The organism is Senegalia massiliensis (genome assembly GCF_900626135.1).
Classification (GTDB): Bacteria; Bacillota; Clostridia; order Tissierellales; family SIT17; genus Anaeromonas; species Anaeromonas massiliensis.
Genome location: NZ_LR130785.1, coordinates 831,067 through 888,737, shown reverse-complemented (window position 1 = coordinate 888,737; position 57,671 = coordinate 831,067). Strand labels below are relative to the sequence as shown.

Annotated in this window: 64 protein-coding genes, 1 pseudogene and 1 riboswitch (2 of these 66 only partly in view); of the genes and pseudogenes, 15 read left to right on the top strand and 50 right to left on the bottom strand. The window is 26.6% G+C overall.

Annotated elements, in window-relative coordinates:
- The 4 genes in view from E0D94_RS14735 to E0D94_RS04345 are tightly spaced (at most 24 nt apart) and all read left to right on the top strand, a layout consistent with a single transcriptional unit that may run on beyond the window.
- Positions 1-110, top strand: partial view of an LDCC motif putative metal-binding protein gene (locus tag E0D94_RS14735; RefSeq protein ID WP_165442863.1) — the 3' portion only. Its footprint begins 31 nt before the window's first position; only the last 110 of its 141 coding nucleotides appear in the window; the start codon falls outside the window, past its left edge; its stop codon occupies positions 108-110.
- Complete coding sequence (locus E0D94_RS04355; RefSeq protein WP_130806077.1) at positions 107-499, top strand: NusG domain II-containing protein; 393 nt, start codon at positions 107-109, stop codon at positions 497-499. Before E0D94_RS14735 ends, E0D94_RS04355 begins: the two co-directional genes overlap by 4 nt.
- Positions 500-518: 19 nt before the next feature.
- A complete protein-coding gene (locus tag E0D94_RS04350) occupies positions 519-743 on the top strand; it encodes a hypothetical protein (protein ID WP_130806076.1) in 225 nt (74 codons plus the stop codon).
- Between the two features lie 24 nt (positions 744-767).
- Positions 768-1,148: a hypothetical protein gene (locus tag E0D94_RS04345; protein ID WP_130806075.1), complete on the top strand. Its 381-nt coding sequence runs from the start codon at positions 768-770 to the stop codon at positions 1,146-1,148.
- Positions 1,149-1,237: 89 nt separating this feature from the next.
- Here the strand turns inward: E0D94_RS04345 and E0D94_RS04340 are convergent, their stop codons facing one another.
- The 5 genes from E0D94_RS04340 to E0D94_RS04320 are packed head-to-tail and all read right to left on the bottom strand — an operon-like array spanning position 1,238 to position 6,637.
- The gene (locus E0D94_RS04340) at positions 1,238-2,206 is read right to left on the bottom strand and encodes an ABC transporter ATP-binding protein (protein ID WP_130806074.1); all 969 of its coding nucleotides are present in this window, start codon (positions 2,204-2,206) and stop codon (positions 1,238-1,240) included.
- Positions 2,207-3,178: an ABC transporter ATP-binding protein gene (locus E0D94_RS04335; RefSeq protein ID WP_130806073.1), complete on the bottom strand. Its 972-nt coding sequence runs from the start codon at positions 3,176-3,178 to the stop codon at positions 2,207-2,209. It abuts the gene before it with no gap.
- Between the two features lies 1 nt (position 3,179).
- Complete coding sequence (locus E0D94_RS04330) at positions 3,180-4,019, bottom strand: ABC transporter permease (protein ID WP_130806072.1); 840 nt, start codon at positions 4,017-4,019, stop codon at positions 3,180-3,182.
- 4 nt (positions 4,020-4,023) lie between these two features.
- On the bottom strand, positions 4,024-4,977 hold the full coding sequence (locus E0D94_RS04325; RefSeq protein WP_130806071.1) for an ABC transporter permease: 954 nt from the start codon (positions 4,975-4,977) through the stop codon (positions 4,024-4,026).
- Between the two features lie 58 nt (positions 4,978-5,035).
- Positions 5,036-6,637: an ABC transporter substrate-binding protein gene (locus tag E0D94_RS04320; protein WP_165442862.1), complete on the bottom strand. Its 1,602-nt coding sequence runs from the start codon at positions 6,635-6,637 to the stop codon at positions 5,036-5,038.
- 231 nt (positions 6,638-6,868) lie between these two features.
- On the opposite strand from E0D94_RS04320, the gene E0D94_RS04315 reads away from it, so the two are divergent.
- Complete coding sequence (locus E0D94_RS04315) at positions 6,869-10,105, top strand: DEAD/DEAH box helicase (protein WP_130806069.1); 3,237 nt, start codon at positions 6,869-6,871, stop codon at positions 10,103-10,105.
- Positions 10,106-10,144: 39 nt separating this feature from the next.
- On the opposite strand, the gene E0D94_RS04310 is transcribed toward E0D94_RS04315, so the two are convergent.
- From E0D94_RS04310 to E0D94_RS04295, 4 genes are read right to left on the bottom strand one after another with little or no spacing between them, the layout of a single operon-like run.
- Complete coding sequence (locus tag E0D94_RS04310; RefSeq protein WP_130806068.1) at positions 10,145-10,855, bottom strand: TVP38/TMEM64 family protein; 711 nt, start codon at positions 10,853-10,855, stop codon at positions 10,145-10,147.
- Positions 10,856-10,878: 23 nt separating this feature from the next.
- Positions 10,879-11,853, bottom strand: a complete 975-nt coding sequence (locus tag E0D94_RS04305) for a sulfurtransferase (protein ID WP_130806067.1) — start codon at positions 11,851-11,853, stop codon at positions 10,879-10,881.
- Positions 11,854-11,880: 27 nt separating this feature from the next.
- Positions 11,881-12,651, bottom strand: coding sequence for a heterodisulfide reductase-related iron-sulfur binding cluster (locus E0D94_RS04300; protein WP_130806066.1), 771 nt, complete (start codon positions 12,649-12,651; stop codon positions 11,881-11,883).
- Between the two features lies 1 nt (position 12,652).
- A complete protein-coding gene (locus E0D94_RS04295; RefSeq protein ID WP_130806065.1) occupies positions 12,653-14,476 on the bottom strand; it encodes an FAD-dependent oxidoreductase in 1,824 nt (607 codons plus the stop codon).
- 183 nt (positions 14,477-14,659) lie between these two features.
- Between E0D94_RS04295 and E0D94_RS04290 the strand changes: the two genes are divergently transcribed.
- A complete protein-coding gene (locus E0D94_RS04290) occupies positions 14,660-15,550 on the top strand; it encodes a LysR family transcriptional regulator (RefSeq protein ID WP_130806064.1) in 891 nt (296 codons plus the stop codon).
- Positions 15,551-15,558: 8 nt separating this feature from the next.
- Here the strand turns inward: E0D94_RS04290 and E0D94_RS04285 are convergent, their stop codons facing one another.
- From E0D94_RS04285 to E0D94_RS04240, 10 genes are read right to left on the bottom strand one after another with little or no spacing between them, the layout of a single operon-like run.
- Positions 15,559-16,566 carry an aminoglycoside phosphotransferase family protein gene (locus tag E0D94_RS04285; protein ID WP_130806063.1) on the bottom strand — a complete coding sequence of 336 codons (1,008 nt, stop codon included), beginning with the start codon at positions 16,564-16,566 and terminating at the stop codon, positions 15,559-15,561.
- Positions 16,535-17,242 (bottom strand): TIGR04282 family arsenosugar biosynthesis glycosyltransferase, encoded by a 708-nt coding sequence (locus E0D94_RS04280; RefSeq protein ID WP_130806062.1) that lies wholly within the window; start codon positions 17,240-17,242, stop codon positions 16,535-16,537. Before E0D94_RS04280 ends, E0D94_RS04285 begins: the two co-directional genes overlap by 32 nt.
- Positions 17,243-17,917: a TIGR04283 family arsenosugar biosynthesis glycosyltransferase gene (locus tag E0D94_RS04275; protein WP_130807343.1), complete on the bottom strand. Its 675-nt coding sequence runs from the start codon at positions 17,915-17,917 to the stop codon at positions 17,243-17,245. It lies immediately after the preceding gene.
- A gap of 7 nt (positions 17,918-17,924) precedes the next feature.
- The gene (locus E0D94_RS04270) at positions 17,925-18,938 is read right to left on the bottom strand and encodes an ABC transporter ATP-binding protein (RefSeq protein WP_130806061.1); all 1,014 of its coding nucleotides are present in this window, start codon (positions 18,936-18,938) and stop codon (positions 17,925-17,927) included.
- 33 nt (positions 18,939-18,971) lie between these two features.
- The gene (locus E0D94_RS04265) at positions 18,972-19,772 is read right to left on the bottom strand and encodes an ABC transporter permease (protein ID WP_130806060.1); all 801 of its coding nucleotides are present in this window, start codon (positions 19,770-19,772) and stop codon (positions 18,972-18,974) included.
- A gap of 4 nt (positions 19,773-19,776) precedes the next feature.
- Positions 19,777-20,598 (bottom strand): ABC transporter permease, encoded by an 822-nt coding sequence (locus tag E0D94_RS04260; protein WP_130807342.1) that lies wholly within the window; start codon positions 20,596-20,598, stop codon positions 19,777-19,779.
- A gap of 47 nt (positions 20,599-20,645) precedes the next feature.
- Positions 20,646-21,878, bottom strand: a complete 1,233-nt coding sequence (locus tag E0D94_RS04255; RefSeq protein WP_130806059.1) for an ABC transporter substrate-binding protein — start codon at positions 21,876-21,878, stop codon at positions 20,646-20,648.
- A 12-nt stretch (positions 21,879-21,890) separates the two neighbouring features.
- Positions 21,891-22,409, bottom strand: a complete 519-nt coding sequence (locus E0D94_RS04250) for a YeeE/YedE thiosulfate transporter family protein (RefSeq protein WP_130806058.1) — start codon at positions 22,407-22,409, stop codon at positions 21,891-21,893.
- 15 nt (positions 22,410-22,424) lie between these two features.
- Complete coding sequence (locus tag E0D94_RS04245) at positions 22,425-22,649, bottom strand: sulfurtransferase TusA family protein (protein WP_130806057.1); 225 nt, start codon at positions 22,647-22,649, stop codon at positions 22,425-22,427.
- A gap of 17 nt (positions 22,650-22,666) precedes the next feature.
- Positions 22,667-23,356: a YeeE/YedE thiosulfate transporter family protein gene (locus E0D94_RS04240; RefSeq protein ID WP_130806056.1), complete on the bottom strand. Its 690-nt coding sequence runs from the start codon at positions 23,354-23,356 to the stop codon at positions 22,667-22,669.
- A 174-nt stretch (positions 23,357-23,530) separates the two neighbouring features.
- Here E0D94_RS04240 and E0D94_RS04235 point away from each other — a divergent pair, with 174 nt between their 5' ends.
- Genes E0D94_RS04235 through E0D94_RS14730 form a run of 3 tightly spaced genes read left to right on the top strand, consistent with a single transcriptional unit; the run spans position 23,531 to position 25,039 of the window.
- Complete coding sequence (locus E0D94_RS04235; RefSeq protein ID WP_130806055.1) at positions 23,531-24,400, top strand: nucleoside hydrolase; 870 nt, start codon at positions 23,531-23,533, stop codon at positions 24,398-24,400.
- A 39-nt stretch (positions 24,401-24,439) separates the two neighbouring features.
- Positions 24,440-24,832, top strand: coding sequence for a YkvA family protein (locus tag E0D94_RS04230; RefSeq protein WP_130806054.1), 393 nt, complete (start codon positions 24,440-24,442; stop codon positions 24,830-24,832).
- Positions 24,833-24,892: 60 nt separating this feature from the next.
- Positions 24,893-25,039 carry a hypothetical protein gene (locus E0D94_RS14730; RefSeq protein WP_165442860.1) on the top strand — a complete coding sequence of 49 codons (147 nt, stop codon included), beginning with the start codon at positions 24,893-24,895 and terminating at the stop codon, positions 25,037-25,039.
- Positions 25,040-25,095: 56 nt separating this feature from the next.
- On the opposite strand, the gene E0D94_RS04225 is transcribed toward E0D94_RS14730, so the two are convergent.
- The 7 genes from E0D94_RS04225 to E0D94_RS04195 all read right to left on the bottom strand — a co-directional run bounded on the left by E0D94_RS04225 (position 25,096) and on the right by E0D94_RS04195 (position 30,381).
- Positions 25,096-26,475: an NCS2 family permease gene (locus tag E0D94_RS04225; RefSeq protein ID WP_130806053.1), complete on the bottom strand. Its 1,380-nt coding sequence runs from the start codon at positions 26,473-26,475 to the stop codon at positions 25,096-25,098.
- A gap of 74 nt (positions 26,476-26,549) precedes the next feature.
- A riboswitch (purine riboswitch) is annotated at positions 26,550-26,652 on the bottom strand.
- A 77-nt stretch (positions 26,653-26,729) separates the two neighbouring features.
- On the bottom strand, positions 26,730-27,047 hold the full coding sequence (locus E0D94_RS04220) for a general stress protein (RefSeq protein ID WP_130806052.1): 318 nt from the start codon (positions 27,045-27,047) through the stop codon (positions 26,730-26,732).
- Between the two features lie 69 nt (positions 27,048-27,116).
- Complete coding sequence (locus E0D94_RS04215) at positions 27,117-27,683, bottom strand: uridine kinase family protein (RefSeq protein WP_130806051.1); 567 nt, start codon at positions 27,681-27,683, stop codon at positions 27,117-27,119.
- A gap of 1 nt (position 27,684) precedes the next feature.
- Entirely contained in the window at positions 27,685-28,206 is a 522-nt protein-coding gene (locus E0D94_RS04210; RefSeq protein ID WP_242620478.1) for an ECF transporter S component, read from the bottom strand.
- A gap of 75 nt (positions 28,207-28,281) precedes the next feature.
- Positions 28,282-29,649: a DUF2812 domain-containing protein gene (locus E0D94_RS04205; protein WP_165442859.1), complete on the bottom strand. Its 1,368-nt coding sequence runs from the start codon at positions 29,647-29,649 to the stop codon at positions 28,282-28,284.
- Between the two features lie 2 nt (positions 29,650-29,651).
- Positions 29,652-29,960 (bottom strand): PadR family transcriptional regulator, encoded by a 309-nt coding sequence (locus E0D94_RS04200; RefSeq protein ID WP_130806048.1) that lies wholly within the window; start codon positions 29,958-29,960, stop codon positions 29,652-29,654.
- A 115-nt stretch (positions 29,961-30,075) separates the two neighbouring features.
- Positions 30,076-30,381: a DUF3784 domain-containing protein gene (locus E0D94_RS04195; RefSeq protein ID WP_130806047.1), complete on the bottom strand. Its 306-nt coding sequence runs from the start codon at positions 30,379-30,381 to the stop codon at positions 30,076-30,078.
- Positions 30,382-30,865: 484 nt separating this feature from the next.
- On the opposite strand from E0D94_RS04195, the gene E0D94_RS04190 reads away from it, so the two are divergent.
- On the top strand, positions 30,866-31,465 hold the full coding sequence (locus E0D94_RS04190) for a YidC/Oxa1 family membrane protein insertase (RefSeq protein ID WP_130806046.1): 600 nt from the start codon (positions 30,866-30,868) through the stop codon (positions 31,463-31,465).
- Between the two features lie 761 nt (positions 31,466-32,226).
- Here E0D94_RS04190 and E0D94_RS04185 read toward each other — a convergent pair.
- From E0D94_RS04185 to E0D94_RS04120, 14 genes are all read right to left on the bottom strand, one after another.
- The gene (locus tag E0D94_RS04185; RefSeq protein ID WP_130806045.1) at positions 32,227-32,736 is read right to left on the bottom strand and encodes a GNAT family N-acetyltransferase; all 510 of its coding nucleotides are present in this window, start codon (positions 32,734-32,736) and stop codon (positions 32,227-32,229) included.
- The gene (locus E0D94_RS04180) at positions 32,726-33,427 is read right to left on the bottom strand and encodes a GTP pyrophosphokinase (protein WP_130806044.1); all 702 of its coding nucleotides are present in this window, start codon (positions 33,425-33,427) and stop codon (positions 32,726-32,728) included. Before E0D94_RS04180 ends, E0D94_RS04185 begins: the two co-directional genes overlap by 11 nt.
- Before the next feature lie 152 nt (positions 33,428-33,579).
- The gene (locus E0D94_RS04175; protein WP_130806043.1) at positions 33,580-34,239 is read right to left on the bottom strand and encodes an ABC-2 transporter permease; all 660 of its coding nucleotides are present in this window, start codon (positions 34,237-34,239) and stop codon (positions 33,580-33,582) included.
- A 13-nt stretch (positions 34,240-34,252) separates the two neighbouring features.
- On the bottom strand, positions 34,253-34,888 hold the full coding sequence (locus tag E0D94_RS04170) for an ABC-2 transporter permease (protein WP_130806042.1): 636 nt from the start codon (positions 34,886-34,888) through the stop codon (positions 34,253-34,255).
- A gap of 2 nt (positions 34,889-34,890) precedes the next feature.
- On the bottom strand, positions 34,891-35,736 hold the full coding sequence (locus E0D94_RS04165; protein WP_130806041.1) for an ABC transporter ATP-binding protein: 846 nt from the start codon (positions 35,734-35,736) through the stop codon (positions 34,891-34,893).
- Position 35,737: 1 nt separating this feature from the next.
- Complete coding sequence (locus E0D94_RS04160; RefSeq protein ID WP_130806040.1) at positions 35,738-36,112, bottom strand: GntR family transcriptional regulator; 375 nt, start codon at positions 36,110-36,112, stop codon at positions 35,738-35,740.
- Between the two features lie 357 nt (positions 36,113-36,469).
- The gene (locus E0D94_RS04155) at positions 36,470-36,664 is read right to left on the bottom strand and encodes a transcription initiation factor TFIIIB (RefSeq protein WP_130806039.1); all 195 of its coding nucleotides are present in this window, start codon (positions 36,662-36,664) and stop codon (positions 36,470-36,472) included.
- A 12-nt stretch (positions 36,665-36,676) separates the two neighbouring features.
- On the bottom strand, positions 36,677-37,105 hold the full coding sequence (locus E0D94_RS04150; protein ID WP_130806038.1) for a C-GCAxxG-C-C family protein: 429 nt from the start codon (positions 37,103-37,105) through the stop codon (positions 36,677-36,679).
- A 15-nt stretch (positions 37,106-37,120) separates the two neighbouring features.
- The gene (locus E0D94_RS04145) at positions 37,121-38,089 is read right to left on the bottom strand and encodes a linear amide C-N hydrolase (RefSeq protein ID WP_130806037.1); all 969 of its coding nucleotides are present in this window, start codon (positions 38,087-38,089) and stop codon (positions 37,121-37,123) included.
- A 113-nt stretch (positions 38,090-38,202) separates the two neighbouring features.
- Positions 38,203-40,257, bottom strand: a complete 2,055-nt coding sequence (locus E0D94_RS04140; RefSeq protein WP_130806036.1) for a methyl-accepting chemotaxis protein — start codon at positions 40,255-40,257, stop codon at positions 38,203-38,205.
- Positions 40,258-40,413: 156 nt separating this feature from the next.
- Positions 40,414-40,839, bottom strand: coding sequence for a universal stress protein (locus tag E0D94_RS04135; protein WP_130806035.1), 426 nt, complete (start codon positions 40,837-40,839; stop codon positions 40,414-40,416).
- 159 nt (positions 40,840-40,998) lie between these two features.
- Positions 40,999-41,184, bottom strand: coding sequence for a helix-turn-helix domain-containing protein (locus E0D94_RS04130; protein WP_130807341.1), 186 nt, complete (start codon positions 41,182-41,184; stop codon positions 40,999-41,001).
- Between the two features lie 35 nt (positions 41,185-41,219).
- Positions 41,220-41,693, bottom strand: a complete 474-nt coding sequence (locus E0D94_RS04125) for a DUF2975 domain-containing protein (RefSeq protein WP_130806034.1) — start codon at positions 41,691-41,693, stop codon at positions 41,220-41,222.
- Between the two features lie 216 nt (positions 41,694-41,909).
- A complete protein-coding gene (locus tag E0D94_RS04120) occupies positions 41,910-42,701 on the bottom strand; it encodes an EFR1 family ferrodoxin (RefSeq protein WP_130807340.1) in 792 nt (263 codons plus the stop codon).
- Between the two features lie 301 nt (positions 42,702-43,002).
- On the opposite strand from E0D94_RS04120, the gene E0D94_RS04115 reads away from it, so the two are divergent.
- Entirely contained in the window at positions 43,003-43,584 is a 582-nt protein-coding gene (locus E0D94_RS04115) for a rhomboid family intramembrane serine protease (RefSeq protein WP_130806033.1), read from the top strand.
- 27 nt (positions 43,585-43,611) lie between these two features.
- Positions 43,612-44,307, top strand: a complete 696-nt coding sequence (sfsA, locus tag E0D94_RS04110) for a DNA/RNA nuclease SfsA (protein ID WP_130806032.1) — start codon at positions 43,612-43,614, stop codon at positions 44,305-44,307.
- A 48-nt stretch (positions 44,308-44,355) separates the two neighbouring features.
- Here the strand turns inward: sfsA and E0D94_RS04105 are convergent, their stop codons facing one another.
- The gene (locus E0D94_RS04105; RefSeq protein ID WP_130806031.1) at positions 44,356-45,405 is read right to left on the bottom strand and encodes a hypothetical protein; all 1,050 of its coding nucleotides are present in this window, start codon (positions 45,403-45,405) and stop codon (positions 44,356-44,358) included.
- A gap of 146 nt (positions 45,406-45,551) precedes the next feature.
- Positions 45,552-45,677 (bottom strand): annotated as a pseudogene (locus E0D94_RS04100) (Rieske 2Fe-2S domain-containing protein); the annotation flags it as partial.
- Between the two features lie 162 nt (positions 45,678-45,839).
- Between E0D94_RS04100 and E0D94_RS15075 the strand changes: the two are divergent.
- From E0D94_RS15075 to E0D94_RS04090, 3 genes are all read left to right on the top strand, one after another.
- Positions 45,840-45,965 carry a hypothetical protein gene (locus E0D94_RS15075; protein ID WP_278044677.1) on the top strand — a complete coding sequence of 42 codons (126 nt, stop codon included), beginning with the start codon at positions 45,840-45,842 and terminating at the stop codon, positions 45,963-45,965.
- A 15-nt stretch (positions 45,966-45,980) separates the two neighbouring features.
- The gene (locus tag E0D94_RS04095; protein WP_341274569.1) at positions 45,981-47,183 is read left to right on the top strand and encodes an FAD-dependent oxidoreductase; all 1,203 of its coding nucleotides are present in this window, start codon (positions 45,981-45,983) and stop codon (positions 47,181-47,183) included.
- Positions 47,184-47,275: 92 nt separating this feature from the next.
- Positions 47,276-47,854 (top strand): methyltransferase domain-containing protein, encoded by a 579-nt coding sequence (locus E0D94_RS04090; protein ID WP_207289627.1) that lies wholly within the window; start codon positions 47,276-47,278, stop codon positions 47,852-47,854.
- Positions 47,855-48,078: 224 nt separating this feature from the next.
- On the opposite strand, the gene E0D94_RS04080 is transcribed toward E0D94_RS04090, so the two are convergent.
- From E0D94_RS04080 to E0D94_RS04050, 8 genes are all read right to left on the bottom strand, one after another.
- Complete coding sequence (locus E0D94_RS04080) at positions 48,079-49,062, bottom strand: D-cysteine desulfhydrase family protein (protein WP_130806028.1); 984 nt, start codon at positions 49,060-49,062, stop codon at positions 48,079-48,081.
- Between the two features lie 101 nt (positions 49,063-49,163).
- Positions 49,164-49,595, bottom strand: a complete 432-nt coding sequence (locus E0D94_RS04075) for a DUF2871 domain-containing protein (protein ID WP_130806027.1) — start codon at positions 49,593-49,595, stop codon at positions 49,164-49,166.
- Positions 49,596-49,721: 126 nt separating this feature from the next.
- Positions 49,722-49,901, bottom strand: a complete 180-nt coding sequence (locus E0D94_RS04070; protein ID WP_130806026.1) for a hypothetical protein — start codon at positions 49,899-49,901, stop codon at positions 49,722-49,724.
- A gap of 243 nt (positions 49,902-50,144) precedes the next feature.
- Positions 50,145-50,630 carry a Fic family protein gene (locus E0D94_RS15020; protein WP_242620477.1) on the bottom strand — a complete coding sequence of 162 codons (486 nt, stop codon included), beginning with the start codon at positions 50,628-50,630 and terminating at the stop codon, positions 50,145-50,147.
- 35 nt (positions 50,631-50,665) lie between these two features.
- Positions 50,666-51,364 (bottom strand): AlbA family DNA-binding domain-containing protein, encoded by a 699-nt coding sequence (locus tag E0D94_RS15015; RefSeq protein ID WP_242620476.1) that lies wholly within the window; start codon positions 51,362-51,364, stop codon positions 50,666-50,668.
- A 498-nt stretch (positions 51,365-51,862) separates the two neighbouring features.
- Positions 51,863-53,251 carry an ATP-dependent nuclease gene (locus E0D94_RS04060; RefSeq protein WP_130806025.1) on the bottom strand — a complete coding sequence of 463 codons (1,389 nt, stop codon included), beginning with the start codon at positions 53,249-53,251 and terminating at the stop codon, positions 51,863-51,865.
- 73 nt (positions 53,252-53,324) lie between these two features.
- Positions 53,325-54,776, bottom strand: a complete 1,452-nt coding sequence (locus tag E0D94_RS04055; RefSeq protein WP_130806024.1) for a hypothetical protein — start codon at positions 54,774-54,776, stop codon at positions 53,325-53,327.
- A 25-nt stretch (positions 54,777-54,801) separates the two neighbouring features.
- A protein-coding gene (locus tag E0D94_RS04050) for a type III restriction-modification system endonuclease (protein WP_130806023.1) crosses the window boundary here: on the bottom strand, positions 54,802-57,671 show its 3' portion. It continues 118 nt past the right edge of the window; the window shows 2,870 of its 2,988 coding nt (coding positions 119-2,988); its start codon lies beyond the right edge, outside the window; its stop codon occupies positions 54,802-54,804.

The window sequence follows — 57,671 nt, the reverse complement described above, 5'->3', positions numbered from 1 at the left end:
AAAAATTTATAGAAAAACTAGCTGATACAAATAAAAAAGATTTTGGTAGTGGTAGAATGGATTGCTGTGAATTAAACCAAAAAAGTAATGGCTCATATAATAAAAAATGAAAAAGGGAGATATGGTAATAATTATAACTCTTTTGATTATTTCCATAATAAGTTTAATTTCAGCTAAAATATTAAATAAAAATATAGATGAAAAAAATATTATAATACAAGTTGATAGTAAAATAGTAAAAGAAATAGAGATAAATGAAAATATAAATGAAACATATAACTTTAACTTTGGTAAAGAAGAAGGATTTTTAGAAGTTAAAAATGGTAAAGTTAGAATGCTAAAAATGAATGATGATATTTGTCCTAGAAAAATTTGTTCAGAAACAGGATGGATAGAAAAGTCTAAAGAGACTATAGTTTGTCTTCCAAATAAAATAGTTGTTAGTTTAGAAGCAACAAATGAAAAAAATGAAGAAAATATTGATATATTATCATTTTAATGCTAGAGAGGAGTAACTTATGGAAAAAAATCAAAGTAAAAAATTATCCCTTATCATGCTTGCATGTTGTTTATTACCAATAATACTATTAGTAGCTTTACCTGCAATTGGAATTACTAATAAAAGTGGAAGATTTCCTGTTTTATTATTATATTTTATCTCTCATATAGGGATAATGATGTTTATGATGAGAGGAGGTGGGCATAAGTCTTGTCATGGAGAACATGACAAAGAGAGTCAATAATATAATTTAAAAGGAGAGAAAAAAATGAAGAAAAAAAGTATCTTATTTATGGTTTTAGCGATAATTTCAATACTTGCCTTAACTGGATTTGTATATGCTGATAGATTTGATGGTCATTTTTCACATATGAGAAATTACGACTATCAAGGAGAATCTGTTCATGATGATATGCTTGATATAATGAAAGAAAATGGATATGAAGATATTGCTGAATCAGTAGAAAATGGTGATTATGAAAAAATGGATGAATTTATGAACAATATCACTGATGAAGATTATGAAAAAATGACTAAAATAATGAAAGAAAATGGATATGATCATATGGGTGATATGATGGAAAGCTACACTAAAGATGAAATGATAGAAATGCATAATTCAATGGGTGGAGCTGAAAACTGTCATTAATATTAATAATTATCTATAATTTCATATGAATATTATGAGAAGATCTATTATTAAATTTAATAATAGATCTTCTTTATTTTATACTAATCTTATATAGTTAGATGACAAGCTACGCTATGTCCTTTTTTTATTTCTCTAAGTTCTGGTTCTATATATTCACATTTATCTATTTTATATTTACACCTAGTTTTAAATCTACAACCCCTTGGAGGATTAATTGGACTTGGCACATCACCTGTAAGTATTTCTCTATTTCTATTCTTAGCTAAATCAGGATCTGCTATTGGTATAGATGATAATAATGCTTTTGTATATGGATGAAGTGGATCTTTATATAAATTATCACTTGTATTTACTTCAACTAATTTTCCTAAATACATTACACCTATTCTATCTGAAATATGATTTACCATAGATAAATCATGAGATATAAATAAATATGTCAAACCAAACTCATCTTGTAAATTTTTTAATATATTTATAACTTGAGCTTGTATGGATACGTCCAATGCAGAAGTTGGTTCATCACATAATATAAATTTAGGTTTTACAGATAGGGCTCTTGCTATACCTATCCTCTGTCTTTGTCCACCACTGAATTCTCCAGGATATCTATCTATATCCCCTTTATTTAATCCTACTTTTTCTAACAAATCATATATAATATTAAATCTATCTTTTTTACTTATATTAAGTATCTCAAGTGGCTCATTTATAATATCCCCTACACTCATATAAGGATTTAAAGATGCAAAGGGATCTTGAAATATTATTTGCATATCTTTTCTATGTTTCTTTAAATCCCTTTCTTTCATGTGAGAAATATCATTACCATTAAATATTATTTTTCCCTCTGTAGGTTTATACAATCTAGTAATAGTCCTACCAATAGTAGATTTGCCACATCCAGATTCTCCTACAAGTCCAAAAGTCTCTCCTTTGTATATATTAAAGCTGACATTATCAACTGCTTTTACAAATTCATTGCTTTTAAAAAAGCTATTTTTTACCTCAAAATATTTTTTAAGATTTTTTATTTCAATTAAAGGCTCTTTCATCTAAATTCCCACCTTTCTATTTAAAAAACACATAGATTTATGAGTATCAGAAAGATTAAAAGTATCTGGTCTTTTTTCTTTACAAATATCCATTCTAAAATTACATCTCTCATAAAATGGGCAACCTTTGGGTGGATTTAATAAATTAGGTGGAAATCCTTCTATTGGTAAAAGTTTTTCTTCTTTTCCAATCTTAGGTATAGAATTTAAAAGTCCTTTGGTATAGGGATGATTAGTATTATAAAATATTTCTCTTACTGTGCCTTCTTCCATTATAAGTCCACCATACATTACAATTATTCTATCACAAATTTCTGCAACCACTCCTAAATCATGAGTTATTATAATTGTAGATGTATTAGTTTTATGTTTTAGTTCTTTCATTAAATCTAATATTTGTGCTTGAATTGTAACGTCTAAAGCTGTAGTAGGCTCATCTGCTATGAGTAACTTAGGTTTACAGGATAATGCCATAGCAATCATAACACGTTGTCTCATTCCCCCACTAAATTCATGAGGATAATTATCTATTCTAGTTTCTGGTGATGATATTCCAACCGCTTCCAAATATTTTATTACTTCAATCCTAGCTTGTTTTTTATTTAATCCTTTGTTTTTAATTAAAATATCTGACATTTGTTCCCCAACAGTATAAACAGGATTTAAAGAAGTCATTGGATCTTGAAATATCATTGATATTTCGTTTCCTCTTATATTTCTTAATTTTTTTTGAGAATAATTTTTTATATTTTCACCTTTAAATGTTATATCTCCATCTTTTATTTTACCAGACTTTTTTATAAGCCCCATTATAGACATTGAAGTAACACTTTTACCACTACCAGACTCTCCAACTATTCCTAAAACTTCTCCTTGTTTAACATTAAAGCTTATTCCTCTAACAGCTTGTACTTCTCCATTTCTTGTGAAGAAAGATGTCTTTAAATTTTTTACTTTTAATATATTATTCATTTTATTCTCCCCTTGAATCCAGTGTATTTCTAATAACATCTCCTAATATATTAAAACTAAGAACTGTAAGTAATATAAATATACCAGGAAAAATTCCTAAATATGGTGCTTCATCTATATACCCTTGAGAGTTACTTAACATACTTCCCCAAGAAGCATCAGGAGCTTGTACACCCATACCTAAAAAACTAAGTGAAGATTCAATGAGTATTGCACTAGCTATACTTAAAGTAGCTGCCACTATAATTGTAGGTAATACATTTGGTATTATATGTTTTTTTATTATTTTAAAATTTGATATTCCTAAACTTTTCGCATACAATACATATTCACTACTTTTTATGCTAAGTGTTTCTGCACGCACTAATCTTGCTGTTGTCATCCATCCAAGTAATCCTATTACTGAAATTATTATTCCCATACTAGGTTTAAGGTAAGCATTTAAAATTAATATTATAAAAAAGCTTGGTATTGACATAAGTATATCTACTGTTCTCATTAAAAATGAATCAATTTTTCCTTCAAAGTACCCACTTATAGAACCAACTATAGTTCCAATTATTGTAGAAATTAACATAGACAAAAAACCAACACTTAAAGATATCCTTCCTCCATATAATATTCTAGTAAAATAATCTCTTCCCATTATATCGGTACCAAATATATTTTTTATATTAGGTGATGTAAATCTAGATGCCATATCTATTTTATTTGGATCATAAGGCGATAAAAATGCAAATATAGATATAACAGTAAAAGTAATTATTATAAAAAAAGCAAATTTGCCTAATCTATTGCTAAATATTTGATTTTTTAATCCTTTCATTAATTTAATATACATCAAATCACCTCATATTTCTAATTCTTGGATCTACAATCCCATATAAAATATCTGCAACTAAATTTCCTATAATAAGTAATGTAGCAGTAAGCATTGTAGTTGCCATTATCACAGGATAATCATAATTAAATATAGAATCAACTCCAAGCCTTCCCATTCCTGGCCACCCAAATACTGTTTCTGTAACAAATGCACCTGTTACAATATTAGGCAAACTCATACCTAATATTGTAATTATAGGAAGTAATACATTTTTAAGTACATATTTAAACATGATTTTATATTTTGAAAATCCATATGCTTCTTCAGTTCTAACATAATTTGCATTTAATTGTACTATAGTGCTTGTCCTTATATATCTTGTATAAATAGATATACTAGAAAAACTTAAAACAATACAAGGTAATATTCCATGTTTTATGACATCAAGTATAGAATCTGGTTCTCCTAAAGTTCTCATCCCAACACTAGGTAATAAATTTAATTTATAAGCAAATACATATATAAGTAATATTCCAAACCAAAAACTTGGTATTGATATTCCAATATAAGATATTGTGGTAATAATATTATCTATAGTTTTTCCTTTATTCTTTCCTGTATATAATCCTAAGGGTATAGAAATCAATAAAGATAATAATAAAGAACTTCCCATAAGTCCTACAGTAGCTGGAAGTCGAGATTTTATTATTTGTGTAACAGGCTTAAAATCTATTAATGAATATCCTAAATCTCCTTGTAGTACTTTTTTAATCCATTTCATGTATTGAATATATATAGGTTCATTTAATCCTAATCTTTCTTTTACTGCTTGTATTTCACTAGCATTCATCTTAGGCGAAATATAGCTAGTTGATGGATCACCTGGTGCCATATGCATTAAAGTAAAAGATATTATAGATATTATAATGAGCATAGTAAGTCCTTGTAGTATTCTTTTTAAAATATAATTTGTCATATTTCACCAACTTTCAAATTAATTTTAAAAGACAGCTCAGAATGAACTGTCTTTTATATTATTCAACCATGTATATTTGAGATAAATCATCAAACATATGAATAGGAGCTGGAGCTGCATCTTCCAATCCTTTGAATTTTGGATTTACTGCAACTATGGCATATCCATAATCTATAGGATACATTGCAGCATCTTTTATTATTTCTTTTTGAATTTTTTCATATAATTTTTCTCTTTTACCTGAATCTTTTTCCTTTGCAGCTTCATCCCATAATTTATCGACTTCTTCATTTTTATATCCACTTACATTATTCATACTTTCAGCTTTAAATACTTGTGCATATGTGGATGGTTCTTTACCATATATATAGCCATTGAAAGCTAAATCATATTCATCTTGATGTTCTTTTTCAAATAAAGCATTAAAAAATGATGCCATATCCATAGCTTTAAGTTCTACATTTATTCCAATTTCTTTTAAGTATTGTTGAACTAATAGTTCTCTAACATTATCTTTGCCTCTATACACCATAGTTAAATTGATATCCTTAAGACCACTTTCTTTTAATAACTCTTTTGCTTTTTCTATATTATATTCATACTTTTCAACATCATCTGTTTTATAAAGTGTTTTATCTGCAAAAAATGAATAAGCAGGCTTTGCATAATCAGTAGATAAATAATTTGCTTTTAATAATTCATCTCTATCTAGTGCATAAGCAATTGCTTTTCTTAAATTTTCATTATCAAGTTTACCACCATTTTGATTAAATATTATGTAATCTACTCTATCTTCATCAAATGCTAAAATACTCTTATCTTTTTCAAATTTTTCCACCTTATCAGCAGTTATGCTCATAGCATCTATTTCCCCATTTTGAAGTGCAATTTCTGCTGAAGATGTCTCAGGAATTACTCTATATACCACATTATCTAAATGAGGAGCACCTTTAAAGAAATTATCGAATTTAGAAAGAGTTATAGATTCACCTGATTTTCTTTCTTCAAATTTAAATGCACCTGAACCAATTGGATTATTATTCAAATCACTTGTTTGAATATTTTCTATATCTCCATATACATGTTCTGGGAACATTCTTATTCCACCTATAGTGTCCAAAAATCCAATTTGAACTTCTGGTAATATAAATTTAACAGTTAAATCATCTACTTTTTCTATTTTAACTTCACCTTTTGTAGTCACAAAACTATCCCTTAAATGACTTCCTTGTTGTTTATCCATAATAGTATTAAATGTAAAAACTAAATCATCAGCATTTAAAACTTCACCATCATGCCAAGTAAGTTCATCCTTTAATTTAACTTTATATGATAAGTAATCTTCAGATGGTTCAACCTTTTCTGCTAACCAATAATCTATATCCTCACCTTTTAAATTATAAAGAGGAGCAAATATGTGATTTACTAAAGTTAAGGTTGTCCTATCATTACCATATAAAGGATGAATAACTCTAGAATCTGAACTAACTCTAAATATCATTTGACCACCTTCTACTTTTTCTCCCTCATCTTTTTTTTCATTTTTTGAAACTTCTTGATTTTGTTTTTCATCTGATGAATTTTCATCTCCACATGCTATAAAAATAAATGAAGTGGATATTACTAAAATTAAAAATAAAATCAAAACTTTTTTATTCATACTTAAACCCCCATTTTTTTTATTTTTAAACCAAAGAAAGTATAGCATACTTTTAACTATATTATAATTAATATTTTTAAATATAAAATTTTTTAATACTACTCATAATACTAATAGATTTTATCTATGGATTATCATATTTTACTATAATAAAAAATTAAATCTTATTTTTCATTTATTATCCTTCATATGATATAATATAATATCAAATTATTTTATAAGGGTGTTTTGATGTTTAATATTACTGAAGAATCCATAAAAAAATCTACTTTAAATGATAGAACATTTAAAAAGAGTATAAATTATTATAAAAATAACTATGTTAAAAATTTATTATATTATAAAAATAAATATGCCTTTTCTGCCATTGTAGAAGGTACTAAAAACTATAATGTAGATCTAAATTTTGATAGAAATGGACAGTTACAACATGCAGAATGTAATTGCCCTGCTTATAGAGAATATTGGGGCTATTGCAAACATATTAGTGCAACATTGTTAGATATAATGCATAAAGATAGTATTGGAACTTTTGACTCAAAGGAAAAGCGAAATAATGAACAAATTCAAAAATTACTAGATAATTATAGATTTAATTCTGATTCTAAAATCCCTATAAATATTGAATATAATTATGAATTTTACCCACAGGGAAGGGATGGATATAAAAATGCATCTACTTTAAATTTAAGAATAGGCGAAGATAAACTATATGTAGTTAAAAGTATAAAGGCACTTTTCCAACATATAGAACATAATGAACCAATGGTCTATGGAAAAAATTTTACTTTTGAACCTAAAATTCATAAATTTAAAGAAGAAGATCAACCTATAATAGATATGTTAAAAGAAATATATGATAATGAAAGCTATATAAATGAATATTCTTCATATGGTAGTGGTAGTTTATTTAAGGGAAAAAATGTCATATTGACTCCAAATACCCTTAAAAGATTTTTTTCTATGATGAAACAAAGAAAATTAAATGCAAGAATATATCACAATTATTATGAAAATATAGAAGTTAAAGATGACGATATAAATTTAAATTTTTCACTTAAAGATTCGGAAAAAGATTTATCTTTAGAAATGGATTATAATGGTCTGCTTGTACCTTTAGATCAAAATGGTAACTACTTTTTTTCAAATAAATCTATATTAAATATATCAGAAAAACAAAGGAAAAACTTAATACCTATATATAATCACTTAAGTAAAAATATAGAAACCTCTATAAAAATACCAAAAGAATATAGGGAAGATTTTATTTCTGAAATTTATCCTTCTATTAAAAAAATAGGTAATATAAATATTGATGAAAAAGTAAAATCATCTATTTATAATCCTGATTTAATAAAAGAAGTATATCTGGATAACGAAAATGATAATATTATAGCTAATGTAAAACTAATATATGGAAATACAACAATAGAACCTTTTTCTAAAGAAAAACGAGATTTACAAAATGATGAAAGAATACTTTTAAGAGATATCGAAAATGAAAATGAAATACTAAATATATTTGAAAATGCAAATTTTAAAGTAAATAAAGACAATAATATTTATTTAGACGATGAAGAAGATATATATAACTTTTTAAATAATATGCTTCCTAAATTACAAAAGCAAGCTGATGTTTATTATTCTAATAGTTTTAAAAATATAGAATTAAAAACCTCTTCTGCTTTTTCTGGAGGTATTAGATTAAATGAAAAAACAGACATGTTAGAGTTCAGCTTTGAAATTGATGGAGTAAATGATGATGAACTAAGAGAAATATTTAATTCAATAAAGAAAAATAAAAAATACTATAGATTAAAGGATGGTTCATTTTTACCTCTTAATATGAATAACCTTAATCATATGTCAAATATTATAGATAATCTTGATTTAGATTTAGATAATTTCAACGACTCTATAATTGAAATTCCAAAATTCAATTCACTTTATTTGGATAATGAGTTTCAAGGAGAATTTAATTATATTAATAGAAATTTAGCATTTAAACAACTTGTCCAAAATATAAAAGAACCAAAAGATATGGAGTTTTCAGCTCCTAAGCACTTGACAAATATCCTTAGAAATTATCAAATGGTTGGATTTAAATGGCTAAAAACATTATCAACATATTCCCTAGGTGGAATACTTGCTGATGATATGGGACTTGGAAAAACCCTTCAAGTATTATCATTTCTATTAAGCGAGAAAAAAGAAAAAGGCTCTAAGCCTTCACTAATAATTGTTCCTACCTCCCTTGTATATAATTGGGAAGATGAAAAAAATAAATTTGCAAAAGATTTAAATACTCTTGTAATTTCAGGAGATAAAAACTCACGAAAAGAAATGATAAAACAAATAAATGAATATGATTTAATAATCACTTCTTATCCTTTAATAAGACGTGACTCCGAATTATATAGTGATTTTAATTTTAGATATTGTATTTTAGATGAAGCTCAGCATATAAAGAATCCAACTTCTCAAAATGCAAAATCAGTAAAAATGATAAATTCAGAAAATAATTTTGCTCTAACAGGAACACCAATTGAAAATTCACTTACTGAATTATGGTCTATTTTTGATTTTATAATGCCAGGATATCTATTTAGTCACAATAAATTCATGAAAAAATTTGAAAAACCTATAATAAAAAATGATAATAATGAAGCTTTATATACCTTAAAAAAATATATTACTCCATTTATTCTTAGACGATTAAAAAAAGATGTATTAAAAGAATTACCTGAAAAAATAGAACACAAAATAACAGCAGAACTTACAAATGACCAAAAGAAAGTATATCTTAGTTTTCTAAATGAAATTAAAGGTGAAATCAAATCAAGTATAGCTGAAAAAGGATTTAATAAGTCACAAATGAAAATATTAGCAGGACTTACACGCCTTAGACAAATTTGTTGTCATCCTAATACTTTTATAGAAAATTATAATGGATCAAGTGGAAAATTAAAATTGCTGGAAGAAATACTAGATGATGCTTTAGAAAGTAATCATAGAATACTTCTATTCTCTCAATTTACATCAATGCTATCTATTATAAAAAAATTATTGAAATCTAAAAATATAAAGTACAAATATTTAGACGGAAGTACAAAATCAGAAGAACGAAGAGAATTAGTAAAAGAATTCAATGATGGAGAAGGAGAAGTATTTTTGATTTCACTTCGTGCAGGTGGAACAGGACTTAATCTCACTGGTGCAGATACTGTTATTCACTTTGATCCTTGGTGGAATCCTGCAGTAGAAAATCAAGCTACAGATAGAGCACATAGAATTGGTCAAAAAAATACTGTTCATGTAATGAACCTTATAACTAAAGGAACCATTGAAGAAAAAATATATGAGCTTCAAGAAAAAAAGAAAAAAATTGTAGATTCAGTTATAAAACCAGGTGAAAAGATGGTGTCAAAAATGACAGAACAAGAATTAAGAGATATATTTGGAATATAAAAAATAGTCGACTATTGAATAGTCGACTATTTTTTATATTTATTTTAAATCATCCATATTAATTCCTTTTTTCTTAGCTATATATTTAGGTATAAGTGATAATAAAAATAATATTATACCTGCTGCAGCAAATTGAATTAGCAATTTAGTTGAAAAACCATTTTTAACTATTTCTCCTGCCATATATGCATATATAAATGCTCCTGGTGCCATACATATAAGTGTAAATAAGAAATAAGTACTTAATTTTATCTTAGTTAAACCATATGCATAATTTTGGAATGAAAATGGAAATACTGGTACTAAACGAGTTAGTATAAGAAAAGATGTTCCATTCTTTTCAACTCCATCATCAATCTTTTTAAACATTTCATTTTGACCTATTTTGCTTTCAATCATACCTCTTGCAACATATTTAGATACTAAAAATGCTGCTGTTGCTCCAAGTGTTGCACCTATAAGTGAAACTACACCTCCTAATATTGGACCAAAAGCCATACCACCTACTATTGTAAGCATGGATCCTGGTAGCATGAATACACAAGATGCTATAAATACTCCTATAAATACAATATATCCTAAAATTCCAAATGAATTAAAAAATTCTTGCATTGCTTTTACATCTTTTAATTTATCTACTAAACCCATTTTATATGCTATAAAAAACACTATACCTATAATTGCTACTACTGCTATAAGTTTCAATACATCAGATTTTTTAGTAGCAGTCTTTTTATTTGCCACAGTCATATTAAACCTCCTCTAAAATTAATTTATTGTAATTCACCAGTTTCAATTGGTAGCTCTTCAATATAACTCCACTCTATCCAAGAACCATCATAATTTTTTACATTTTCATATCCTAATAATTGAGTTAAAACAAATGTTGTATGCGCTGAACGAACTCCTGATTGACAATAAGGTATTATAGTTTTGTCTTTAGTTATTCCAGCATCTTCATAAATCTTTTTAAGTTCTTCTACACGTTTGAAAGTCATATCTGCACCATCACCAGTATTTAAAGCTTCCTTATATTCAACCCAAGTTCCTTCAGGTATTCTACCTTTTCTAAATGCACCTTTTTTCAAATCTTCTCCTGTTGCTTCTTCTATAGATCTTGTATCTAATATGACAACATTTTCATCTTCAATAGCCGCCTTTACATCTTCTACTGTTGCAAGTTTTGACTCATCAACTTCACCTTCAAATTTATATTCTTTTACTTCTACATCAGGCCTAGATGTTGTAGTTTCTAAATCAGCTGCTTGCCATCCATGTATTCCACCATCTATTAATTTTACATTGTCATGGCCATACATATCTAATTGCCACCATAATCTAGCTGCATCATACTCTCCACTTTCATCATAAAGAAGAATAAGAGTTTCATTATCCATTCCATTTTTTCCTAAAAATTCTTCCATTTTTTCTTTGTCGGCTCTCATTCCACCAAAGCCATAATCATCTTCTGAAGCAGAATAATCCGGTCTCCATACATTTACTGCTCCTTCAATATGACCAATTAAATATTTAGTTGATGGTCTAATATCTAATATTGCTACATTTTCTTCATTATCTATAATATCTTTTGCATCAATTGCGCTGATTATTATATCTTTATTTGTGTATTCTTCATACTTAGATTGTTGATTTTCAAGCTCAGCATCTGTTTTAACTTCTGCTTTATTACATCCTACTATTGATATTGATAAAAATAATACTAATAATAACGATAATATTTTTTTCATTTTACAATTCACCCCTATTTTTATTTTTTATTTTAAAACTTTTTTAATATTTGACTTAGATTTATATCTATTAGCCCAACTTGTTATTGGACTTGATGGTAAACCTGGAAATTCTGTATTTGAATCATAAACATCTCCAAATATTAAATCTAATATATGAACTGCTTTTTTGCCACCTTTAACCATTGATTCTCTACATGCTGCACAATAAGTTACCATATAATCTGATTCTACCTCTTCTGTTCTCTTATTCATAACTCTCTGAGCTAAATCTGGATTTGCTGGAACTATCATTCCTCCAAATCCACAACATTTAGTATTTTCTCTTGTATGAGGAGGTTCTTCAGTCTTATATCCAAGTTCATTCATTATCCATCTTATTCCATCATGGATATCTTTTCTATTTCTTGTTGAGCAAGAATCATGTATTGCAAAAGTTATATCACTCTTTTTTCCTTTTCCTTTTGTTCCTTCAGGTAGACCTAATTCTGGAAATATTGCCCAAAGTGATTTTACTGTTTGATTTGGACTATTCGCAGACATTGTAAGATAGCAAGATTGACATGCCACAATTATTTCTTCTGCACCTAATTTGTCTATTTCTGATTGGAAATCTCCATATCTTTCTTTAAATTTATCCATTTGACCAAGCGCTTTTGTAGGCTTACCGCAACATTTAAGTATTCCACCTGTTCCTGGTAATTTATTTTGTAAAAATTCTAATGTATTCATTACAGCATCAGGATTATAAGAAGGCAAACTACATCCTGGTATAAATACTCTTTTAGTTTGTGACATATTAACTTCTCCCCTTCTCTGTTTTATTGTTTTGCTTTTTTGCAGGTTTTGCTGTATTAAATATCTTAGAAAAACCTAAAAGCTGATGCATTTCTATTGCACTATGACCTTTGATAGGTGATTTACCATTATTTTTCTTTATCATAGTCTTTCTCATATCCATAAATCTACTACTCATTTCAAAATCTTTAGGACATGCTATAGTACATTGACTACACATATTACATGAATAAGGAATCATAGGATCAATATCTCCTGTTTCTAATATCCCTTCAAATAAATCCTTAGGACATTCACAATAATCATTTAGCATTACACATTCATTCATACAAAGTTTACATTCACATTTAAGACATCTTGAAGCTTCTTTTATAGCTTCCTCTTTTGTAAATCCTAAATCAACTTCGCTAAAGTCATTTATTCTTTTATTTGGATTTAATTGTGTAGTAGATACCCTTTTTAAATCTTCTGTTCCTTCTTTTATTGTTGTTTCTAATTTTGTTTCATATGTCCCTTCTTTTTCTCTATCTTTATATAAATCTTCTCCATTAAATAATCTCATCATTGATTTAGCAGCTTTTCTTCCTTCTGCCATAGCTTCAATCGCTATAACTGAACCACCACTTGCATCTCCTGCAACAAAGACATTTTCTATCTCCGATTGTAATGTTGTAGGATCTACTTTAAAACGTCCCCCTCTTTTAGTTTCTAATTTACCCTTTACGAAACTATTATCTACTGCTTGACCTACAGCAAATACTACATTATCTACATCTAAAATCACTTTGTTATTTTCATCAAATTGAGGATTGAAATTTCCTTCATTATCAAATATAGAAGTGCATTTTTTTATTTCAAAACCAGTAACTTTACCATTTTCATCTATTATTTTTTCAGGACCATACCCTGCAAAAACATTTACTCCCTCTTCCTCAGCTTCCCTTACTTCCCAATCATGAGCTGGCATATTAAGCTTTTCTTCTAAGCAAATTAAATGAACTTCTTCTGCACCTATACGTCTTGCAGATCTTGCAACATCAATTGCAACATTACCTCCACCTATAACTGCTACTTTCTTTCCTATTTTAGTATTTTCTTTGTCTAGGCTAACATCTCTTAAAAAATTAACTGCATCTAATACTCCCTTTTTATCATGACCTTCTACAGGAATTACTACACCTTTATGAGCCCCTACTGCTATAATTATTCCATCAAATTTACTTTGAATTTCATCAAATAATATATCCTTTCCTATTTCAGTATTCATTTTAAATTCTACGCCAAGCTTTTCTAGGAAACTATATTCAAAATCTATTATATTTCTAGGTAATCTATATTCTGGAATTCCTACTCTCATCATTCCACCATACACAGGTAATCTATCGTATACTGTTACTTTGTTACCTTTCATGGCTAAATCAAGTGCAGCTTGTGCTCCTGCTGGTCCTGCACCAATTACTGCTATATTTTTATTTGTATATGATTTTTTATCTAAATTCCATATTTCTTCTTTGTCAAAATTGTCAGCAACAAATCTTTTAAGTGCTGCTATTGACATTGGCTGTCTATATTCTGTTTCACGCTTACAGTTTTCTTCACAAGGATGAGCACAAACACGACCTAATGAAGCAGGTAAAAATAATTTTTCTCTTATAAGTTTTATTGCATCTTCATATTTTTCTTCAGCTATCAAATTCACATAACCTTTTACATCTGTATGCATAGGACAAGTAGCTTCACAATAAGCAGTTTCTTCTCCCATACAATTATCAACAATATCTTTCATCTTATCTAACACTTCTTGTGGATAAGTAAATTTACTCACAAAATTACCCCCTTTATATTGACTATTACTATATGATATAATAATAAATACAGATTAATTAAATGATTGTTAATTTAATCTCAATATTATTATACTATAAGGATTTCTTTTTTTATAATAAGAATCTATTATAATACATAATATAAATTTATGTTAAATCCGTAACAATGAAGGAGAGTATTTATGAATATTGATTATCTTAGAGCTTTTTATATAACAGTAAAAGCTAATAGCATATCCAAAGCAGCAAAGATACTTCATTTAACTCAGCCAGGACTTAGTATGCAAATACAATCTTTAGAAAAGGAATTACAAGTTAGTTTATTAAATAGAAGTAATAGAGGTGTCAACCTTACTGAAGCAGGTGAAATAGTTTTTGATTATGCAAATACTATTCTTTCTCTTCAAGATAATGTGGAGAGAGATTTAGAAAATTTAAAAACTCATAAAAAGAAATTATTTATAGGTTCTTGCAAATCAATAGGTGAATATGCTCTTCCATGTAGTATTTATATATATAAACATGAAAATCCTGATATAGATATAAACTTAGAAATATCAAATACTAAAAAAGTTATAGATAATGTATTAAATAATACAGTTAATTTAGGTATAGCTCAAAATAAAATAGATAATAAAAATTTAGTTTATCAAAAAATAACTTCAAATGATATGCTTTTAGTTACTTCCCTACCATTAGTAAAGAAAGCTATAACTATTGATGAGCTAAAAAAACTACCACTTATTTTTAGAGAAAAAGGTTCAGGTGCAAGAAAAGATATAATTAATAGCTTAAAAAATAAAGCTATAACTACAGATGATTTAAATATAATCTATGAATTAAATTCTATGGAAGCAATAAAAACCTCAGTAATATCTGGAAAAGGTATTTCTTTTATACCAGAATTAATTATAAAAAGAGAATTAAGAGACAAGATACTTACACATATAAAAGTAGATGATTTCAATGTGGTTTCTGAATATTATGTTGTTTATAGAAAAAATGCTGTATTAAATCCATATGAAAAAGGTTTTATAGAATTTTTAAAGTCTAAAAAAAGAGGTTTTTGTTAGAACCTCTTTTACCAATATATCATTAATAAATTTTCCATAAAATCTGTATCTAAGTAACTTTTTATAGTTTTATAAGTCTCTATATTTTGTATATCTTTATTTGGATTTTGATATTCTATATATGCATATGCACACCAAGATAATGCTCTCAGATATAGATAAGGAGTATATAAATATACCCTTTCTCGAATATTTGGTATTGCTATAGTTAAATTTTTCTTATAAGTTTTAAAAAATTCTTCTTTTTCAACTTCTGATAAAACATATTTCCCTTTCCAAAGAGTAGTAGTTTTTGCTAAAAATTGAGTTAAATCCTGTGTAGGATCAGATATAACTGGCTTTTCCCAATCTATAAGTGAAGATTTATTTTCACCTATTATAAAATTGCTTGAATTAACTTCTGTGTTATTAATCACATGGCATTTATTTTCTTTGAAATATATATCTCTATCTGAATTTTTTTCTGCCCAATTTAGGAACTTATCAAAAAATAATTTGTTTTTTATTCCAATATTTTTATTTTTCATATAATCTTTTAAAAGCATTTTAGCTTCTAAAATTCTATCATTACAAATACTTTCTTCTATCATAAACTTAGATGTGTTTATTTTATTTAAATCTAAAGAATGGATTCTTGCAAATATATTACTTGCCTTTAATAAATCTCTATCATATATAAGATGTCTTCCTTCTAAAAATTCCATTATCAATATTCCATAATTTACTTGTTTTTTAGAAGAATCAACATAATATACTTTTGGAGTAACACCTGATATTTCCAGATTTTTAAGTGCATTATATTCATACTCTATCTGTTCTTCTACATTAATTTGACTTCCTGTATTTACTCTAAACACGTATTTATTATTTTCGTCGCTTATAGTGTAATTTATATTATATTCACCTTGTGCTAAAAAATTAATTTCTAAATTCATTTTATCTAAGCACACATTTATATCATTATTTAAAACATAATCTTTGATTTTACCCTCTAATACTTGTATCAAGTTCATCATACCAACTCCAAATATTATTTACATATTCTTTTGTATATTTAAGATGGGAATTAGGAAACTCCCCTTTTTCTAACCTAATTTTAAAATCTATTAAATCATCTAAGGTATCTATATCCCTATATTTGTCACCAAGTGATACATTTAATTCTAATGAATTTAATATATCCATAGTCCCTTCTAAAACAGTCTTATTACCCCATTTAACTTTATTATCAAATATTTTATCATTCATTTTCTTTAATCCTACAAGATAATAACCACCATCAAATGTAGGGGCTATTACACAATCCTTTGTATCTAATCTATTAAAGCATTCTATAATACTTTTTTCTGTCACTTGAGGTATATCAGACCCCATAAGGCAAACACTTTCATATCCTTTATCTAATACATGTGATATAGCATTTTTCATCTTATCTCCAAGAGAATCTCCTCTTTGAGCAAATGTACCTATATATGAAGGTATTATATCTGCAATTATACCAAATGAATCTTCAGGAGTGTAGGTTAAGTATATATCCACTTTATCTTTTAGTGAATTGAATAATAAAAATAAGTCCATTAAAAATGCTCTGTGAATTCTTGCACATTCATCCCCTGATAATACACTCATAAGTCTTGTTTTTGTTTTCCCTGGTATAGGTATTCTAGTCATAAGTATTAATGCTCCCTTCATTTACCTCGCCTCCTTATAAATCATTGATAATTTTTTATCACATATGCCCAATAAATATAATATTTTAATTTTATGCATTAATAAATGAGTTTTTAATTTTCCCCCATTGTTAAATCTTCTTGCAGAAGTCCCAATACTACAATCTAATAATTTCATTTTTTCTTCCTTAGATATACGTTTTGACAACTCCCAATCTTCCATTAAATCAATTCTTTTAAATCCATCTAAATTATTAAATAAATTTTTTTCTACGAAAATCCCTTGATCTCCAAAATATATATTTAAATATTTTGCTCTTAAATTAGAAGTAAATGATATGTATTTCATAAATGAAGATTTATCATCATAAAAATATAGTTTAAATCCTCCTGCCTTATATCCCTCTTCAATAGCTTTTCTTATATTTATAAGTGAATTCTCATCTACAATAGAATCAGAATGAACAAACCATAAAATATTCCCCTCAGCAATCCTTGCACCAGCATTCATTTGATTTGCTCTGCCTTTAGGGCTACATACTACTTTTGTTAGACATTTTGCTATTTGTACAGTTTTATCATTACTCCCACCATCAACTATTATAATTTCTTTATTTCCTCTTATATTCATCAAATTTTTAATTGTGTTTTCAATAGTTTTTTCTTCATTTAACACTGGTATTATTATTGATATAATATTTTTACTATTCATCAAAAAACACCCCATTATCAAAATCTATAAAAATATTTATATTTTCATTTAATTTATATACCTTATCACTTCCAGAAATTACATTTATTTTTTTACCATATACATCTAAGGTATAATAAATTCTATCTCCACCATATCTTATTTTAGTTATAATACCATATATATTTCCTTTTCCTATTTTTATATCTTCTGGATTAATCATGGCTATAATATTTTTTTTGTTATCTTTATATATATCAAAGTCACCTATTTCTGTTTTAAATATGCCATTAATTATACTTCCTTTAATATAATTTCTATTACCTAAAAAGTTTGCTACTTCAATTGAATTAGGATTTTTATATATTTTATGTGGCTCATCAATTTGTTTTATTTCTCCATTTAGCATAACTGCTATTTTATCTGAAATCATAAGTGCTTCTTCTTTATCATGTGTAACTAATATTGTAGTTATATTCAATTTCCTTTGAATATTAGCAATAAATTCTCTCATTTCTTCTCTAAGAGATGTGTCAAGGTTAGAAAAAGGTTCATCTAAAAGAAGTACTTTTGGATCTACTGCAAGTGCTCTTGCTATAGCAACCCTTTGTTTTTGTCCTCCAGATAATTCATTTGGATATCTTTCTTTCAGTCCTTCTAATTTTACTAGATGAATCAATTCATATACCTTTTCTTTTATAATTTTACGTTTTACTTTAGCCATCTTTAGTCCAAAACCTATATTTTCTTCTACTGTCATATGAGGAAATAAAAGATAATCTTGAAAAACTATTACTGCTCCTCGTTTTTCTACAGCTATATTCGAAACATCTTTATTACCTATTAAAAGTTCTCCATTATCTTTATTTAATAATCCAGCTATTATTTTAAGAGTAGTAGTTTTTCCACATCCAGAAGGTCCTAAAAGCGATATTCTTTCTCCTTCTTTTACTCTTAAAGATATATTATCTAATATTTTTTTCCCACTAAAAAATTTGCTTATGTTTTTAAGTTCAATTTGTGACATAGAATTTCTCCTTTATATATCTTTAAGTTTAAGTTAAACAAATAAATCAGTTTTATTTTTATATTTCTTTTTAATGGCAGATTCCATTAATAGCAATACTCCCAGTGTTGTAATACTAAAAACTACACTATAAGCTGAAGCCATCATTCTATCCCCACTCTTAATGTATGGAAACATAACTAAAGATAATGTTTTTACTTTTCCCCCTCCAATTAAAAAAGTCAAAAAATATTGGGAAAAAGATACTATAAATACCATAGAAGCTGCTGATATGACTCCTGGAGTTATAATAGGTAGTGTTATATGAAAGAAAGTTTGAATTGAATTTGCTCCAAGCACTTTTGCTTGCAATTCCATTTTTTCTCCTAATCCTTCAAATATACTAGTTATTATTCTTATTCCATAAGGCATACAAGGAATTAGATGTACAAGTACTACACCTAAAAATGTGTTAGCAAGTCCAAGTTTTATAAATGAAACATGTATTCCCATTGCAACAGCCACAGGAGGTACTATTATAGGTGCAAGAACTAATATTTTAAATATTTTCTTAAACCGAAATTCATATACTCCTAAAGCTTTTGATGCTGGTATACTTATAGCTATTGTGATAAAAGTTACTACACTAGATAACACTATACTATTTAATAGTACTTCAAGTGTTCCTGTTCTAAAACTGAATATATATTTATATCCTCTAAGTCCAAAATTATTTGGAAAAATATTTGGCCAAGTCCATGAATTACTTATACTCCAAATTAATAGTACCAAAAGAGGAAGCAAAAGAAAAAGAAGCAAAAAATATAATATTATTTTTGAAACTTTAATGTTCATATTATCACCTACTATATCTGTTTATTAAATGGAATACTTTGTAATATATAAATATAAATATTAAAGAAAAAGATGTAAGTATCATATTTATAACCATTGCATAAGGCCTATTTGTAAGATCTGGATTACTATATTCCATAAAAGCTTTTACTGGTAATGCTTTAGGGTTAGTAGGACCTAGTAAAAATGGTACTTCAAATGCTCCAAATGAAAAAGCAAATACAATTATAAATGATGATATTATAGAAGGCATCATAAGTGGTAATAAAATATATCTAAACACTTGCCATTTATTTGCTCCTAAATTAAGAGCTACATCTCTTAATTTATCATTTATATTTTTTAAAACAGTATATACTACCATAGCAATAAAAGGAATCTCCTTCCATACATATGATAATATAACGCCCCATCCATTTTGATCAAAAACTAAAGATGGAAAATCTGTTTTACTACTTATTAAACCTATATTATATAATAATCTAGGTAATATCCCTGATTGAGATAATATATTAAATATTAGTAAACTTGCTATGGTATGAGGTATTATTATTGGAATTTTATATATTACTTCTTCTATACCTTTTTTATGTTTATTTACAAGTAATAAGTATGCTAATAAAACACCAATAACAACTGCTATAATCGATGATACAATAGAAATGTAGAAGCTAAATTTAAATGAAGATAAAAAATCACTATCAGTTAATACTTCTTTATAATATTTTAATGTAAATTCAGTAAGCCCTACTGCTTTAAATCTTCCCAAACTCTGCATAAACCCCATTAAAAGACCTGATGTAAAAATACCAAATATTACAGTCATAAAAGGAAGTAGCAAAATATATGGCTTGACCTTTTCTTTTAACAATTTTATTCACCTTCTACCGGTATAGTATCCTGCCATATCTCTTCTATTATTGGTACTAAATCAGAAGGTAGTTCTGGTATTCTATTATTTAGAAGTTCTTCTTGAGAAATTGTGGCTGGTCCTAAATCTATTTTTTTAAAAATTTCTTTTTCATCATCGCTAATTTTTCCATTATCTATTACAGGCAAATCTCCCCAATTTTCAGGATCATATTTTGAAGCTTGTGAATCTATACTTAATATTTCATTTATAAGTACAAGTGCTGCTGCTTTATTTGGACTGTTAAAAGGAATCGAAACAAAATGAGTATTTCCTATAGTGCCATTTTCAAATATGAATGTTTTTGTAGACTCAGGAAATTCTCCTATTCTTCTTTTAGCTTCAGCATTATATGGATTATAGCTCATACTCATGATTACTTCCCCATCAGCATACATATTATCTAATTGAGAAATAGTTGCTGGATAAGTTTTTCCTTCCCTCCATAAATAAGGCTTGAGTTCTTTAAGATATTCTATTGCTGGCATTATAGCCTTTTTTACTTTTTCATTATCAGCTTCTAAATCTTTTACATTTTCATAACCTACTACATCATAAATAATGTTTCTTACAAAAGCACTACCTGTAAAATCAGGAGGAGCTGGATAAGTAAACTTCCCTTTATTTTTCTTTACAAATTCCATGAGTTCATCATGATTTTTTGGAATTTCTTTTATGTTTTCTTCATCATATATCATTACAAATTGAGCTTTTCCATATGGTGCTTCTTTCCCATCTACACTATATCCAAAGTCACTTGTAACTTCTTCGGAGTTTATATCAATATTTTTCTTGAAATTTGGTAACTTATCTGTAAAAGATTCACTTAATAAATCATTTTGTTTTGCTGTATAAAAATTTTCTCCATTTATCCAAACTACATCAATACTACCTTCTGAATCAAGTTGTTTTTCTGATAACATCTTATTTAAAATATCTTCTATATCCATAGGTACTCTATTTACCTTGATATCATATTTTTCTTTCATAGTATCTGATAAAAAAGTATCTATCCATTCATTTGTTTTTTGACTTCCACCCCAACCATAAAAAGTTACTTCTGTTCCTTTAGCTTTTTCTAATATCTCATTCCAGTCCTTTTCTAATATATTACCTTCTTCATTTTTATCTCCACCACAAGCAGTGAGAGTAATAACTAACAAAAATATTATTGATATAATTAAAGTTTTTTTCAAAATTAAAACCTCCTATAAAATAAATTTAAGTAATATCTTTGATCCTATAAATGCACCTAAAAGCATAAATATCCCAAAAACCCAACCATGTAATGATCCACTTGGTATGGCACTAAAAAATGCACCTAAATTACAACCAAAAGCTATCCTTGTCCCATATCCCATTAAAATACCACCAAATAATCCAAAAAATAATTGCTTTTTATTTTTTATTTTTTTTACTTTGAATTCTGAAGAAAATAATATGGATATTAAAGAGCCTAACATAATTGCAATTATAATTGGTGTATAAAAATTATCTATAAAGCCTTCATTTGAAATTAAGATGTCACTATTATTTTTAAAATAATACCAATCATTTGTATTTATACCTATTTTATTTAATATATAAGTTCCCCAATATAAAAATCCTGTTGAAACTCTCATAGCTTTTCCCACGGTAAAAAGTATTAATATATTTAAAATACCAAGAATAATACCTCCAATATAATAAGGCCATGGCTTTTTATAAATTTTTTCTAGTTTTTTCATGATTTCCTCCTAGAATTATAATTTTTCAATATAAATCTCCCATTCGCCTTCTCTTATTTCAATATAATCTACAGGGAGAGAATGTTTTTTTGCCCATTCTAATACATTTGTTATAGAACAAGTATGATCTGTCTCCATTATAAGCACATCACCAGTATTCATTTTCTTTAAAGCTTTATGAGCCTTTAATAGTGGTATAGGACATGCTTCATACATGCAATCTAATTTAACTTCTGCCATTTATTTTCCTCCAATAATTAAAGCATTATATTATTTTTGTTATGATACCAATTTGCTAAAAAATATAATATTATTAAAAAAGTAATTTGTAATATTGTAGCTAAAGGTAATCCTATAAGTTCAGGAAAATATATCGTCTTTGAATCTTTTATAAAATTAATATCCCAAAATTTAAAACTACCTGCTCCCAGCAATGTACCTATTATTATGCCAATCATTACTACTATTTGAAGAATAAATCCTTCTCCTACCCTCATAATAGTTCCAGATACACACCCACCTGATATTACCATTCCTATTCCGAATAGTAACGCTCCAATAGCAGTATGAATTCCTACAGGGTAAATTATTCCTGGTACATTTTCTATAACAATATTTCCCCCTGCTATACTAAAGTATTGAATAATAGAAAATCCAATAGTTGAAACTATAAGTCCAAGTATTATAGCACGAAGTATACTTGTACTTCCTACAAGTACAGGATCTCTAAATCCTGCTGCAAAACAAAATCTAGATCTCTGAAGAGTTATTCCTATAAAAAGACCTATAATCCAAACCGGAGTATATCTATAATCAGTATATATAAAGGAAATTAAAATTATAGCCCATACTAAAAACAATAAAAACCCATACTTTTTTTGATCTTTCTTTTTTCTGATTTCTTTTTGTCTTTTCTTTTTAAGCATTTCTATTTTTTCAGATGCCAATAACTTCACCTCACTAATGTTAAATTATAGTCAAAGTTACACTTTTATTATAACGTGAAAAGTACCTAAATAACTATATCTTATTCTTATATTAGATAAGTATCTCTTATAACTAAATAAAAGTCATGTTTTTCTGTTATAATATTATCATACTATAACTTTAAGGAGAGTAAAATGAAAAAAATTATATTTGATTGTGATAATACTATGGGCGTATTTGGTAGAGATGTAGATGATGGACTTACATTTCTTTATCTTCTAGGAAATAAAAATATCGAAATTTTGGGAGTTACAAACACTTTTGGTAATAGTAATATAGATACAGTTTTTAGAGCTACTTCTAAATTATTTAATGATTTAAACTTAAAAAATATCCCTTTATTAAAAGGAGCTTCTTCACCTCAAAATAGAACTAGTGAAGCATCAAGATTTTTAGTAGAAATGATAAATAAATACCCAAAAGAAATAACAATACTTGCCACAGGTTCTTTAACTAATATTTATGGTGCTTACAAAGAAGATAAAAATTTCTTTGAAAAAGTAAAAAATATAGTAATAATGGGTGGTATATTGGAACCTTTAATATTAAATGGAAAAAAGATGGATGAGCTAAATTTATCCTCAGATAATGAAGCTGCATATCATGTTTTAAATTCTAAAGCAAACATCACTTTAATATCTGCTCAATTATGTCTTCAAGCTTTATTTAGCAAAGAAGAATCTAATAGAATATTAAAAGAAAAAAAACCTATATTTGAGTATATAAGAAATATGACCCTTCCTTGGTATAGTTTTATTCAAATAAAATATGGCATAGAAGGATTTCATAATTGGGATATAGTTGCAGCAGTATTTATAACAAACCCTGAACTTTTTGATAAAAATATAGTAAAAGCATCTTCTACAATTGATGATTTAAAAACAGGATTTATAAATATAGTTGACAATAATAATAGTTATGAATTAAATATACCAACAGTAATAAAGGACAAAGAAAAGTTTAATAATTTAATATTCGATAGTTGGAATAATATAAATTATTAATTAATAATTGGGTAAAAATATTCTAAAGGAGACGATTTGATGGAAACTAAAGTTAAAAATATGGTCAAAAAAGATAAGAAAAAAGCATTGGAATATATTAAAAATAAAGAAAAAGGTAAAAAGCTTATTGATGAAGCTGTTCATAAAGCAAGAAATGAAGATAGTGGTACAAAAGAATTTAAAAGTGATCTTAAAATAAGTATATCCATGTTTAAGTCTTTTCTCTCTGGAGAATATAAAAATATCTCCAAAAGAACAATAATTACTATAGTTGCCGCAATACTTTATTTTGTAAATCCTTTTGATGTAGTTCCAGACTTTATCCTATATGCAGGATATATTGATGATGCTTTAGTATTTTCTATGTTACTTCGTAGCATAAAAAAAGAAATTGAAAACTATAAAAAATGGCAAAGTATGAAAGAATATTAATACATTTTAATCATCTTTTTTGTAAATAATATTAATACCCCAATTAAAAGGATGATCTATATGGACAAAAATATTGAAGAAAAATATATTATAAATACAATAAATAAAAAAGATTTTTCTATAATTGAAAACAACATCAATGCAAATATATTTCCTTTAGATATGTTAAGAGATATAGATTATATAGATCCTAAAAAATTCAGATAAACTCCTATAGAAATCAAAAGGATTCTCCAACATGTTGGAGAATCCTTTTTCTATGATTAATGAGGAAGTATAGTAAATCTCAATATAAATAATATAGCAAGTACATATATTGCAGGATGAACTTCTTTTGCTTTTCCTGTTGTTATTTTTGTTATAGGATAAAATATAAGTCCGGCTGCAATTCCATTTGCAATACTATAACTAAAAGGCATAATAGCCATTGTTAAAAATGCTGGTAATGCTTCTGAAAAATCTTCAAAATCTATATGTTTAATACTTGTCATCATTAATACTCCAACTACTATAAGTGCAGGTGCAGTAGCTTCAGCTGGTACCATTCCTACAAGAGGTGCTAAAAATAATGATAATAAGAATAATATACCTGTTGTAACAGCAGTAAGTCCAGTTCTTCCACCTTCACTAACTCCTGATGCACTTTCTACAAATGTAGTTGTAGTAGATGTACCAAGAAGTGCTCCTACTGATGTTGCAATTGAATCAGCAAAAAGTGCTTTATTCATATTCTTAAGTCTTCCGTCTTCTTGTATAAATCCTGCCTTTGCTCCAGTTCCAACAAGAGTTCCTATAGTATCAAACATATCTACTAAAGAAAATGATATAACAACTGTTACAACACTCATTATTGCCCCAATTAATCCAACTTCACCTAAGTTCAATAAGCCAACGAAATCAGCTTTAAAAAGTGTTGGTGTAATACTTGGAATTGAAAAACTAAAATCTGTAGGTACAGTTGTAACCCCTAGTGGTATACTTATAATTGTAGTTGCAATTATTCCAATAAGAATTGAACCTTTAACTCCCCTTGTCATAAGTACTCCAATTATTAAAAGTCCTATAATTGTTACAATTGTTGCGTTTTGAGTGAAATCTCCAAATCCAATTAATGTTGCTGGATTATCTACTATTATATGTCCTTGTTGAAAACCAATTAATGCTATAAATAAACCGATACCGCCACCAATTGCTCTTTTAAGTGAATCTGGAAGTGCATTTACTATTGCTTCTCTAAGTCCTGTAATTGTTAAAATTATAAATAATATTCCTGATATAAATACTGCTGCAAGTGCTTCTTGCCAAGTATATCCAAGTCCTAAAACAACTCCGTAAGTAAAAAATGCATTAAGTCCCATTCCTGGTGCTAGTCCAAATGGTAAGTTTGCATATAACCCCATTATTAGAGTACCTATTGCACCAGCTACACATGTTGCTACAAATATTGCTCCTACTATAGGATCTTCAAATCCAATACCAGCTGCTGCATCTCCTAGAGCACCTGCTTCATTCATCCCTGCTAATTTTAATACATTAGGATTTACAAAAATAATATAAGCCATAGTTACAAATGTAGTAATCCCAGCCATTATTTCTGTTTTTACATCTGTTTTATTCTCTTTTAATTTAAAAAATGAATCCATTATAATACCTCCTCTAATTTAAATAAATAAAAAACTCTAAAGATAAACACTATAAGTGTTCATCTTTAGAGTTAAACTCAAAGACACACACTCATAGTCTAAGAATTTACGGTTCTTAGGTAGAAACTTTCTGGCCATATTCCAGATTATTATATGAGTATCACTATTTAATTCTAAAATTATACTAACAGATATATTAAAATAAGTCAATAGAAAAAACGAATATTATTTTATTAATTTACTTTAATGTTTGATTATCTTTTTTCATCAACCAATACTACAATATCTCCTCTATCTAAATTAGTTCTATAGTCTTCTAATTCAATTTTTGAATTACCAGGATCTAAGTTCCAATAATCCCTAGTATATCTTTCAAAGGTAAATGTATCTTTTATAGTGTCCCAAATGCTGTTATATTCATTTTTTTCAGTCTCCATATATTCTAAATCTCCGTCTAATTCTTCTGCTGATATTACAGTTATTTGTTCTTTATTATACCCTTTATCAGCTAAATCCTTAACTGCATCTCTTGCTTCTTTTAATGTATTATAACTTCCATATATCTTTTTCACAAGTAATCACTCCTTGGATTTATTTATTATTATAATTACCCATAAGGGAGAAAAATATGGAAATTAATATTAATTATGTATTAATACATCTGCTTTTTTTCTTATATCAAGTTCTTCAAAATATTTATTTTCCAATGGAATCCAAATATCTCTAAACTTTTTACACATATCTTTACCATTTCTATTTATTATTCTTTCTTCCTGAGTATTATCATCAACATCAAAAAATATTTTTAAATCATAATAACTTATAAGCTCAAGATGCATACTATATACGCCTTCAATTATATTTAATTTCTTTGGCATAACACCTCTATATTCTGTTAGTTCTTGTACCTTACAATCAAAAATTTGATATTTAAAAAGATTATTTTTATTAATATTTTCTAATATCTCTTCTTTGAAACGAGTATAGTCTACATTTCCCCCTGCCTCTTGTAATCTTTCTTTAGTCTTTAATTTAGCTGGCAAAAAGAAATCATCCATATGAAATAAATTACAATCATATTTTTTATTAAGCAAATCAGAAAAACTACTTTTACCTGCTGCACTTTTTCCATCTATTGCTACTAAAACTTTGTCTTTAGATTCCAAGAGCTTGTCTATGTTTTTAAATATAATTTCCTTTGAACTCATATTATATAATACCTACTCGTTCTAATCTAATAACTATTATTGGAATGAGTATTAATTGAATAATGATACCTATCATAGAAGTAGCAAATGCCCCTGTTATAAACATATCTATAGTGAAATTCGTATTATTTAAAAAGAATAAAAAGTAACTAACTATTCCCCAAACTATTCTTCCACTAATCATTGCAACTATTAATGATATAAAAACAGATATTTTGCTCTTTTTTAACATACTATATAATAGTCCTGTAACTAACCCATATATTCCTAATTCAAAAGCCATAGCTATAGCAACTGGAAATAATGGCGGCATACCAACTAAAGCACTTCTAAGTAAAGGAGTTATAATTCCAACGAAAAGACCATATTTCCACCCTACTATAAAACCAGCTAGTAATACAGGTATATGCATAGGTAATAAATTAACACCTAAACTTTGAATATTGCCTGTTATATATGGAAGCAAAATACCAAGTGCTATAAACACTCCTGATAATGTAATTTTATTAACTGTCTTCTTCAAATTTTCACCTCTAATTGTATATTTTTTATTTGCATAAATTATTATAACATAAAAATCCATCTAAATTTATTTTTACTATTGCTCTCTTTTATTTAATTTTTCTTTTACTTTTTTTATATTTTCATCATCTTTAAAATCATAACCTTTTAAATAATATACTTTATCTTCCCATCTTACTACTGCTATAGTTTTATCACTAGATAGATAATATATTTCATCTGAATTCCAAATTTCATTTTTACCTTTTATAATATTTTTATCAATAATTTCTTTGAGCACATTATATTCATCTTCTGTACCCTTTGCGCTTTTCAACTTAATATATTCCTCTGTACTTAAAACTGCCATAAGAGAAAGTTCATATTCCATGTTCCCTTTGGAATCTTTATATTCTTCCATGTGAGATTTTCTCCTATTAATAATAGCATCAACTACTACTTTAGCAATATTTTCATTTACAGCATTATAATATCCTGTTGCTTTGTCACTGGTATACCATCCATTATAATAATTCTCAGGAATAAATATACTACTATTTTTTTCTATAAATTCATAAGTAAATTCATCTTCTATATTAATTGAAATAATAGATGTTAATATAACTGCAGAAATTATTACTATTATTATATACATAACTTTTTTGCCTTGTTCTATTTTTTTCTTTTTAAATGTATATCTAAATATAGTTCCAAAAGAAAAACCTACTACTGCTGGAATAAATGAATATAATCTGTTTATATCATCATATTTTACTACTTTATAAATTTCGTCTATAAAAAACAACACAATAAATATTCCACTAAAAATCATTAGATAAGGTATAACTTTACATTGAATGTTTGAATAATTGAATTCCAAATCATTTCCTAATTCTATATTTTTCTTATTTTTATATAAAAATTTTTTATATGTTATTATTTGAATAATGGATAGTGGTATAATAAATATGCTGATAGAAATAATTAGTAAAGGAGTATTTGATATTAAAAAATTTAATAAATCAATATCACTTAGAACAGACCATAACATTATAACAAAAAGAGCTATTAATATATAGTATCCTATTAATTCTCCTTTTGCTATTTTTTTAATTGCTCTAAATTCTTCTTCTTTATCAGTATGTATATCTATTAAGTCTTCATCACTTTTTTTATAATAAATATAATATTGATGACTCCGAGTCACATATTTCCAACCAGTACTTTCAACGACTTCTTTAAACTCATTTAAATCAGATTTAGTCTTTTTATTTAAAAATGTTTCTATTTCATATGGAGTAATAGAAAATTCTAAGGCTTTGCTTTCTGTTTTTTTAAATATAAAAAATGTACTCAAAATAATCTTTTTTAGCATCCAGCCCTTTTTTGCCATTTTAGATAGGTACTCTTCTAATGCTGGATAATTAGTAAGATTTATATTCCTTATAACTATTTTTCTATTCATCATTATCCCCCTTTAATGATATTATTTGCATCTTTTATAAGCTGATTTAATCTCTCTATTTCCCTTTTTACAAGTTTTTTCCCATTATCATTTATTATGTATATTTTTTTATTATCTTTTTCTGTTACTATATCAATATAACCTGCTTCTAAAAATCTACTAAGCAAATTATATAGTGTCCCTGGACCAACTACTACTCTTTCATTTGTAAGTTCTTTAATAAAATTCATTATCTCATAACCATGTCTTTTTTCATATAAACTCAAAAGTACATAAAACATTGGTTGAGTAAGTTTGTCAAAATATCCCATATCATTCACTCCTAATTGTATCGACTATCGATATGATTATATTATATATCGACGGTCGATATAATGTCAATATTTTCAAAATAAAAACAGACTAAAATTTTAGTCTGTAAATAATCTAATATTCTCCTCTTTTAACTTTAGATGATATTAACCAAAATGGAACTGCAAATACTATCACAAAAAAGTCCAATAATACATCTAAATCTCCATCAAAATATAAATCATTTAATACATTTGTAATTAAAAATGTTAATCCCGCAATAAAAATATTAAGGGATAGATCTTTTGATAATTTCTTTTTATCCTTTATTTTTTTAGTGTCTTTACTTCTTTTTGTATAACCCATTAAAAAAACATATTCTTTTTTATATATTAATAATGCTAAAAGCATTATTAATATACTTAAGACTATATCTAGCATGTGATTGTCCCCTTTGTATGATTAACATAATGAACTTTTTATCTATATCATTTTTTATTATGGTTATTTTCATTATATTACATAATTCTATATTTATCATTTTTCATTTTAATATTTATAGTATTTTCCTAAACATTGCTTTTATCTAACTTATGTAATAGAATAATAAATATAGAGTACTTTAACGAAAGGATGGTGTATATGAATTTTGATATAGATATTTTCTTATTTATTTTCACATTTATAACAATGTTTTTTGCTATCTTTTATATTGCAAGAAATTATGATTTAAATATATTGTCATATAATAATGTAAATATATCTAATTATCAAATTTATAGCTTAAAATATACCATCTTAAATAATTTATATACTAACAATTATGATACTTATAATAAATTTAGGTTGTGGTTATTTGTAGTGGAATTCTAATATTTTATAGTTAATAAGTTTTAACTATAAAATATTAGAAGGAGTGTATATATTGAATATATTACAAACATTGTTTGATACTATGAATAGCTTTACAAATGACTATGGAATCACAATTATACTTGTAACTGTTTTATTTAATTTAGTTTTACTGCCATTAACTATAAAACAGAGGAAATCTATGAAACTAATGGAAGGATTAACTGAAAAAACTAATGAATTAAAGAAAAAATATAAGAATGATGAAGAAAAGTTGAATAAAGAGGTACAAAAACTCTATGCTGAAAATTCTAAATCATTTCTAGGGATATTACTTTTTTTTATACAGATGCCAGCTTTTATTGCAATGTATAGATTGTTTACCAATAATGTTACAAGTGTTTCAACAGTACTATTCCCATGGTTAAATTCACTTTCAGTACCAGACCCATATTTTATACTTCCATTAATATATATATTAGTGCAAGTTTTTCCTAATATATTATCAAGTATAAATATTATAAAGAATACTAAGGTGCCAAAAATATCTAAGCAGATTATAATTGTTCCAGCTATAATGGCAATATTATTAGTTTCAAATATGCCATCTGCCCTTGGAATATATTTTGTAACTTCTGCATTTATTCAAAGTACACAGAAAATATTATTATAGATTCTATAAAAGCTATGATTTAATTAAATCATAGCTTTTATTTGCTATGTCTATTTATTCCTATTAATTTTTATTATTTTATATACTACTATTTCTTCATACTCATATTACTCTGAAAAAATTCTATTGCTTTCATTTCAAAAATCATTTTATTTTAAATTTACAATTTACTTATCATTGCAAATTGTATGAAATAATTAAAGGAATATTCAAAAAATTATGTTTTTTATGTTTAATATTAAATTTCTGAGGTATATATATAATACTATTAACAGAAGGAGATGATTCCACCAAAGTAAAAAAGTATTAAATTCATTAAATTAACAAATCCCTAAATATTATCATCAAAGTAATTGTCTAAATGCTTATAATAATTTCTTAAATGTGCAATAGCAAAGTTTAAGAAATATTATCAAATCATTTAATATGACAAACTTAATGATAGTATGAAAAAATGAAAAGGTACCATTTAGAAACAATAAGTATAACATTTAAGGTTATGATATTTAAAGTAACAGTATAACTTTTATTTACCTTAAAAAAGTAGATATAAAGTAATTAAAAAACTTTAAAATGACAAACCTTAAAAATTTAGTAGTAAAATTATTTAGAATTTGAATATAATTAAGTAGGTGATTTAGTATAAGTAATCGATTTATAGGAGTTATCTCCCTAATTAATAGTGATTTATAAAAAGAACATCTCTAATTAATAGTTTTAAGAGATGTTCTTTTTAATATGCAAAATAATTTTAGAAGCATTTATTTTTCTAAAATTTTCTCATATGCAAACCTTTCACTTCCATCTTTTATATATATAATTCCACAGTATTTAAATCCATTTTTCTTTAAAAATTTCTGCATGGATTTGTTTTTTCTATGTGTATCTATTTTTATGCTATATATATCTTTTTCTTTACTTAAATTTTCTACCTCTTTTAAGAATTTAGTTGACATTCCTGATCCTTTATAATCCATATCTATAGCCATTCTATGGATTACTACATATTTATCATGGGTAATCCACTCACCTTCATATATATCTTCATAAGTTTCTTCACCATCAAAACTAACTGATCCTGTTACATATATTTTTTCATTTTCTTCTAATATATAACTATAACCATTGTTTATATCTTCTTTTATTGTATCACTATTTGGATATCCATTTGTCCATTGAGGTATTCCTTCACTATGCATATAATTTTGTGCTTTTGTTATTATATCCATTATTTCATCTATATCTTTAAATTCTGCTAATCTAAATTTCATGTTTTCCTCCTTTACTTGAATTGCCTTGAATTTTATTTCTAATACTCATCATCTTGTGATCAGTTTCTGCAATAGTATTTGCACATCTTTTAAGTTCTTTTTCAATTTCCTTTGAATCTTCTATACCTTTTTTATACTTTAATTCATGCTCAAGGCTTGCCCAAAAATCCATTGCAACCGTTCGGATTTGTATTTCTACTCTTATCCATTGCTTACTATCTGAAAAGAAAACAGGAATTTCAATTATCATATGATAACTTCTATACCCATTAGGTTTAGGATTCTTGATATAATCTTTAACTCTAATTAATTTAATATCATCTTGTTTTGTAAGCATATCTGAAATTTTATATACATCATCTATAAAAGAACAAACTACTCGTATTCCGGCAACATCATTAAGAGAATTCATAATTGATTCAATACTAATTTCTTTTTCTAATTTTTCTAACTTATTTACTATACTAAGAGGTTTTTTAACTCTAGATTTAATAAATTGTATTGGATTTTTTCTGTTAGCTAGAGATAATTCATCATTAAGTATTGTAAGTTTTGTAGTTACTTCTCTAATAGCAGATTGATACATCATCATAAGTTCATTGAAATAAGACATTCCTTGAAAGAATTTTTCTGGATCATTAGGTAATGATGATTTATTTAAAACTATTTTATTAAAATCTTTATTTATCATTTGCTTTCACCTCATATAACACTTTTATACTTAGTCCAATAATACTATCTAAGTATATTTATTCTATGTACAATTATATCATTTTTTTATAAATACTAAAATATAAATAAGTTCTTAACTCATTGTACAATGAGTTAAGAACTTATGATTTTTTAAAATTCCTTAGCTTCGTATATTGATTTCGATACAAATAGAGATATAAAATATAGTAATATACTTATTCCAAATAATATAAGGCTAAATTGATTTAAATTTAATTCTAATATATTTTTCATCAAAGTACTTTCTGCTATATTTATATTTAATCTATTAAATATATTGGGGGATAATATAACTACTACATAGAATATAGAATTAAATATTTGAGCTTTGCCTAAATTATAGTATTGAAAGGGTAAATTAAATACTAAATACATAATTATTATTGATGATATGATTAATATAGCGTTTAAGGCTAATGGACTTCCATAGACATCATCAAATATTATTTTACTTGTATGTGATGATATATATACTATTATAGATGCAAAAATTATATATATGAGCATTGATACATATCTAGATTTGACTACATCAAATCTCTTAATAGGCAGAGAAACTATTAGTGCATTTGCTCTGGTCTTAGCTTCTTTAGTAGTAAGCATAATTATAGTAAAATATACACTGATAATAGTTCCAAGTAAATATGCTAAATTAGATTTAATTGGATTGTCTAGAGATACTCCTATGTAACCACTTACTATGGCTGCTATAGGTATAAATAAATTCATATAACTTACTATTCTTATATCTCTCATTATAAGACTAAACATAAAAATCCTCCTTTTAATAAAATTTTCTGCTTTTATATAAAGCAATAGAAATTCCGAGTGATATAAAATATATTACAGCTACTATAGAAAGCGTTAATAATATACTTGAAGTTTTTGATAAATCTAAATTTGTATATAATTCATTCAATACTCCTGCATTTATCATGAAAAATATATAAATAAACATATTGATGAAGTTTGCAATCTTAGATGTAAATTTAAATTGTGCAGGTAATAATATAGATGTTGCAAAAACTGTAATCACAAATGCAAAAGCTATAATGCTTATATCAATTGTTATTTCATCTAAAATCCCCAGTGTCTTTATTAGTAGAAGATAAATAAATGTATAGATATTTCCCATGATTAAACTTATAATCATACTAATATATTTGCTAATTACTATATCTCTTTTTTTAACCGGTAGTGATTGGATTAATACATTGGGTTTATCCCTTACTTCATAAGAAAAAGGAATATATAATACCATATAGGTAAATGTAAGTATTGAAAATAAATATATGCCATTCATATCTTCAGCCCCTAATACTAAAACGAGAAAAGGTACAAATAATAATAATATCATGTACATTGATTTATTTGAAAAGACAACTGTCATATCTTTTTTAATCAAATTAAATATATTCATACTTACCTCCTCACCGTATAAAACATTATATCTTCAAGGGATGGCTTTTCTATCAATACTTTATCTTTAGATAGTTTTTTAATAATATCTTTATTATCTGTAAGTGCTTCAAATCCTACATTCGTTTCTCTAATACCTATAAACTTACTTTTTACTTCTGAGCTTAATATTTCTTTTCCACCCTTTATCACTTTATACTGTTCTAATATTTCATCTTTGGGTTTTGAAAAAACTATTTCTCCATCATTTATAAATGTTATATAATCAGCTATCTTTTCAAGATCTGTAGTTATATGAGTTGAGAAAAATATTGACTTATTTTCATCTTGTATCACATCATATAATATATCTAATATTTCTCTTCTAAATACTGGATCAAGACCTGATGTAGGTTCATCCATTATAATTAAATCTGCATTATGTGATAATGCAATACTTAAGGAAAACTTCATCTTCATCCCTTTTGAAAGTGTCTTTATTTTCATATTTTCATCTAAAGAAAATTTTTTCATATATTCCTTAAATACTTTTTCATCCCACTTACTATAAAATGGTGCTACTATATTTTTCATCTGTTTGATAGTTAAATCTTCATAAAAATATGATTCATCATAGGCAAATCCTATCCTCTCTTTTACTTTTCTTTCGTATTCTTTGTTATCAAGTCCAAATATTTCAATACTGCCTGAATCTCTTTTTATTAGATTCATTATTAATTTTATTGTAGTAGTTTTCCCAGCTCCATTTGGTCCAATAAACCCCATAATATAGCCTGGTTCAAGATTTAATGATACATTTTTCAATTCAAAATTCTTAAACTTTTTATTTAAACTTTGTACTTTTAACATATTATACCTCCTCAAATAAAATCCTTAGCATTTCTTCTATTTCTCTATAATTTAATCCTAGTAATTTTGATTCATTAACTACTTCTACTAATTTTTCTTCTATAATTTTTAGCTTTTTTTCTTTCATAAGTTCTTTGTTTTGCATAGCTACAAAAGAGCCTTTTCCTTGTATAGTCTCTATAAACCCTTCTTTTTCTAACTCTTCATATGCCCTTTTAGTAGTGATTACAGATATTTGTAAATCCTTTGCAAGTCCTCTTATCGAAGGTAATCCTTCTCCTACTTCTAATTCTCCTTTTATTATCATAGATTTTATTTGGCTAGATATTTGTTCATATATAGGATCATTTGAAGAATTGGATACTATAATTCGCATACTCCACCTCTCTTTACTGTTTACTATGTATATACTGTTTATATATTATATATACAGTATATAGTTGAAATTTTATTTTGTCAAGAATAAATACAAAATAAAAAAGATGCTATTAATAGCATCTTTTTTATTGATTATTAATTTTATTATTTAAAAACTCTATTACTGAATTTCTTCTATATACTACAAATTTGTGTTCATTATTATCATACGTAAATATGGAAATACCATTTGGAATAATTTTTAATGAATTAAATTTTGATATTTTATCAATTTCATCATATTCTATTCTAGTTTCTCCTTTTTGTCTGTTTAAAGAATGAGAGATAAAGATGATTTTTCATATATAATCCATATTTATTTAAATTTATAAGGTTTTTCTACTCTCATTTCCATAATATATCCACATTCAGTACAAATATCAGCTATTATATTTGACCCAAGAGACATAAATGTATTATTTGCAGGAAGCATTTTACCATGACCTATTTGTTTACCTTGACCTATTTTATTACTTCCACATTTTGGACATACCTTATTTTCTACTATCATATTCTGACTCCTCTATTTATATTCATTTATTATTTCTTCTAAAATTTCTGCTCCTTGTATTATTAAAGGTTTGCATCCTTCATTTTCATCTCTTTTTGTTTCCTTTATAACCTTACAATCAGTATTTTTAAATTCTTTTTCAAATTCCTCTATCCATTTTTTAGCTATTTCTTTCATCTTAATATTTTCACTTGGCTTATTTTCTGCAAACATAATTCCTATTGCTGCAGCTCCTCCTGTAAGAATTCCACAAGTTTTTTCAGAACATAAACCACCGCCAAAAGGTGCCATTACTTTTAAAGTGTTTTTATCTAAGTTTAAATTGTAATAGTCATTGCAAGCATTTAGCACTACTTCTGCACAGTTATAATGATATAAATGTCTTTTATCACCATATTTAAGTTCTGATTCAATATATTTTTTAGCTTCATCTTTTAACATATTTTTATCCCCTTTCTACAAGTTCATTCCCTTTTCAAGTTCAATAAATTTTATATCCTTTTCATCTTCATAATCATCTAAACAAAATGACTGTATATTTATATTATCATGACATTTTATAAAATAAGATTTTTTTGTAGTATCCATAATAGAAGTATATAAAGTTTCATTTTGAAGTCTTTTCTTCATATCCTTTACAGATCCTTTTGGTATATCAAATTGAGAAAGTATTCTAAATGCTTGGAGTATAGCTTCATTTCTCCCTAAATCTTTAGGTGTATTGGATACAAAATAAGCTGCTCTTATGAATCTAGATGGAGATGTAAAATCACCAGGTAATCCTAACATCCCAGTTCCTTCTCCGAATTTTGAAATAATTTTCCCATTATAATTAGCTTCTTCAACATTTTCTGGATTCAAGTTAATATAATTCTTTAGATTAGTTGTATTCCAAGGAAAATCTGGAGAATTTGTTAAAATCCCATATGGATTTTCATAAGAAATTAGTATACCATTCTTTGGTTCTAATACAATTTTCTCTCCTTTAGCATCCATAAAGAAAAAATGAATACTTATAGATATATCTTTTTCATCATTTCCATGTTCTAATAGTACAATATTTTTTGATTCTTTTTTTACTTCATTTACATCTTTACATCTAGTTAACAAATAGTCAAAAGCATTAGATGTAGTCATATTTACCTTTCCATCTATTGATTCTTTTGCAAATGAGGCATACTTTGGGAAAAAATTATTAGATCCCATAAGTCCCATTTCATTTATACCATCTCCAAATGAAGCTATATCAAAGAAACTAGTACCTATCGTGGCATATTTTGAAGAATACTTTTTATCTTTTGTATCAATAAAATTTTCTTTACTCTTTGGTACATACATTATTTTATTGTCTAATTTTATTCCAAGTTCCAATGTCCTTCCACTTACAAAACCTTCATTATATGAAAACCCTATAGTTGTACACATTTTACATTCTCCTTTTATTCTATTTTTTATTTAATTAATATTCTATATACCCTAAATAAAAAAATAAAGACAACAATATCTTTAATACCATCATCTTTATTAATTTATTTATATTAAATTTTAAATTTCTCTATTAATGTATTAAGTTCTTCTGCAATTGTAGAAAGTTCTTCACTAGCACCTGATATTTCAGTAATGGCAGCTGTCTGTTGTTCCATACTTGCAGAAACTTCTTGACTACTTGCTGCATTTCCTTGTGATATACTTGAAAGATTATCCATTATTTGTCTTATATTTTTATTCTGATTAATCATTTCATCACTAGAACCATTTACTAATTTTATTGCATTTTGCATTTTATTTAAAGCACTTGCTATTCCATTAAATTTTTCACTAGTTTCATTTACAGTTATGCTTTGTGATTCTACGTTCCTTCCTACATCTTCCATTGTATCTACAGCAGTAGATGATTTAGAAGTAAGTTCATTTATAATATTTCCAATTTCCTCAGTAAATTTTTCAGATTCCTCTGCAAGTTTTCTTATTTCATCTGCAACTACTGCAAATCCTCTTCCTGCATCACCTGCCCTAGCAGCTTCAATACTTGCATTTAATGCTAATAAATTCGTTTGATTTGAAATATTCTTAATCATTTCACTTGCTGTTGCAATTTTTTTAGCACTTTCACTTGTTTCTACAATTACTGATTGAACCTCTTTTGAAGATTTAATATTTATATTTGTCTTATCTATAAGATCTTCTATCAGTTCTAACCCTTCATCTTTAAGCATATTAACTTTTGAAGTGGAACTATTTAAATCATTTATATGTGAAGAATTACTATTTACTAAATCTCCAAGTTCTTTAACTGAATTAAATCCATTTTCTGTATCTGCTGCTTGTTCACTAGAACCATTAGCTATATCTTCAATAGCTTTAGATACTTCATCAGATGCTTTTACAGATTGATATGTAGTTGCTGTTAACTCTTCAGAATGAGCAGCTAACGCTTGAGCTTTATCTATTACATTTTCAATCATATGTCTTACAGATAATTTCATTTTATTTACAGAACTATATATTTCTCCAAATTCATCATTTTTAACTGAAATATTCTTTGAGTCATTAACTGTAAAATCTCCTTCTGCCATATTATTCATTTCTAATTTTAATTTGTTTATAGTTTTTATAGCATAATTTGATGTATAGAATAATATAAACCCTAGAAGTAATATTGTAATAATCCCTGTTATAACAATAGTCGTTACATTAGTAGTGATTGCAGAGTTAACACTTTCCATGGAAAATCCTATCTTTACAGCACCTACATTTTTACCATTTATAACAGCTGGATACACTATATTGTAAACTGACTCATTCTCTGATCCATATTCATCTTCATATGAAAAAGCTTTTTCTTTATTAACAGCAGAAATAGCCCCTTTATCCTTTGAAAAATCACTACCTATTCTATCTGTATTGCTATGTGCAATAGCTTTTAGATTATCATCTATAAAAACTGCATATGTAATTTCTTCAGTGGAAGCCAAGTTTTCTATAAGTTTTTGATAACTAAATTGTTCTGTTAAATCATTTATGTAATTTGCATTTATCCCTGCCTGAACTACTGAACCATCTGGATTTTTGAAAGCTCCAAATTTAAAATGATCACCACTTATAGCATCCTTTCTAATGCCTTCCATTAATTCTTTTTCATTTCCTTTTATAAGTTTTCGTATGGGATGATCATCACTATCAGGTTGAAACCCTATATTTTTAGATGTATTAGAATATGTTACAAGTGCTTCATTATTAAAATAATTTAATACATCAATGTCTAAATCTTCTGCTATTTCAGTTAGTTTTTCATTGCTTAATTCATCATAATTTCTTGACATTGTCTTAGTAGCTTTTCTAATATCATTTTCTATTGATTCATTTATTACTTCTAAAGAATTAGCATTATTTTCTATTCTACTTACAAACTGATTCAATAAAAACTTTCCATTTTCCTCCATCTGACTAATTGAACTTTTTCTAATCATATAACTTGAAATTGCACCTATTGTAACTATGGATATAATTATTACTATAATAGGTATTACTAATAAACTTGTTCTTATGGAACTTTTTTTAATTTTTGTTTTTCTCTTTTTTATCTTTAACATCTCCTAGCTTTAATATATTTTTGTCGAATTATAAGATATTATATCATTTATTGTCGATATATTATATATCTGTTCAATATTTTGATAATAAATAAGCATAAAGTCTTAGGCCTAATTTAAAGACCTAAGACTTTATGCTTATTTACTATTTAATTTTTATTTAACTATTAACACATTAGTTTTTACATGATTTAAAACTTTATGTGAAACACTTCCAACCATTGCTCTTGAAAAAGCTCCAAGTCCTCTACTTCCCATTACAACTAAATCATAATTTTCTTCTTCTACTTCTTTTATTATTTCGTCTCCAGGATTTCCTTTTCTCAATTTAGTTTTTACTTCTCCTTTGAAATCATCAAATAATTTTAATGATTCTTCTAAAATAGTTTCTCCTGACTGAATTAAGCTTTCATTTATTTCTGCATTATAGTATTGTTCTGTCACGTAAGGAGTTATCATTAGATTTTGCACTACACTTAGTATCTCTAATTTTGCATCTAATGCTTCTGCTAATTTCTTAGCTTCAAGTAATGCTTTTTTAGAATTATTTGAACCATCTGTTGCAACTAAAATCTTCTTCATTTTTACTCCTCCTTTAAAACCTTATAATTTAAATGAAACTTGTTCTATTATATAGATACCCCTTTTAAATATATATTTATCATCTATTTACTATTAATTATGAATATATTCATAACTCTATATTATTTTAAATATCAGATATATTTGTATCAGAATCACTTAGTCCTCAGCCTCTTTATATTCAAGTATATCACCTGGTTGACATTTTAGCTCTTTGCAAATTGCTTCTAATGTTGAAAATCTAATGGCTCTTGCTTTGTTGTTTTTGAGTATTGATAAATTCGAATTTGTAATACCAACCCTATCTGATAATTCGTTAAGGCTCATCTTTCTTTTAGCCATCATTACGTCTAGATTTATAATAATCAATACAATTCCTCCTATACTGTTAAATCATTTTCTTCTTTAATTTCCATAGCCATTCTAAATACATCACTTAATATAAGAGATAAAATACTTAGAACTAAATATAAGAAAAATATAGGCTTTAAAGAACCATATTGTGTTGACATAATTTCAAATCCTAAGTTGGTTGGCTTAGGATAATTTATAATAGCATCTATAACTCCAACAATAAAGATATAATAACCAATTCTTTTGAAATACATAATGTTATCAAGGTTAAAAGGAGTTTTGTCTCTTACTGACTTTAAAATCTTTTTCAACGTAAATGTAATCATAAAATACCCACCATAAAATATTAAACCTAATAATATTTCTAAAATAATATTTCTTATACTACTATTTTCTGTATAAAACTGAGAAACGATTAAAATTATAAAAAGTAAAATAGTGAATGCTAATATAATATTAAGAAGTCCATTTAAAAATCTAATTCTTTTTTTGTTTTTCATAATAAAATCTCCTTTCAATTATTCTATTACATTATATTATACTATGTTATTTATTGTTATTCAATAAATATTTAATGAATTAAAATAATATATAATCTTTTAATTCAAAAAACAAAAGAGATACAGTATTATGCTATACCTCCTTTATTTTAATTGATATTTAAGGATATTCTATTAAGAGTTTATTATCAATTAGGTCTTTATAAGTTTTAATATTTATATAAAAATATCAGGTGATTTCCTCTCTTTAAATTCATCTTCAAGTTCTCTTTTATGCCTTAAGTATCCTTCATTATCAAAGTATTTTGAGTTAGTTGGACATCTCTTTATACATGCCCCACATTTTATACATATTCCATTTAGGGTACTTACATCTTGATAATCAATTGAACCCATAGGGCAAATTTCCACACATATTTTACAATCTATGCATGTCTTATTAGTTTTAGGTATAACCCTTCTTATATCTACTGGGTTTCCTACTTCATCCTTTGGAATATAATATGTTCTATAAGGATTAATTCCTTTTATATTTAGATCTTTATCTATATTGTTTTTTATTTTATTATATATTTCATCTCCAAAATCTCTAGCAATAGATAAGTCACTAGCATCTGGTCTATTCTTTGCTAAAGTATAAGAAAAACTGTGCTCTCCTATAAAGCTTGCAGCAGCTATTACATCAAATCCATTATTACTTAATATATCATTTAACTCTATTAAAGCATCATCATAATTTCTATTTCCATATAGAACTATGGGGATAGCTTTGCTTCTTTCACCTTTTATAGAGTTTAAATATTTCAAAAGTACATTTGGTACTCTTCCTGCATATACTGGAACCCCTATTAAAAGTATGTCATTTTTAGAAAATAAAACACTATTTTTTCTTATATCTGGTAATGTAAAGTCAATTCTATCTCCATTTAATATATCTATATTCTTTAACAACTTGTCTGCTATTTCATCCAACAATTTTTTAGTCGTACCAGTAGCACTAAAATACATTGTGTTTAATTTCTTCAAAACTAATCCCCCTTTTTAAAATTAAAATATAAGTTCCATTTTTAAATCAAATTCTATGTATTTATTATTTTCAAAAAATGATTCTTTTAAATTTAATTGTTTCATATAAATGTATTACGTATTTAAATATATTATTTAAAAAGACTTACTCATATTTACTTCTCAACTTTTATTTTATACCATATTATATCACTTATTAAGTGAGTTTTATATTTGATATTTGAGAAGTATTATGTGATAATACGATTAGAGAAATTTAATATATAAAAAATAGGAGATAATTATGTTAATTGAGAGAATGAAAGAATTTTATAAAAAGAGTAAGATAACATTTATATTTTTAACTATAATGATAATTTATTTTATATTTATTACTTTAAATGGTGGATCTACAAATTCAGAAACACTTGTAAGATATGGTGCTTTCTATCCCCCTTTTATTTTAAGATATAGTGAGTATTATAGATTTATAACTTCAATTTTTATTCACATAGGAGTTATGCATATCTTTTTTAATGGGTATGCTTTATATATATTCGGTCCTCAAATTGAAAGACTTATGGGAAGTAAAAAGTATTTACTTTTTTTCTTATTAACAGGAATAGGAGGAAATTTAGCAACTTTTTTCTTTGATTTTTTCACTTTATCTGCAGGAGCTTCTGGAAGTTTATTTGGATTATTTGGAGCATTTTTATACCTAATTCATCGTCACAAAAATATGGTTACTCCAGAAGGTAGAAAAAGTATATTAAGTCTTCTTGGAATAAATTTAGCACTAACAATATTTGTACCAAGTATAAGTGTTACAGCTCATATTGGAGGACTTGTCATAGGATATTTACTTTCTTATGTATTTATTAAATAATATAATTTTAAATTTAAGGTGATAATTATGGAATATAAAAAAGTTATAAAAGGAATATTTTTAAAAAGACCAAATAGATTTATTGCACAAGTATTAATAGATGGAAAAGAAGAAACTGTACATGTTAAGAATACTGGAAGATGTAAAGAATTACTTATGCCAGGAACTAATATAATATTAGAGGATTGTTCTCATAATAAAAACAGGAAGACAAAGTATTCTCTGATTGCTGTTTGGAAAAATGATATCCTTGTAAATATGGATTCTCAAGTTCCTAATAAAGTTGTCTATGATGCAATAACTCAAAATAAAATAAAAGAATTACTTAATTTAGATTTAGTAAAAAGAGAAGTAACTTATGGTAATTCAAGGTATGATATATATTTTGAAAATGAAAATAAAAAAGGATTTATGGAAATAAAAGGTGTAACTTTAGAAAATAATAATATTGCAATGTTTCCTGATGCTCCAACCTCACGAGGAACAAAGCATGTACTTGAAATGATTGAAGCTGTTAAAAATAGCTATAGAGGAATTATATTTTTCTTAATTCAAATGAAAGGACCAAAAGTATTTAGATTAAATAAAGAGATGGATAAAAAGTTTTCTGATGCGGTAAAACTTGCAAAGGAAAAAGGCGTAGAAATCCTTGTATACGATTCTATTATCACTGAAAATAGTATATCTATAGGATCACAGGTTAAAATAGACTTTAATATATAAAAGGCTTTAACCCTCAAATTTGAGGATTAAAGCCTTTTGTTTATTACTTTAGTATTCAATTATTTTGTTAAATCTTATAACTCTTAAAAGATCACTAAATACTCCATATGCTGTTTGTTCTATTTCTGGATCATGCTCTACTATTGTTAAATCTCTCATTAAATCAGTAGTTATAGTTACAATTGATGAAGTCCCTTTTATATTTGAATATATATCATCCTGTGATATTTCTTTTGGTTCAACTTTTCCAATAACTTTGCCATTTTTTATAGAACCATGACATATGAGTTTTATTATATTTCCTCTCTTATTTGCATATTCTATTTGTTCAGCTGTAATATCTTCTATTCCTTTTCTTTCTATATCAACAGGTGTTATATTTGCTCCCATAAGTACATTTAAAAGTACTGCAGTCTTTGCCGCGGCATCCCAACCTTCTATATCCATAGCTGGATCTGCTTCTATAAATCCTCTTTCCTTTCCCTCTACTATTACATCATCATATGCTTTTCCTTTTGCTATTTCTTCTAATATGAAATTTGTAGTAGAGTTTAATATTCCATTTACTTCTGTTACTTTACAAAGATCTAAAGTTTCATCTACAAGATTAAATACAGGTGTTCCATCCATTACTGTTGTTTCATAATAAAATAAGCTGTTTTGTCTTTTCGCTAAATCTCTTAACTCTTCATATGCCCATGCAATTGGACCTTTGTTTGCAGTTATTGCATGTTTTTTTCTATTAAGTGCTGCCTTAATATGATCTATTGCAGGTTGCCCTGTGAAAATTTTAAGAGGTGTTAATTCCATAATCACATCATAATTTACCTTTTCTGCAATTTCTATTGAATTTAAATTTGAATATCCTTTTCTTTTTTTATCAAAATGATTTAAATTTTTAACATCAGATATTGCTAACTCTAAATCAATACCATCTTCATCTACCATACTCCCCTTACTATTTGTAGCTATTGCAACTACTTTTACATCACATTTATATTTGTCTAATATTTCCCCATGTTTATCCATCAGTAATTTTGCAAATGCTTTACCAGCACTTCCAAAACCAAGCATTGCTACTTTTAACTCTTTTGTCATTTTACACTCCCCTTTTTATTTATAGACAGTTTAAAACTTTGTCAGATATATTATAACATTTAGTTTAATATATTCTTACTATTCTTTGATAAAATTTACTTTTTATCTTTCTTACTTATTATTTTTAAAGATTTCATTGCCGGTCCTTATATTACTTCTCCTTTAGCATTAAAGCGAGAACCATGACATTTACAATCCCATGTTTTGTCTCCATCCTTCCATCCAAGGTTGCATCCTAAATGAGTACATGATAAATCTAAATGATAGATTTCTCTTGTTGAAGTCCGTCTATTTCAGGAATTTCCCTTCATAATTAAACTTCCTCTAATTAAGTTAATACCCGAGATTTAGTATTTTAACACTATTAACTTGTGAAGGACACTTATTAGATTAGTCTACTTGTTAAGGGGTAAATAGTTTGTGAGGTGATAAATATGAAAATAGTTGTTATAGGTGGGATTGCTGGAGGCATGAGTGTTGCATTTAAAGCAATACGTGAAAACCCAAACTTAGAAATTACAGTATTAGAAAAAGAAGATTATATATCTTTTGGGGCCTGAGGTCTTCCCTATTATATCGGTGATATATTTGATAATATAGATGAAAAGTTATTTTCAAAAACATTAAAAGATGCAAAAGAAAATAATATTAATTTACTCCAAAAACATGAAGTAAAATCAGTGGACTTTGATGAAAAGAAAGTTTTTGTAAAGGATTTAGAAAACTTAAAAGAAAAAGTCTTTGATTATAATGAATTAGTAATATCAACAGGAGCAACACCTTTTATTCCAGATATTAAAGAAATAGATTCTAAAAATGTATATACAGTTACTAAACCTTATATAGCTAAGGATTTAAAGGAAAACATAAATAAATATAAAAATATAGCTATAGTAGGAGGCGGATTTATAGGTGTTGAAGTAGCTGAACAACTTTCTAAATATAATCATTTAAATATAAATCTTTATCATTCAAGAGATTATCTTTTAAATGGTGTATATGACAAAAAAGCTGGAGAAGCTGCTAAAAAGGAAATAGAAAGACATGGCATAAACATTCATTTTTCTGAAAGATTAGAAAATGTAGTCGCAGAAAATGAAGTGGTAAAAGAAATTATTACTACAAATAGAAAAGATAAAATAGATGCACTAATTTTAGCTATAGGAGTAAGACCTAATACTCAAATATTTAATAATGGAAGACTAAAGAAAATAAAAAATGGTGCTATTGTAATTGATAAATATGGTCGTACTAATATTGAAAATGTATGGAGTGTAGGAGATTGTGCAACTGTACCACATAAATTTTTAAAAGATGCATATATTCCACTTGGTACTAGTGCTAATAAAATAGGTAGACAAATAGGGATAAACTTATCAAGGTCTAAAGAAAATCTCTTTGCTTCTTATGAATCATTAGGTAGCAATTCTGTTAAAGTAGGAGATTTGGAATTTGGAACAACTGGACTCACTGAATCTCAAGCTAAAGATCTAGGTTATTATTATGGTATAGCAGAATCTAAGGTTCTTAATAAACCATCATATATGCCTGATTCTTATAAATTAAATTTTAGAATTATCTACGAAAAGAATAGTTATAAAATACTTGGAGCTAGAGTTTTTGGTAAAAAAGATGCTGTCCTTCGTTTACTTCCATTTACTACAGCAATTCATTCAGGTCTTACAACAAAAGATTTATCATATTATGATTATGCTTATTCTCCACCATTTTCTCTCTCTTGGGAAGCAGTAAATATTGCATCCTCTGTTGCAAAGTAAATTCAATTACTTTGCAACTTTTTTGACTTATTGATTAAATCAATTATTTTTTATATAATCAAATAGAACCTTACTACTAGGAGGAGATTTTTATGGATAAGAAAAACATTAGAAAATCTATTAATGATTTTTATGATGACATAGCAAGTAAAGAAAGAAAAGTAACAGGTGATATTGATAAATTAAATAAGTCTTTAGGATATAGTGAAGAAGATTTAAAAAACATTCCTGAAGAAGCACAATTAGGACTAGGATGTGGAAATCCTAAGGAAAAGGGAAAGCCTAAAACAGGAGAAGTAGTAGCAGACCTTGGTTCTGGAAGAGGAATGGATGTGTTTTTAGCATCAAAATCAGTAGGAGAAAAAGGATATGTAATAGGCATTGACAACAACTACAAGATGCTTGAAAAAGCTAGAGATATAGTTGATAAAAAAGGCTTTAAAAATGCAGAATTCAGATTAGGTGAAATTGAGTATATACCTATAAGAGATAATTATTTAGATCTACTTATGTCAAACTGTGTAATCAATTTATCAACTGATAAAAAACAAGTTTATAGTGACATTTATAGAGTATTAAAACCTAATGGAAGAATAAGCATTTCAGATATATTATTAAAAAAAGAATTGCCAGATGAAATAAAAGAAGATCCAAATGTACATGGAACCTGAGTAGGTGGTGCAATATCTCTGGAAGAGATAAAAGAAATTTTAGTTAATACTGGTTTTAAAAATATAGATATAAAATTAAATGAAGTTACAGATGAATATGCAAGAAAATGGGGATATGGTTTAAAAATAAAAGAATATATTGGAAATGGAGAAATTTTAGCTTATAAATAATAGGTAGTTTCATAACAAATTTGTTATGAAACTACCTATTTTCTAAATTAATTCTAATTAAATTTCATTGCCATATTTCTTTGTTCATTTGTCCATCCTAACAAACCACCAGTATGAATAAATAGAATATTTTTATACTTATCAAAATTTCCACTTTCAATTTCACTTATCATACCTCTGAATGCCTTTCCTGTATATACAGGATCAAATATAACTCCTTCTAATTTTGCCATGTCACAAATAAATTCTATTTCCTCTGATCTGCTTAATGCATATCCATCCCCTATGTATTCATCTTTAATAATTATACCATTCTCGTTAATTTTTTCTTTAATAATTCCATCTCTTTTATACATATGTAATAAGATATCTTTTACATTTGAAGTGAATTTTTCACTAGATTCCGATACACTAAATCCTATTATATCTTTTGGATTTTCTATAGTTTCATTAGCATACCATAGTCCAGCATATGTACCACCTGACCCGACAGTAACTATAATAGCATCAAATTCTAAACCTAATTCTTTTTCTTGCTTTATAATTTCTATAATATTTTCTGCATAACCTAAAGAACCTACAGCATTAGAAGCTCCAATTGGAATAATATAACCTTTTTTACCATTGTTACTTATTTGTTTATTGATTCTTTCCATTTTTTCATCTACTGCAACATCTGGAGTGATATAATGAATATTTGCTCCTAGCATATTAGAAATAAAAATATTTCCTTCAAAATCATCTGGTTTTTCACCCTTAATAACTAACTCACAATTTAATCCAAGCTTTGCACAAACTGCAGCTGTTGCTCTACAGTGATTTGATTGGATAGCACCAGCTGTGATAATTGTATCGCATCCTTTTTCAAATGCGTCACCTACCACAAATTCTAGTTTCCTTATTTTATTTCCAGAAACCTCTACTCCAGTATAATCATCTCTTTTTAAATATAAATTTATACCATATTTATCACTTAGATTATTTAATTTTTGTATAGGTGTTGGTAAATTTGCTATCAAAACTCTACTATGCTCCATGACAAAACCTCCTTATATAAAATATATTTATAAACAAAAAAGAAATCTATGAATATTATACTTTTTAAAAAAGCTTTCGTCCAATAGATTTCTTTTCATAATTATTGATTATAAACTTCAAGTTTTTTAGAAGATTTATTTAATATTATTAAAATTGTAATGATTCCAGTAGCTAGAAGTATATGACCTATTCCAGCAATTCCACTAATAGATTTATCAAATGCCCTACTATAATTAGAACCTAAAACTTCTGTAACACCTCTTACAATAAATACCCCAAGAGTTATATGTAGACCTAGATTATATGTAATATTAAACAACTTAAATCCTTTAAAATTACTCATATTAAGCTTTGATTCAAATAGAGAGAGTATCATAAAAAAGAACATTCCTAAAGTTAATATATGAACATGTAAATATGCTAAAGATGTACCTCCATCTACTCCATTGAATTTAGTAAATTCTCTATAAAAAACACCTGAAATTAGCCCAAGTACAGCATAATATATTGCAATTTTTATATATTTGTTCATTGTTTTTCACCTCCATAAATATAGTAATACATACATACCCTAATGTTTGATTATTAAAAAATTATTAAATAAAAGATGAACATAGTTTAAACTGTATCAAATGTTTAAACTATGTTCATCTTACCTTTATTCCCATTTAGGATCATTAAAATTTTCTGGGCTTCCTATCCTACTTGCCTCTTCTTCTGAAACTATATGACTTGATATACCTTTTTCGTCATAATCCTTAACTATATTTATAGCACTGTGTCTTGACATAGGTTGTGAAAATTCATTATCTGTTATAACTACATATTTCTTATCCATACTTCTCACCTCTACTATAAATTTATATTTTATAGTATGTGTTAAAATTAAGAAATAAATACTTTGTTTTTATCATCTATTCCCACTCTATAATGCAAGTTGGTTATAAGTATATATTATTTCTATAGTAGTTATATATTAGTATCTGTTTTTATATAGTTTTATATCTATTATATTGGCTTTACATATTTTTAGAAGCAAAATAGAAGCATTAGATTATATTCTATTAAGATTAAAAATGCCTTACTCCATTCTAGAAGAATAATATTTTTGGTTTTTACTTGTGGGCTTTTGAGGTAATGTCATTTTAAGCAAACCTCCTCTTAATAGAGGTTTTAAATATTTATCCCTAAAATGATTTACATCTTTTATTCCAATCAAATCCTGAATTTCCTGCCTACTCCTAGGATTGTTACAAAATTCTAGTATTTCTGATATTCTCGCATCATCTTGTGGGGTATCTTGTGGGGTATCTTGTGGGGTCAAAGGAATAATAGTCTTAAACACATCATCTTCAATAAATTTAGGATTAGCACCTGAATATATTTTGTTATATTTATAAACATTCTTTACGCCAGACCCAAGCTCATCAACCCACCCTATTTCTTTAAAGAACTTTGCAATTGTTGGGTTCTTAGGATAGGGAGAAAAACTCTCTGGATCAATAACCCCATTACCATGTGGCTTATTGCTATTCTCAATATATACTCTGTCTGATTCTATAATCAATTTAGCTGGAAATGGATTTGCAAACTCCCTATGAATTAATAGATTGGAGATTGATGTGGAAGAGCAGCATGAATCAATTCTTCTTTTCCAAAAATCAAAATACCGCCCAACGTAATTCCTTCTTTCCCTGTATTTGGATCTTTAAGATACAAACCAGCACTTCTTAAGATTTCCATATCCTCCATTGATGTCCATGGGTGGTTTGCCTTTTGATTACCTGCTAATTTTCTTACTTTCTTAAAAATATCTAATTCAAGTTCATCCATTTCAACATATGGAAAAATTGTATTTTCAGTATAAGTACCCTGTTTTCTCATATACAACATAGAGACAAGGTTCGTATTATCAGTAATATCTATATCTCCATCTTCATTTCTATCATATATTTTCCCATTACATCTATGTACTTGAGAACTTTCCGGAACAAATATATATAAGATTATCTTTTTATCAATTTCAATCTCTTTTACAGATAAATAAAAGGTTGGACTAATTTTCAGAGGATTATTCATAGATGTTATAAAGTTTTTCTTTATCTTTTCAATTGAATCTTCATCAACTCCAACTATATTACCATAATCGTCAACTCCTAAAAATAAGTGGCCTCCATTACGATTTAAGAAAGCACAAACTGAATCAAATATATCTTTATTTAATTTGGATTTACTTTCTTTAAACTCAACATTTAACCCTTCTCCATTTTTGATAAGGTTTAAAATTCTTCTACTTTTCATAATCATCAGCTTCCTATCTACTTTTATTTCAATTAAGAGTATTTTGATTATATTATATACTATATATTGATGAATTAGAATTAAAAATATCTTTCATATAAACTTGAAATATTTATAGTTAATATTATTATTTTTCAATTTAAAATTTTAATACTTTAAATCTATATTAATTATTATCCTCAATTTCATATTATTTAAACAACTATCCTACCACATAGGGATATTGCTCTTTATATTATTTTATTTTCTTGTTTCTGAAAATACCTACAGTCAGAGTTTAAAACAAACCTTGAGACAGCTTTATTAAGCCATCACAAGGTTTGTATAATTTACTCCCACTCAATGATTATAAAAATATTTTTATTTTAGATGTGTATTTTTCAACGGTTGTAGTATTTGTATTATTTAATTTATCTGTGTTTATTTGCTGTTTAGAAGTTTTTAGTACTGTTTTGGTACTATTTATATCTATCTTTCCATAATAATACTTTAAAAATTTTATAACTTATTTATTTCTAATATCAATTCTTTCATTTTATCTCTATATTCAGATTTTATCGTACCATTACTATCAACTATCCCTATTTTTCCCTCACTCTCTTTTCTAGGCTTTTTATCTCTAATATCATCAGCAGGAATAATAAAAAAATTGTACTCAGGATATTTTCCTTCTAATTCTTCTTTATCATCTGGCTTATCTCCATCTAATATAACATTTATTTTTTCATATCCCAAATCTTTTAAAATGTTAATAATATATTTCATTTTAGGTGCTCCACCTACACCCCATCCAAAAAAATCTCCTTTAAATTCAGTATTTAATTGTTCCGCTATTCTAGGATAAAATATAACATCATCTTGACCTTCAACTAGAATTATATTATCTTCTAAAAAGAAAACCTCCTTAGCCTCAAACCCTAAAGTGTGTGGTTGATTAATATCCTTTGTAAACTTTTTAATATCTTTTTTAGTATCATTTTCTAAATTATAGATTTCTATATCTCCATCTTTGTTTTTTACAGTTCTAATTAATTCTGCGCCGACTAAAATTGATTCCCAGTCAATAAAATATGGCGAATGGGTGGAAATAATAACTTGTCTATCTCTAGCATATTCTTTTAACAAATCCATTGTTCTTCTTTGATATGCAGGATGTAATGATAATTCTGGTTCATCTATAGCTATAACAGAACCCGCTTCAGAATCATATAACGCGTCACATATAGTAAACACACTCCAAATACCATCTCCTAGTCCTTCACTACTATGAATGCACCCGTTAACTACAAGCTTTAAATAGTATGTCCCATTATCATTTTGTTCAATAGTCCAATCTAAATTATGCCCTAATATTTCCTTTAATAGTGGATCAAATTCTTTTTTCTTTTTATGCATACTAAATAATCTAGAGCTAAAGTCATTTAACCCAGAAGTTCTATTATGCATATTCATTTGTAGATTGCGCATATAATCATAACGATCACTCTCATTTCGATGAAACTCATACTCAACAAATCTCCTAGACTGAAGGACAAATATCTTTAGACCTTCAAAGTGCTCCTCTTCATCATTATTCTTATGCATACTTGTAACACTGCCTCCATGTTGATCGCTAATTATACGATATATGTCTCCTTTTTCATCAGTTAATACTATATTTACTTTACTATTTGTCTTTATATTCCTTTTCCTCTCAGCTATGCTAGGACTATTATTATTATCTAAATTAAAAAATCTTAATGCTTCTAATATTGTTGTTTTACCAGAATTATTTGAACCAACAAAAAAACTTATTCCACTACCTAATTCTCCATTAGGCAAAGAAAAATTTATCTTTTGTTCTTTACCAAATCCTCTGAAACCACTTATTGATAATTCTTTTATCATCTAATTATACTCCTATCTGTTATATATTTAGTCCTTCCTATTTTATATTATAACTTTAAAAGTTTGCTATTTCTCATCTAATTCCTATTTCATGAAATTTATCTTGAAAAAATTTTTCCCAAGAATGTTTGCCTGATGACGAATAGTTTTCTAACATTTCTATCAAATCACTGTCTATAATAGGTATAATCAATCCTCTACCATCTTTATATGTATCGATGCAACGATTGATAAACAAGTCCATATTCTCAATAGTTCTACAAACAGATATTCCAAACTTACCTCTATTTGCGCTAAATCTTCCAGATAATTGATCTAATTCCGGGTTTTTTAAATCTTTGCTATAATTTTTGCACTCAATAATTATAAAATTTGAAGGTATATCATACGTTGTAGATAGTCTAAAAAAGAATCCACTTTCTGCGCAATTATCAAAAGTTATATCAATTCTTTTTCTGCCATCATGTATTTCTTGCTCTATTTTAGGATTAGCTAAATATGGGTAAAATAATAACTCCATAATACCTAAAACGGTCTTATGATAGATATTAGCATTTTCAGCCCCAGGTGGTATAGATTTTAACCTTGATATTAAGTAATTGGTAATATTTCCTAATTCTTCTTTGCATAATTCTTCATTTTCAAAACTTTGAATTTTATTAATTGCTTTGTATTTAAATTCAGCAAAAACTTCAGGATGCTCTAAAGTAAAATCTGCTAACCATTTTTTATCTAATAGATTAAATTTACCTTCATATTCTTCTACACTCTTTTTAGTAACATATTTTGTTTTAAATTTATCTTTTCGTTCTTTAACTAAACCTGTTTGTAACCTTAGATGTTCATTTTGAAGAAAATTCAATACAAAATGCTGTTTATATTTTTCATGTGTGTATTCTTTCGAATAGGAGACTATACGCTTAGGGACCAATAAAATTTTTCTACCATCAATTACTAACATATCAGTATATTCATCTTCCCAAACCTTTTGTTTTTCTTCCCAGAAATGTCCTGACGGTACTCCACAAGTAAGCTTGATATCCCAAATCTTACATTGTTCTTGTGTATATTCTATTAAGTGTTTTTTTATTATATTTGTGGTCATATCAGAAACTTTATCCTTGTCAACGTTTGGTACAAATATTCTAAAATCTTCAATATCTTCCATTAGACCTGTTTCATAGGCCTTACTCTTAATCAAATTACTAAATATTCTTTCTCCATCTGTTTCTCCCATGCCTTTTCCTGATGGCTTACCTTTTGACATTCCTAAACAGATTTCATTACTTTCACCTAAATGACTAAATAGCTCTTTTGCTTCTTTAATTCTTTGTTTACGCAGAAGTGATAATAAATAATTAAAATAGCTTTTTAATGTAGTATATGATCTTTGGGCAAATGGAAATTGTTGTTTTGAAATAAAGTAAGGGTCTAAAAATAAAGGAGTATCTACCTCAGTATTAATATCAACAAAATCTAACTCATATTGCGTTTTTTCTAACTTGAAAATATCACTAATTTTCATTTGCATCACCCCTTATATCATTATTCTAAACCAACTTTTTAATCATATTTACTATATCATCTTTATTTAATTGTTCTTCAAATACTATGTCTAGCCCATCTTCTTTCATTGTATTAAAAAACACTCTAGCTGATTCTATCTTTAAATCTTCTCTTCCTCTTTTATCTTTTTCTTTATCTACACCTTTTGTCTCTACTATGAAATTGACAATATATTCTCCGCTCTGTTTCTTTAAAACATACATAAAATCTGGACTCGTAGTTCCACCAAAGTATAATGGAACCCTTATGCTATTTCTAGGTATTTTCCCAAATACAACTATTTCATCTATAATACTTTTCCTTATGGTCTCTCTCTCTTTATCTGAATCATATACAAAACTGTCAAATAAAAACTTTTCTGGTACTAAACTTTTAGAATCTTTCATAATACCTATATTCCCTTGTACTATAGATTCTTTCATATCTCCATTTATATCTGTTAATGCAGTTTCTTTTGGTCTTATGCCCAATTTTTTATAACTAAATCTTTTTACGAATGAGTCTTCCAACCAATTTTCAAATTTGACAATAAAATTTTTCAATGTATTCATATTGAAAAAATCTTTAGGTATTTTATTTTCTTGATTAAATTTAATTAATGCCTTATGGATTATATTTATAGACAATCCTGTGTTTTTATATATATTCTTTAAGAATTCATTATAAGGTATAATGTTTTCAACTAGATAAACATCTTCTATATTTTCTCTTATTTCAATATGAGTGTCTAAAGCTTTGGTTCTTTTAGATTCAATTAAAATTGACTCTTGTTTATAGATATTACTTTTAAAAATATTTAAAGCAACTTTAAATAGCTCCTCACGATTTATTTCATCTAATTTTAAATAATATTTTTGATTTATACTTTCCCATAATTCTTTTATTTCATCAAATCTTTTTGGTCTTATTTTCACTTTTGATTTTTTATCTTTATTAACATTTCTAACTTTGTCTTGATATAAGCCCTTATTGAACTCAGGATATTCTGATATCAATTCATTATATTTATCCTCTTTAATGTTTTTGTCAATATCAACATATCCCTTTTGTAGTAAATCTATAAATAGCTCTTCTTCAGTAATTCTTCTTGACTTGGATACTTTAGAAAGTAACCCTTTAATATTCTTAGAAACGTCCGCATCTTTATTTATTTCTTTTACCAATCTTTCTGCAAAGTCTTTTTCTGTAAAATCAATTAAATATCTAAGATAAAATTGTTCTTCCGACAATCTATTACCTAGTTCATCTACTGGTAGCCTTAGACCTCTTCCCACTTCTTGTAACTTGCTTATTTCACTACCACTTGATCTTAATTTTACAATTTGGAATACATTTGGATTGTCCCAGCCCTCTCTAAGAGTCCATTTAGAAAATATAAACCTCATAGTATTCCAATTATCATTTTCATCTTTAAATGATAATAAAGAATTTTTATCTCTTAGTATTTTATTTACTTCATTTTCTATATCTTCATCTTTAGTTGAGTTATCTTCAGAAAAATATCCACCATTTGTTTTCTTTATATCATTTAAGGATGCTTCTAAATACTCTCTATATTCCAAAAGCCTTGTATTAGGATTTTTTGTTTCATTTATTTTATTTATTTCTTTTTTTATCTTATTGCTTAATTGTTCTTCAAAAGAAAGTTTTAAATTACCATCATTTTCTTCTCCTCTGTAGGAGTATATACTGTCTATAAAATATAGAGTTAATGTCTTTATCTTTCTTACGGTTAAAAAATTTTCTTTCTCCTGTGCAAAATGATTATCTAAAGATCTTTTAACCATTAAGTCTTGAAATGTTTGTCCATAAACTGAGGAAAATAATATATCCCCTTCACCTAGTATATGACCATTAGATAATGTAATTGATTTTTTTCCTTCTATCTTCTGTATTTCTTCTATTTCTATCCCCTTAAAACTATCATCTATCATTGAAAGATTATCACTTTTAACCATTTCAAATGTTTTTTTAGTTTTTTCGTTTCTAATTCTACATTTCTTAGGATTTAAACTTATGTCTAAAATTTTAATTTTATTATCATCTTCCAATTCTGGTTTTAAAGTTTGTACCTCTACACCTTTTACTAAATTTTCATTGAAAGCATCCACAGCTCCTAAATCATATACTAAATTATTATAATCTTTACCTTTTTTCTTTGGTAATTCTGGAAATGTTGCTCCAAATCTTATTACCATCTGAGGATTTAGTTTTTCTATTATCCTTTTATATGCCACATTTTGTTTTTTAAATCTATGAGGCTCATCGATTATTACTATGGGTCTTGTCTCCTCTAAAGCCTTATAGGGTTGTGTAAATTCACCAAATAAAGTTTGATCATAGTCATCTTTTTCCATTGTGGTTTTAGATATAAACATCTTGTCAGTCATAAGTAATGTGTTTATCTTATTTCTTTCTAGTCTAGTACCTCTAACGAAACTTGATATGGCTGTCGGAAACATTTTTCTTCCAGCTCTACTTCTTTTCTGTGCATTTAAAACTTCTAATTTTATATCCTTACCAGGGTACAAGTCATTGAAATGTCTCTTAGAGTATTCAGATTCTATAAAACTTTTAGTGCCTTCTTTTATAGGTGATGATGGAACAAATATTAAAAATTTATTAAAACCATACAATTCATTTAATTCATGCATTAATCTAGTGTATATGTAGGTTTTACCCGTCCCAGTCTCTAATTTTGCATCTATACCCAATACATTTTCATTTTCTCTTTTTCTCATCTCTTTAGAAATTGAAGGAAGCTTTTTTATAATATCATTTTCCTTATCTCGATATTCTGCCTCTCCTTCCCATATTTCCTCGACATTATAGGATATTTTATCGTCATTTATAT

Excerpts from the sequence above, each read along its gene's own strand:
- E0D94_RS04355 (WP_130806077.1), top strand. The coding sequence starts at position 107 with ATGAAAAAGGGAGATATGGTAATAATTATAACTCTTTTGATTATTTCC.
- E0D94_RS04350 (WP_130806076.1), top strand. The coding sequence starts at position 519 with ATGGAAAAAAATCAAAGTAAAAAATTATCCCTTATCATGCTTGCATGT.
- E0D94_RS04345 (WP_130806075.1), top strand. The coding sequence starts at position 768 with ATGAAGAAAAAAAGTATCTTATTTATGGTTTTAGCGATAATTTCAATA.
- E0D94_RS04340 (WP_130806074.1), bottom strand. The coding sequence starts at position 2,206 with ATGAAAGAGCCTTTAATTGAAATAAAAAATCTTAAAAAATATTTTGAG.
- E0D94_RS04335 (WP_130806073.1), bottom strand. The coding sequence starts at position 3,178 with ATGAATAATATATTAAAAGTAAAAAATTTAAAGACATCTTTCTTCACA.
- E0D94_RS04330 (WP_130806072.1), bottom strand. The coding sequence starts at position 4,019 with ATGTATATTAAATTAATGAAAGGATTAAAAAATCAAATATTTAGCAAT.
- E0D94_RS04325 (WP_130806071.1), bottom strand. The coding sequence starts at position 4,977 with ATGACAAATTATATTTTAAAAAGAATACTACAAGGACTTACTATGCTC.
- E0D94_RS04320 (WP_165442862.1), bottom strand. The coding sequence starts at position 6,637 with ATGAATAAAAAAGTTTTGATTTTATTTTTAATTTTAGTAATATCCACT.
- E0D94_RS04315 (WP_130806069.1), top strand. The coding sequence starts at position 6,869 with ATGTTTAATATTACTGAAGAATCCATAAAAAAATCTACTTTAAATGAT.
- E0D94_RS04310 (WP_130806068.1), bottom strand. The coding sequence starts at position 10,855 with ATGACTGTGGCAAATAAAAAGACTGCTACTAAAAAATCTGATGTATTG.
- E0D94_RS04305 (WP_130806067.1), bottom strand. The coding sequence starts at position 11,853 with ATGAAAAAAATATTATCGTTATTATTAGTATTATTTTTATCAATATCA.
- E0D94_RS04300 (WP_130806066.1), bottom strand. The coding sequence starts at position 12,651 with ATGTCACAAACTAAAAGAGTATTTATACCAGGATGTAGTTTGCCTTCT.
- E0D94_RS04290 (WP_130806064.1), top strand. The coding sequence starts at position 14,660 with ATGAATATTGATTATCTTAGAGCTTTTTATATAACAGTAAAAGCTAAT.
- E0D94_RS04285 (WP_130806063.1), bottom strand. The coding sequence starts at position 16,566 with ATGATGAACTTGATACAAGTATTAGAGGGTAAAATCAAAGATTATGTT.
- E0D94_RS04280 (WP_130806062.1), bottom strand. The coding sequence starts at position 17,242 with ATGAAGGGAGCATTAATACTTATGACTAGAATACCTATACCAGGGAAA.
- E0D94_RS04270 (WP_130806061.1), bottom strand. The coding sequence starts at position 18,938 with ATGTCACAAATTGAACTTAAAAACATAAGCAAATTTTTTAGTGGGAAA.
- E0D94_RS04265 (WP_130806060.1), bottom strand. The coding sequence starts at position 19,772 with ATGAACATTAAAGTTTCAAAAATAATATTATATTTTTTGCTTCTTTTT.
- E0D94_RS04260 (WP_130807342.1), bottom strand. The coding sequence starts at position 20,598 with ATGACTGTAATATTTGGTATTTTTACATCAGGTCTTTTAATGGGGTTT.
- E0D94_RS04250 (WP_130806058.1), bottom strand. The coding sequence starts at position 22,409 with ATGAAAAAACTAGAAAAAATTTATAAAAAGCCATGGCCTTATTATATT.
- E0D94_RS04245 (WP_130806057.1), bottom strand. The coding sequence starts at position 22,649 with ATGGCAGAAGTTAAATTAGATTGCATGTATGAAGCATGTCCTATACCA.
- E0D94_RS04235 (WP_130806055.1), top strand. The coding sequence starts at position 23,531 with ATGAAAAAAATTATATTTGATTGTGATAATACTATGGGCGTATTTGGT.
- E0D94_RS04230 (WP_130806054.1), top strand. The coding sequence starts at position 24,440 with ATGGAAACTAAAGTTAAAAATATGGTCAAAAAAGATAAGAAAAAAGCA.
- E0D94_RS14730 (WP_165442860.1), top strand. The coding sequence starts at position 24,893 with ATGGACAAAAATATTGAAGAAAAATATATTATAAATACAATAAATAAA.
- E0D94_RS04225 (WP_130806053.1), bottom strand. The coding sequence starts at position 26,475 with ATGGATTCATTTTTTAAATTAAAAGAGAATAAAACAGATGTAAAAACA.
- E0D94_RS04215 (WP_130806051.1), bottom strand. The coding sequence starts at position 27,683 with ATGAGTTCAAAGGAAATTATATTTAAAAACATAGACAAGCTCTTGGAA.
- E0D94_RS04205 (WP_165442859.1), bottom strand. The coding sequence starts at position 29,649 with ATGAATAGAAAAATAGTTATAAGGAATATAAATCTTACTAATTATCCA.
- E0D94_RS04200 (WP_130806048.1), bottom strand. The coding sequence starts at position 29,960 with ATGGGATATTTTGACAAACTTACTCAACCAATGTTTTATGTACTTTTG.
- E0D94_RS04195 (WP_130806047.1), bottom strand. The coding sequence starts at position 30,381 with ATGCTAGATATAGTCTTAAGTATATTAATAATGCTTTTAGCATTATTA.
- E0D94_RS04185 (WP_130806045.1), bottom strand. The coding sequence starts at position 32,736 with ATGAAATTTAGATTAGCAGAATTTAAAGATATAGATGAAATAATGGAT.
- E0D94_RS04180 (WP_130806044.1), bottom strand. The coding sequence starts at position 33,427 with ATGATAAATAAAGATTTTAATAAAATAGTTTTAAATAAATCATCATTA.
- E0D94_RS04175 (WP_130806043.1), bottom strand. The coding sequence starts at position 34,239 with ATGTTTAGTCTTATAATGAGAGATATAAGAATAGTAAGTTATATGAAT.
- E0D94_RS04170 (WP_130806042.1), bottom strand. The coding sequence starts at position 34,888 with ATGAATATATTTAATTTGATTAAAAAAGATATGACAGTTGTCTTTTCA.
- E0D94_RS04165 (WP_130806041.1), bottom strand. The coding sequence starts at position 35,736 with ATGTTAAAAGTACAAAGTTTAAATAAAAAGTTTAAGAATTTTGAATTG.
- E0D94_RS04160 (WP_130806040.1), bottom strand. The coding sequence starts at position 36,112 with ATGCGAATTATAGTATCCAATTCTTCAAATGATCCTATATATGAACAA.
- E0D94_RS04155 (WP_130806039.1), bottom strand. The coding sequence starts at position 36,664 with ATGATAGTAGAAAATAAGGTATGTCCAAAATGTGGAAGTAATAAAATA.
- E0D94_RS04150 (WP_130806038.1), bottom strand. The coding sequence starts at position 37,105 with ATGTTAAAAGATGAAGCTAAAAAATATATTGAATCAGAACTTAAATAT.
- E0D94_RS04145 (WP_130806037.1), bottom strand. The coding sequence starts at position 38,089 with ATGTGTACAACTATAGGGTTTTCATATAATGAAGGTTTTGTAAGTGGA.
- E0D94_RS04140 (WP_130806036.1), bottom strand. The coding sequence starts at position 40,257 with ATGTTAAAGATAAAAAAGAGAAAAACAAAAATTAAAAAAAGTTCCATA.
- E0D94_RS04135 (WP_130806035.1), bottom strand. The coding sequence starts at position 40,839 with ATGAAGAAGATTTTAGTTGCAACAGATGGTTCAAATAATTCTAAAAAA.
- E0D94_RS04130 (WP_130807341.1), bottom strand. The coding sequence starts at position 41,184 with ATGATGGCTAAAAGAAAGATGAGCCTTAACGAATTATCAGATAGGGTT.
- E0D94_RS04125 (WP_130806034.1), bottom strand. The coding sequence starts at position 41,693 with ATGAAAAACAAAAAAAGAATTAGATTTTTAAATGGACTTCTTAATATT.
- E0D94_RS04120 (WP_130807340.1), bottom strand. The coding sequence starts at position 42,701 with ATGTATTTTAGTGCTACTGGTACGACTAAAAAATTGTTGGATGAAATA.
- E0D94_RS04115 (WP_130806033.1), top strand. The coding sequence starts at position 43,003 with ATGTTAATTGAGAGAATGAAAGAATTTTATAAAAAGAGTAAGATAACA.
- sfsA (WP_130806032.1), top strand. The coding sequence starts at position 43,612 with ATGGAATATAAAAAAGTTATAAAAGGAATATTTTTAAAAAGACCAAAT.
- E0D94_RS04105 (WP_130806031.1), bottom strand. The coding sequence starts at position 45,405 with ATGACAAAAGAGTTAAAAGTAGCAATGCTTGGTTTTGGAAGTGCTGGT.
- E0D94_RS15075 (WP_278044677.1), top strand. The coding sequence starts at position 45,840 with ATGAAAATAGTTGTTATAGGTGGGATTGCTGGAGGCATGAGTGTTGCA.
- E0D94_RS04090 (WP_207289627.1), top strand. The coding sequence starts at position 47,276 with ATGGATAAGAAAAACATTAGAAAATCTATTAATGATTTTTATGATGAC.
- E0D94_RS04080 (WP_130806028.1), bottom strand. The coding sequence starts at position 49,062 with ATGGAGCATAGTAGAGTTTTGATAGCAAATTTACCAACACCTATACAA.
- E0D94_RS04075 (WP_130806027.1), bottom strand. The coding sequence starts at position 49,595 with ATGAACAAATATATAAAAATTGCAATATATTATGCTGTACTTGGGCTA.
- E0D94_RS04070 (WP_130806026.1), bottom strand. The coding sequence starts at position 49,901 with ATGGATAAGAAATATGTAGTTATAACAGATAATGAATTTTCACAACCT.
- E0D94_RS15015 (WP_242620476.1), bottom strand. The coding sequence starts at position 51,364 with ATGAAAAGTAGAAGAATTTTAAACCTTATCAAAAATGGAGAAGGGTTA.
- E0D94_RS04060 (WP_130806025.1), bottom strand. The coding sequence starts at position 53,251 with ATGATAAAAGAATTATCAATAAGTGGTTTCAGAGGATTTGGTAAAGAA.
- E0D94_RS04055 (WP_130806024.1), bottom strand. The coding sequence starts at position 54,776 with ATGAAAATTAGTGATATTTTCAAGTTAGAAAAAACGCAATATGAGTTA.